Genomic DNA, 56,554 nt, shown 5'->3' on the forward strand with positions numbered 1-56,554 from the left:
GGCTTGCGCCAGCACGCCTTTTTGAATGAGCTCGCCGGCAATGGGCAGGCGCAGCTTGGTGCGGTCCCACGCCAGGCGGCCCGAGTCGGAGCCGACGAACAGGTGCCAGCCGATGGCCGCCAGCACGACACCCGCCAGGATGGCCGGCCACCAGGTGAGCGTGAATTGCGAGGTGCCGAGCAGGATGCGCGTCATCAGCGGCAGCTCGGCATGCAGGCTGGCGAACACCTTGGCGAAGGCCGGGATCACGAAAATGTTGATGATGCCGATCGCGCCCACCATGGCCATGATGACGAAGCTGGGGTAGCGCAGCGCCGACTTCACCTGCTCGCGCATGTAGCGCTGGAATTCGAGGTGATGGAACAGGCCGATGTAGACCTCTTCGAGCCTGCCGGTGGTCTCGCCCACGCGCACCATCGACACATAGAAGGTGTCGAACACGTCGCTGCGGCGGGCCATGGTCTGCGAGAGCTCGACGCCGCTTTCGAGCCCGGCGGCCAGCTCGTTGTAGAGCTGCTTGAGCCCCTTGCTCTCGGCCGACTGCTCCAGGCTGCGAAAGGCCCGAATGATCGGCACCCCGGCCTTGCTCAGCGTGTAGAGCTGGCGGGTGAACATCATCAGCTCGACGTCGTCGATGCGGTCCTTGCCCAGCAGCTTGCCGAGCACGTCGGACGCCTCGGCCACTTGCTTGACCTCGGTGATGGACACCGGGGTGATGCCGCTTTGCGCCAGCCAGTCCACCACGTTGGCCGTGCTCGATGCTTCGAGCATGCCTTGCACGGCTTCCTTGCGGGCGTTGCGGCCGTAATAAGAGAACTGCGGCATGGTGGCGCGTCAGGGTCGTGGTGAGTGGGTCAAGTCTGCGTGCTGGCCCGCATGCCCTCGGCCACGGTGGTCTTGCCGGCCATGGCCAGGCGCAAGGCGTCGCGCTTGAGGGTGTAGGCCGCAAACTGCTCGTGGGCGATGCGGGTGAAATCGGTGTGGTTGCCGGTGGACGCCGCGTGCGTGAGCTCGGGCGTCATCTCGATCATTTCGTAAATGCCGGTGCGGCCCCGGAAGCCCGTGTTGTGGCAGCTGTTGCAGCCCACGCCCTTGAAGAAGGTGCCCTGCCCCATCGTGAGGCCGGCGGCGGCCAGCTCGGGCGCCATCCATTCCTGCTCGTGCGCGGCGGGCTCGTAGGGCGCCTTGCAGCTTTCGCAAACGGTACGCACCAGCCGCTGGGCCAGCACGAGGCGCAAGCCCAGCGCCACCATGTAGGGCGGCACGCCCATGTCGGCCAGCCGCAGGGCAGCGCCGGCGGCGTCGTTGGTGTGCAGGGTCGAGAGCACCAGGTGACCGGTGAGCGCGGCGCGCAGGCCGATCTCGGCGGTTTCCTGGTCGCGCATTTCGCCCACCAGCAGCACGTCGGGGTCTTGCCGCAGGCACGAGCGCAGCACGCGGGCGAAGGTGAGATCGATCTTGTCGTGCACCTGCACCTGGTTGAGGCCCGGCAGGCGGTATTCGACCGGATCTTCGACCGTGATGATCTTGGTTTCGGGGTCGTTGCGCTCGGCCAGCGAGGCGTAGAGCGTGGTTGTCTTGCCCGAGCCGGTGGGCCCGGTGACCAGAATCAGCCCCGAGGTGGACGCCAGCGCCGTGCGCAGCCGGCCCAGGATGGCTGGCGGCACGTTGAGCGAATCGAGGTGCATGCGCTGGTTGGTCTGCACCAGCAGCCGCATCACCACCGACTCGCCGTATTGCACCGGCAAGGTCGAGATCCGGATATCGACCGGCTGCCCCCCCACCACCGTTTGAAAGCGGCCGTCTTGCGGCAGGCGCTTTTCAGCAATGTCGAGGTTGGACATCAGCTTGAGCCGCTGCACGATGGCCTGGCTGACCTTGGGGTCGTAGGTGCTGTGCTGATGCAGCATGCCGTCGATGCGGAAGCGGATCGAGGTCTGCTTTTCTTGCGGCTCGACGTGCACGTCCGACGCGTTCTGCGACAAGGCGGCCTCGAAGATCGACGCCAGCAGCTTGACGATGGGGGCGTCTTCGTTGGCGACCGTCAGCTCCAGCCCGCCGAGCGTGGGGCCCAGGTCGGCCGCCACTTCGTTGGCCAGGCCGGTGACTTGCTCGCGGCGCTGGTAGATGCGGTCCACCACGTCGAGCAGCGCCTTTTCGGTCACCACCACGAGGTGCACCTGCGTGTGCAGGGCGCGGGTGACTTCGTCGAGCGCGAAGGTGTCCATCGGGTCGGAGAACGCCACCAGCAGGCCGTCGTCCTGCTCGCCGATCACCAGCGCGCGGTGGCGCCGGGCCAGCGCCTCGGGCAGCCGCTTGACCAGCTCGGGCTTGAGCTCGCGCCGCGCCAGATCGAGGAAGGGCAGCTTCATCTGCTCGGCGATGGTCAGGCCGATGGCCTGGTCGGTGACCAGATTCAGATCGGCCAGCACGCGGCCCAGCTTGCGGCCCGTGCGCTTTTGTTCGGCCAGCGCCTGTTCGAGCTGATGCAGGCTCAGCAGACCTTGCTGAACCAGCACCTCGCCGAGGCGGAATTTGCGGGGCTGGGTGTTCACGTTGGCGGCCCTCAGTTGATGGTGGCGAGCTTTTGCTCGACCCAGTTCTGCAGATCGGGGCGCAGCGTGCCCAGCGCGCGGGCCCGGTTCAGCGCATTGCGCGCGGCGGCGCTCTGCCCCTGGGCATCGCAGGCCACCCCCAGGCCCAGCCACCAGGTGGCATTGCTGGGCTGCTCGCGCAGCGCCAGCTCGTAGGCTCGCGCGGCTTGCGGGTATTGCCCCTCATGAGCCAGCAGGCCAGCCTTGAGGCCGAGCGCATCCGCCGTGGGGCGGGTCTGGCCTTGCAACTCGGCCAGCGCCTGCTCGTTGAGGCCGCTCACCACCAGAGCGCGGGCGCGCTGGTATTGCAGCTCGGCATCGTTGGGGTTGGCCTTGAGGCCTTCGTCGATCAAGGCGCCGGCCTGATCCACGCGGTTGAGGTTGAGCGCCAGGCTGGCCGCCAGACGACGGGCCGCGCCGTGTTGCGGGTCGATGCGCAAGGCGTCGAGCGCGGCTTCGAGCGCGGCGGTGTCGCGCCCTTCGTCAGACAAGTCGAGTGCGCGGTGATAGGCCTGGGCCGCGCGCGCCACCGGGCTGGTGGCGGCGCCCGCGGCGGGCGGGTCGATCATCGTGAAGCGGCGCTCGTTGCCGGCGGTGGCCCCCACGGGCACCGCGGCAGGCAAAACCTCGGCACGCGCAGCAGGCGGGGCGGCGGGCACCTTCGGAATATGCCGAACCCGCGCGGGCCCGGCGAGCGCCGACAAGGCCCCGTCCATGACCAGGCCGTTGCGACGCGTCTCGACCGCAGCCGGGGCCACCGCGGCGGGAGCCGGCTGCACCGACGCCACCACCACGGGGCGTGCCGCCGGCTGCTCGGCGGGCACGGGGTGCCAGAAGGCGCTGAGCTGGAGGTTCACGCGCTGCCAGCCGCCGTCGATGGCGTGGCGCGGCGTGGCCGCATAGGCGCACGCCAGCAAGGCCAGCATGGCGGTGGCCTTGACGCGCCAGCTCATGGGGCGGCGACGTTGCCGGGCTCGCACCCGGTAGGGCAGATCGGGGATGTCAACACGCTTGGCGGCCGGGGCTGCCGTGGTGTCGGGCTGCGCGGCGCCGCGCGCGTCCAGGTCTTGCAGCATGCGGTTGATGACGCTCATTGCCGTTCTCCTTGCAGGGCGCCCAGCTGAGCCGCGCCGATGTGCACCGGGCCGCCCAACAAGCGCCAACGTTCGCGCCACACGGCGAGCGCGTCGCCCACGCCCACTTCGTGCTCGCCCCGGCCGTAGGCCAGCATCAGGCATTGATGCGCCAGCAGATTGGCCGTGCGCGGCACGCCACTGCTGGCCCGCCACAGCAGCGAGGCCGCGGCCATCGAAAACACCGGGTGCCCGCGCCAGCCGGCCACCGTCATGCGGTGGTGCAGGTAGCGGCGAAAGTCGTTGAACGGCATGCCTTGCAGCTGCGCGCCAAAGGCGATGCGGCTGGCCAGCGAGCGCAGCGCGGGAGTGCGCAGCATGTCGTCGAGCTCGGTCTGGCCGAACAGCGCGATCTGGATCAGCTTGCGCTTGCGCGTCTCCAGGTTCGACAGCAGCCGCAGCGCCTCCAGGCTGCGCTGGGGCAAGGCATGGGCTTCGTCCACGCACACCACCACGCGCTGACCGCGCGCCGCCAGTTGCAGCAGCTCGCTTTCGATGAGCTGATAGAGCGTGTGCTCGCCGTCATGCACGTCAGGGCGCAAACCCAGCTCGCACGCCAGGGCGCGCAGCAGGCCGGCCGGGTCGAGGCGCGGGTTGAAGAGGTAGGCAGACACCACGTTGGCCGGCAGCGCGGCCATCAGGCGGCGGCACAGCAGCGTCTTGCCCGTGCCCACCTCGCCGGTCACCTTCACGAAGCCCTCGCCGCTGTCCAGCGCCAGCAGCAGCGTCTGCAGCGCGGCCTGGTGCTGGGCGTCGAGGTAGACGAAATCGGGGTCGGGCGTCAGGCCGAACGGGCTTTCGATCAGGCCGAAGTGCTTGAGGTACATGGCTTACTCCCCACCCAGGCGTTGGTTGACGCTGTGGTTCTCGAATTGCAGGCCGCCGATGCGCTGTTCGGTGCGGGCCAGGTCGGCGCGCCAGTCGTTGTCGGTCTTGATCACGGTCGGCTTAATCAGGAACACCAGCTCGCTCTTCTTCATGCTGCGGCTGTTCTGCTTGAACAGGTTGCCCACTACCGGAGCGTCGCCCGCCAGCGGCACCTGGTCTTTCTCGGAGGTCTGCTCCTGCTGCATCAGGCCACCGATGGCCACGATGTTGCCGTCGAGCACGCGCACCACGGTGTCGGTTTCGTTCACGGTGCTCGAGGCCAGCGGCAGGTTGAAGTTGCCCAGCGTGCCGAGGTTGACCACGTGCGCCTTCTCGACCACGTTGCTCACCGAGGGCCGCACGTGCATCGTCACCATGCCCTCGGCGTCGATCTGCGGCGTCACGTCGAGCGAGATGCCCGAGAAGAAGGGCTGCACGGTGATCGACGGCGTGGTGACGGTGCCGCTCGCGCTACTCGTGGTGGTGGTGGAAATGTTGGTGACGAAGAAGTCGTCGGTGCCCACGCGCAGCACGGCTTTCTGGTTGTTGATGGCCGCCACGCGCGGCGACGACAGCACGTGCACCTGCCCCTGGGTTTCGAGGAAGGACAGCAACCCGTAGAAGTTGGCCGTGCTGAAGGCCATGCCCAACACCCCGCCGGTGGCATTGCTCAGCGGCGTACCGACGAGCTGACCGAGCGTGCTCGGGATCACGGTGACCGGGGTGGTGCTGGCGTCCACCGTGGTCACGACCGAGCCGTCTTGAATGCCGTATTGGCGACCGATGCTGCCCGGCACGTTGATGCGAGTGGGGTCGGCCCCCACCGACAGGCGATGGTTGCCCGAGCCCGTGAGCGACGCCCAGTTGATGCCCGATTCGTAGCCTTCTTTCAGCGTCACCTCGACGATCTTGGCCTCCAGCATCACCTGGCGTTCGATCGACAGCTTGGACGAGCGCAGGAAGGCTTCGACGTCGCGCAGCTCCTTGGGCATGGCGCGCACCACCAGCACGCCCGAGTGCTGCGACAGCACGATCTGGCGGCCGGCTTCGGTGCCGACGATGGCCTTGAGCGAGGCGTCCAGCTCCTTCCAGAAATCGGCATCGGTGGCGGTGGTGACCTGGCTGCCTTCGGTGATGGTCGATTGGGTGCCGGTGGACGTGGTGCCCGATGCCCCGCCCGTGGTGTTGTTGGTGACGTTCGACACCGAGCCCGAGATCACCCGCGTGTCGCTCGACCCCGTGCGGCGGCCGCTCGGGTAGGCCACCTGGAAGATGCGCGTCTGCAGCACGGCGGGCTCCACGTAGATGCGGTTGCCCGACACGCGGTACTCGAAGCCGTAGAGCTCGCGCAGCACTTCGAGCGCCTCGACGGCGGTCACGTCGCGCAGGTTCACGGCCACGCTGTTGGTCAAGCCCGGCGGCACGACGAAGCTGTAGCGCGAGCCGGCCGCGATGGCCTCGAACACCTGATTGATCGAGGCGTTGTTGAACACCAGGTCGAAGCGCGGCTCGGTGCGGCGCGCGGCCTGCGGCAACGCCTTGCCCTGGGCGCCGCCCGGCACCAGCGCCTGCATCACGCTGTCGGGCGCCTTGGTGGCGCGGCGTTGCTCGACGGCCGCCTTCATTTCGGCCTCGATGGCGTTGCGCGTTTCCGGCTTGTCCTTTGGCGCGGTCTGGCAAGCCGACAGCAGTACGACCGAGCTGGCAAGAGCCAGCAGCCCCAGCGGGCGACGAGCAAGCGACGACGAAGAGACGAAGGTGGTGGCGGTGGCGTGCATGGTGCGCGCTCCCTTGTCGAGAGTGAAAGGACGAGAGGACGGAAGCTTCATTTCGGGGGCGCCTCGTTGGGTCGGGATGCCGACGCGGCACCGGCGCCCGCGCTGGTGGGCGGGAACAGATCGAGCGATTCGGTGTGGCCGTCGGGGTAGCGCAGCGTCACACGGCGGCGGGTCACGGTTTCGAGCGTGGCGCCCCGCACCGTGCGGCCCTTGGGCACCCAGGTGCCGTCGATCACCGCGCCGGCCTGGTGGCCCAGGCGCACGCCGGCCAGGCCTTGCACGTTGACGGCGCCGTCGTCGAGCAAGGCTTGCTCGGGCGCCGCGCTGTCGGGCGCGGCAAACGGCGCTTGCGGCCCCATGGCGCGCGCCACCGGCAGCCCGCAGGCGAGCTGGGCCGCGCAGATCAGCACGAGAGAGCGGATCACATTTCGAGCCATGCTTGCTCCTCGCTGATCGCCACAAGGGTGAAGGTCGCCACCACCAGGCCATCGGCCTTTTCGGTGCCGCTCAGCAGCACGCGCTCCAGGCGCATCGACTGACCGTCGCGCTCCATCTGGCTGACCACGCGCAGCACGTCGCCCAAGGCGCCGCTCACGCGCAGCTCGGCGCGGTGGCGGTAGAGCGTGGGCGCGGGCTTGGCGGGCTGGGCCGCGTCGCTGGCGGCCGCATCGGCGGGCGCGGCGGCATCGCTGGCGGGCGTCGCCGGCTCGGCCGGAGCTGCCGCGGCGGCGTCCTGCTTGGGGGCCTCCGGGATTTCGTCAGGCAACGCGCGCAGCGCCTGCACCTGCACGCCAGCCAGCGCGAGGTTCTGGCGCAGCTCGGCGAACATGGCCTGGGGCGCCACGGCCCGGGCATGCTGCACGGGCGACTTTTGCCGCTGCGCCCATTCTTCGCGCAGCTTGTCGAGCCGGGCCTGGGTGGCCTCGATCGCGGCCTGCTGGGCCTTGACCTGCATCTGCTCGGGGCCTTGCTGCGTCTCCGAGGCCACGCGGCGGTCGTGCAAGGGCAGCACGAGCTGAAACTCGACCGCGCCCAGCAACGCCAGGCCGCCGGCCAGCAAGGCCAGACGGTCGCGCCGCGACAAGACATTGAATCGCTCGACGAAGCGCTCGACAGCAGGCCACTTCATCATGGCGCCCCCCCTGCCGACTTGTTGGCGTCGAGGCTCGATACCTCGAAGTCGTATGCCGCCCAGGTGATCGCCGGCTTGCCGCCGTCGCTACCCTCGGCGGTGTCGGATTCCTTGGTCACCTCGCGACGCTCGAAGCTCAGCACGCGCACCGGCAAGCCCGAGAAGGCGGTCTGCCCGCTCAGGGCCTGCACGTAGCCGGCCACGTCCGCGCTGCGCAGGCTGCTGCCGGCGATACGCACGTTGCGGGCCCCGAAGAATTCCACCTGCCGCAACCACAGCGAGCCCGGCAGGGTCGACACCAGGGCCTGCAGGCGAGCCGCGCAGTCCTTGGGTGGATCGAGCAAGGCTTGCTCGGCCTGGCGCAACTGGTCGTCGGCCGCGATCTGGGCTTGCAACTGCGCGAGCTGCTCATTGACCTGCTGGGCGTTGGCCGAGCTGGCCTGGGCATCGGTTTCGGCGGCGGCTGATGCCGCGCTCACTCGCTGCCAGCGGTATTGCTCGAAGCTGTATTGCCCCACCAGCGCCAGCGCCGCCAGCCCGAGCGCGACAACGATGTTGCGCCCCGAGAAGGGGTCGCGCCCCGCTTGCGCGGTGGCGTCGATCAGGTTGATCTGCTGCGTCATGCCGCGGCCTCCTGGGCGACGATCACGCTGCGCAGCGCGGCCCCCACGGCCAGCAGGCTGACCTTGTGCCTGGGTTCGCCTCGGCCATGCGCGTGGGCGTCGATCTCCAGCCGCTCAGCCAAGTCGAACGCGTGCAGCCGCAGGCTCACATGCGGTGCGAGTTGCTGCACCAGGTCCATGTCGGGCACCGACTGCTCCACCCACACCCGCTCGATGGCCGTGCCGTAGAACTGGCGCTCGAAGGCATCCGCCGAGCGTTGAATTTCGAGCGCCAACCGCTCGAACAGCGACTGCCGCGTCATCAGATCGGCGCGCACGAAATGCGCCACGTTGAGATCGTCGAAACGGCGGAACATGCACAGCTCGCCGCGCCACGCCACCACGAGCGCGCCGCCGGTCGAGCTCAGCCGCAGCAGGGCCGTGGCGGCGGGCGTGGGCTCCATCACCAGCAGGTTGCGCAGCGCCATTTCAGGGATGTCGATCGAATCGAGATCGACGCGGGCCTTGCGGGCACGCTGCATCCAGTCGCGCACCCGCGCGCGCTGCGCCACCACCGCCCAGGCATGGTTGCCCTCGCCCTCGCCATTGGGCGCGGGCGCCACGATGCAGTCCACACAGGCCTCTTCGACCGGGAAGTCGATCATGTCCTTGATGCGCCAGCGCACTGCGGCGGCCCGCTCGGCAGCCGGCACGGCGGGCGTGTCGACCGACAGCATGCGGTAGTCGTCGCCCGGCAGCAGCAAGTTGGCGCTGTGGATGCGCAAGCCGCGCTGGCGCAACCACTTGTGCACCGACTCCAGGCTCGGGTCGTCGGTGAACGACTCATAGCCGATCAGCTTGGGGCGCCCTTGCCCGCTCAGACGCACGACGGCCGCGGCCAGCCGCCCCGGGCCGAACACCAGCCCCAGGTGACTTGAACCTCGCGGTTTGACCCGCCAGCGCGGAAAGATCATGCGAAATGGCATGGACGCATCTCCAGACAATTCGCTTCAGTCTAGGAGGACGCAAGTGACCGCTAACCTCAAAAATGACGAGGTTCGACCCGCCAATTCGTCACACTCTTGCGACCCGGCGGTCACGGGCCCGCGCCGCACGCAAGAAGGCTTGCGTCAGGGTGCCGGAGGTCTTCGCGTCTGAAAATGGATGTTGACAGCGCTAGACTGCCAAAATCCCCTGCCCGAATTCATGAAGCCAATCACGAGGTGACCACCGTGCGCGCCCACCCTTTTTCACTGACCGCCCTGACGCTGGCCCTGCTGCTGGCCCAAGGCCATTGCCTGGCCCAGGCTGCGCAGCCTGCCGGCAGCGCCACCGCCGCGCCCCGCGAGCTGGGCAAGCCTGAAGACGACATCGAGCTCGATGTTCGCGCCTACCAGATCGACGGCCTGCCCGGCGTGCCCGCCGACAAGCTGGCCGCCGTCACCGCGCCGTTCACCGGCAAGGCCCGGCACTTCGAGGACCTGAGCAACGCGGTGGCGGCCGTCACCCTGTATCTGCAGCGCGACCTCGGCTACTACGTGGGCATGGCCTACCTGCCCGAGCAAAACCCCAAAGACGGCATCGTTCGCATCCAGGTTCTGGAAGGCCGGCTCGACCAGGTCAAGGTCAACTGGTCGGACGACCTGCCCGTCAAGCGCGACGTGATCGAGGCCCACCTGGCCGCGTTCAAGCCCGGCAGCGTGCTGCGGGTGGACGAAGTCGAGCGCGCCGTGCTGCTGCTGGGCGACCTGCCCGGCGTGCACACCCGCTTCGAGATCGAACCCGGCCGCACGCCCGGCACCGCTTCGCTCGTGGTGACGCCGCAAGCCGAAGCCCGCGTGGCCGGCAGCGCCGAATTCGACACCCTGGGCTCGCGCTACACCGGCATCACCCGCTGGGGCGTGCAAGCCGCCATCGCCAGCCCGCTGGGCTGGGGCGACACGCTGATGCTGCATGCCCGCACGACCACCAGCACCGGCTTGTACGACGGCGGCCTGAGCTACATCGTGCCGGTCGGCACCCAGGGCCTCAAGCTCGGCGCCTCGCTGGCCGGCGTGAGCTATCAGGTCGATCACAGCTTCTTCGATCAAGACCTGCACGGCCACGCGCTGGCGTCCAACGTGTTCGGCACCTACCCGGTGATCCGCTCGCGCAACCTGAATCTGTTCGGGCTGACCAGCGTCAACTACAAGCGCTTCGACGATCATTTCGACGACTTCTCGACCCGCAAGAGCAGCACCGGCGTGCAGCTCGGCGTGCTGGGCGACCTGCGCGACGGCCTGCTGGGCGGCGGCATCAACACCTACGACGCCGCCTGGACGCAAGGCCGCATGAGCTTCGACCCCGCGCTCACGCCCGACGGCGTGCGCCCCAGCTACGGCAAGCTCACCCTCGGCGCCTCGCGCCTGCAGAACATCCTGCCCGGCCGCCTGCAGCTCTACGCCCGCTACAAGGGCCAGCTGACCAACGCCAACCTCGACGCCACCGAACGCCTGCCGCTGGGTGGGGCGGATGGCGTGCGCGCCTTCGGCCCGTCTGAAGGCACGGGCGACGACGCCCACTTGCTGAGCGCCGAGTTGCGCCTGCTGCCACCCGAGTCGTGGTTCGGGCGGGCTGCGCGCGAGTTGGCCTTCCGCACGTTCTACGACTGGGGCCACTCGAAGTACTCGCACGACCCGCTGCCCACCGGCTTGGTCAACACCACCACGCTGTCCGCCGTGGGCCTCGGCCTGAGCTGGGAGCGCCCGAGCGAATTCGTGCTGCGCTTCGACCTGGCCTGGCGCGCCCAGGGCCACCCCGACATCGAGCCGGTCAACCACCAGCCTCGCGCCAGCCTCGTGCTCAACAAGCCGTTCTAAGCGGCCTCAGCTGAAAAAGGTTCTGCCATGACTCGCTTCACCCTCGTCAACCCATCCCTGCGCCCCCTGATCACTGCCGCGCTCTTGGCACTCTCGGGCGCTGCGGCGCAGGCGCAAACCGCCGGCCCGCCGGCCAGCGGCGCGCAAGGCGGTAACACAACAGTCACCATCCCGGTCATCACCAAGCAGACCACCGGCGCTCGACAGGGCGCCGCAACTGCTGCAGGCAGCGCCCTGCAGCCGCGCCCGCTGCCCGGCGTGCGCGGCGGCCTGATCACCGAGGTCGGATCCGGCCGCGCCATCGGCGAAGGCAGCCGCGTGCTGACCGTGCCCGGCAAATGCACGCCCAAGGCACACAGCCTCGACTGCGCCAGCGAAACCGCGCAAGACAGCGGCGGGGCCGACGTGTCGGGCCGCGTGCGCAAGGGCGTGATCGGCGAAGTGGGTGCCGGCAAGGCCACCACCGAAGGCGCCGGCAAGGCGCAAGGCAGCAAGACCTGCACGCCCGCCCCGGGCAAGCTGACCTGCGAGTAAGCAGCGTCAGCGCTGCGGCGTGGGAGCTCAGCCTCCCACGAAGTAGCGCTTCAAGCCGGCCAGGATCATCTCGACGGCGATCGCCGTGAGCACCAGGCCCATCAGCTTTTCCATCGCGTTGACCACCTGCTCGCCCAACCAGCGCTGCAGGCGGTCGCAAGCCAGCAGCGCGATCAGGCTCACGCCCACGGCGGCCGTGAGCGCCCCCACCCACTCGATCAGTTGACCCGGTTGGCGCGACGCCAACAGCAGCACGGTCGCCATGGCCGACGGCCCGGCCAGCAAGGGCACGGCCAGCGGAAAGATGAACGGCTCGCGCCCCGCCACGCCCTGCGCGTCGTCGTCTGAAAAGATGTGCCCGCCCGACGAGAAGATCATGCGGATGGCCACCATCAGCAGGATCACGCCGCCGCCCACTTCGAGCGAGCGCTCGGTGAGCCGCATCACCTGCAAGAAGCCATGCCCCGCCAGCATGAAGGCCAGCAGCACCGCGAAGGCGATGCAGGCCTCGCGCACCGCCACCCTGGCGCGACGATGCGGCTCCACACCGCGCATCACCGCGATGAACACCGGCAGGCTGCCGAAGGGGTCGAGCACCAGCAGCAGCAAGATGAAGGCAGACCAGAAGCTGTGGCTCATGGCTTCATTCTGAGCCGGCGCCCCTCAACTGCCTACGCTGGAAAGTGCGGTGCGCCACCTCGCGCCCTCCGCCAAATCGATCACACCCCGCGCGGGTGATGCTGGGCGTGCAGCTGCTTGAGCCGCTCGCGCGCCACGTGGGTGTAGATCTGCGTGGTCGAGATGTCCGAGTGGCCCAGCAGCATCTGCACGGCTCGCAGGTCGGCCCCGTGGTTGAGCAGGTGCGTGGCGAAGGCGTGGCGCAGCGTGTGCGGCGACAGCTTTTGCGTGACGCCCGCGGCCACCGCGTATTTCTTGACGATCTGCCAGAACATCTGCCGCGTCATCGGCCCGCCGCGCACGGTCACGAACAGGGCATCGCTGCCCTGCCCGCCCAGGATCTCGCCGCGCGATTCGGCCAGATAGCGCTGCAACCAGTCGTGCGCCTCGGCGCCAAAGGGCACCAGGCGCTCCTTGCTGCCCTTGCCGGTCACGCGAAGCACGCCCTCGCTCAAGCTGACGTGGATGCTCTTGAGCTCCACCAGCTCGCTCACGCGCAGGCCGCTGGCGTACATCAGCTCGAGCATGGCGCGGTCGCGCAGACCGAGCCGGGTATCGAGATCGGGGGCGCGCAGCAGCGCCTCGACCTGCGCCTCGCTGAGCGACGACGGCAGGCGCAGCGGCAAGCGCGGCGATTCGAGCTTGAGCGTGGGGTCGGCGGTGATGCGCGCCTCGCGCAGCGCCCAGCGGAAGTAGCGCTTGAACACGCTCAGCCGGCGATTGACCGAGGTGGCGCGCGAGCCCGCGTGGCGCTCGGCCATGTAGCCGCGCAAATCGGCCTCGGTGGTGGCGTCAAGCGCCTTGCCGGCCTGGATCGCCAGCCAGTCGCACAGCAGGGCCAGGTCGCGCCGGTAGGCGGCCAGCGTGTTGGCGCTCAGGCCTTCTTCGAGCCAGAGCGCATCGATGAATCGATCAATGCTGCGTGCGCTGGCTTCGCGGGCCTGATCCACGGGTTCGGTCATTCGGATGCTGCCGGACTCACGGCTGGCGCGGACGCTGACGGTTCAGCAGGAGCCATCGCAACCGGCGCCACGGGCTCAGACGGGCGATTCACGCCGCCAGCCAACAGGGCCTGGCGCAGTTTCTTGTCGACCGCGCGCTCGCCGATGAAGATTTTCAAGAGGGCGCGATACAGATCCTCGCCTTGAACGGCGGCGCCGCGCTCGTGTCCGTTGAAGCTGAACACCAACCCGCGTTTGGGCAGATAGTCCAGATCGATTCGATCACCCACATGCACCTCACCAACGGCGACCACGTTGGCCCGAAAACGCGCCACGCGGTCGGCCATGGCAACCTGCTCTTCGGGCGTGGTGTTCTTGTTCATACCGTGAGTGATGGCATTGGCGAACACCTCGATTGGTGCGTCCATCAACATGCGAATCGCCAGGCGCTTTGGGCCAGTGGCCTCGATCAAGCTCGCCGGCTCGCTGCTGGGGTGCTCGACGTAGAGCCCGACCACGAAGGCGCGGATGAAGGCCACGCCGCGCAGGCCCACGCCATTGAGCTGCAACGGGCTGCGCGACAGCGTGATGGCGTCGTCGTAGTGCTGGCCCTCGATGCTGGCGGCGCGCGCCGGGGCCAAAGCTTGAGTGCCGAGCAGCACAGCCAGCGCGGTGGCGCCCAAGGCCCGGGTGAGTCGAAGTCGAATCGGTTGCATGGTGTCTTTCAAGAAGCAGCCGATGCGGCAGCCGGCGCACCAGGCCGCTGTGCCAGGGCCCAATGCACGTGCTCGGCGAGCAACGGCGAGGCGCCATCGAGCGCTTGCTGCAAGGCGGCAACAACGGTGGCCGCGATGGCCGGGTCGTCGATGGCTCGCAGCGCGTTGCCCAGCGCCACCGCGAGGTTGCGCCGCCAGCGCTCGATGCCGATACGGCGGATCGGACTGCCCTCGGTGTGGCGCAAGAAGGTGGCTTCGTCCCACGCCCAGAGCTGCAGCAGCGTGGGGGCGTGCCACACCTCGCGGGTATCGAAGTCGGGCAGCGTCGCGCGGCGGGCGAATTTGTTCCAGGGGCAGACGAGCTGGCAGTCGTCGCAGCCGTAGATGCGGTTGCCGAGCAGCGGGCGCAACTCGGGCGGGATCGGGCCGTCGTGCTCGATGGTCAGGTACGAGATGCAGCGCCGCGCGTCGAGCAGGCGCTCGCCAACGATGGCCTGCGTGGGGCAGACGTCGATGCAGGCGGTGCAGGTGCCGCAATGCGTGCGCTCCGGCTCGCTCACCGGCAGGGCCAGGTCCACATAGATTTCGCCCAGGAAGAACATCGACCCGGCCTCGCGCGACAGCAGCAGCGTGTGCTTGCCGCGCCAGCCCAGGCCGCTGCGGCTGGCGAGCTCGACTTCAAGCACCGGAGCCGAGTCGGTGAAGACGCGGTGGCCAAATGGCCCGACGGACTCGGCCAGCCGATCGGCCAGCTTTTGCAGCCGGGCGCGCAAGACCTTGTGATAGTCCCGCCCCCGGGCGTAGAGCGACACGGCGGCATCCATCGGTTGCTCCAGGCGCTGCCATTCGATCTGCTGCCAGCCTCCCTCGTGATGGTCAGGCAAGGCTTGCGGCAGATAGTCCATGCGGGCGGTGATGACGCGCACCGTGCCTGGCACCAGCTCGGCCGGGCGGGCTCGTTTGAGGCCGTGCGAGGCCATGTAATGCATGCTGCCGTGGAATCCACGCGACAACCAACTCGTCAAACCGGGCTCGGCGCTGGCCAAATCGACATCCGCCACGCCGATTTGGGAAAATCCCAACTCGTTCGCCCAGGCTCGCAGATTGCGCACCAGGGCCGCCCCGTCTACCCGGCTCACGCCGGAGTCATCGACTTTGCTGAACGGCTCGCTTCGATCCACATGCATTCGCCCATTCTAGAAACCCGCACGCTCACCTGGCCCGACGAGGCCGCGTGTGAACGTTGGGCTCAGGGTCTGGCCCGGCACGCCGGGGTGCGCGATGCCTTGATCGAGCTGCACGGCACGCTGGGCGCGGGCAAGACCACCTTCACGCGCCACCTGCTGCGCGCGCTGGGGGTGAGCGGGCGCATCAAGAGTCCGTCTTACGCGGTGGTGGAGCCGCACGAGGCGCCCGGCGTGCGCGCCTGGCATTTCGATTTCTATCGCTTCAACGACCCGCGCGAGTGGGAAGACGCGGGCTTTCGCGACATCTTCGCCGGCCCCGGCCTCAAGCTCGTCGAGTGGCCCGAGCAGGCCGGCGAGCTGCTGCCCGTGCCCGACCTGCGCCTGCACATCGCGCCGGTAGTCGGCCACGAAACCCAGCGCAGCGTGCGGCTCGACGCCTGCACGCCGCGTGGCCAGGAGCTGCTGTCATGAGCTGGACGAAGCGCCCCCTCACCCGCCGCGAGTGGCTGGGCACCACCGGCGCCCTTGCCCTGAGCCTGGGCGCCGGCGACCTCGCCTGGGGCGCCGGGCTGGTCGCCGTGCGCGTGTGGCCGGCCACCGACTACACCCGCGTCACGCTGGAGTCCGACACGCCACTGGTGGCCAAGCACTCGCTGGTCGACAACCCGCCGCGCCTCGTCATCGACATCAGCGGGCTCGAACTCAGCCCGGCCTTGCGCGACCTGGTCGGCAAGGTGCGCGCTGACGACCCCTTCATCGGCGGCGTGCGCGTGGGCCAGAACCAGCCCAAGGTGGTGCGGCTGGTGATCGACCTCAAGCAGGAGATCAAGCCGCAGGTCTTCTCGCTCGAGCCCGTGGCGGCCTACCAGCACCGGCTGGTGTTCGACCTCTACCCGCGCCACGCCCCCGACCCGATGGCCGCGCTCGACAACACGCGCCGCCCGGTGCCGCCGTCCAGCGCATCCACCGCCTCGGGGGTGGTGACCGCGCCCGAGGGCGGCGACGACCGCGCCGGTGCCGTCGCCGAGGCCCCGTCGGGCTCGCCGAATGATTCGCTGGGCGAGTTCATCGGGGGCCTGGGCACGCGCAAGCCCGGCGCGCCGGCCATTGCCAAGTCCAACAAGAGCGGCTCGGCGTCCGCCGCCCCCAAGGCCGCGTCGGCGCCCGAGCTGGCCGCCAACAGCGCGGCCTCGCGCGAGCCGCGCACCGAGCGGCTGATGATCGTCACCCTCGACCCCGGTCACGGCGGCGAAGACCCCGGCGCCATCGGCCCGTCCGGCTTGCAAGAAAAGCAGGTGGTGCTGAGCATCGCCCAGCGCCTACGCGAGCGGCTGGAAGCCCACCCCAATGTGCGCGTGCTGCTCACCCGCGACAGCGACTTTTTCGTGCCGCTGCGCGAGCGCGTCACCAAGGCGCGCAATGTGCAGGCCGACCTGTTCGTGTCCATCCACGCCGATGCCTTCATGAACCACCAGGCACGCGGCGCGTCGGTGTTCGCGCTGTCCGACAGCGGCGCGAGCAGCGCGGCCGCCAAATGGCTGGCACAAAAAGAAAACGCCGCCGACCTGGTGGGCGGCGTCAACATCAAGGCCAAGGACAAGGCCGTGCTGCGCACGCTGCTCGACATGTCCACCACCGCCCAGATCAAGGACAGCCTCAAGCTCGGCAACGAAGTGCTGGGCCGCATGGGCAAGGTGGGCCGGCTGCACCGCGACAAGGTCGAGCAGGCGGGTTTTGCGGTGCTGAAGGCGCCCGACATTCCGTCCATCCTGGTCGAAACGGGCTTCATCTCGAACCCCGACGAAGAAGCCAAATTGGCCGACTCGGACTATCAAGATCGCATCGCCGACGCCCTGCTGACTGGCGTGATGCACTACTTCGCCAAGCACCCGCCGATGCGCCGCGAGCGCTCGGTTTGACCCCACCACGTCCACCACAAACGGAGCCCCGATGAGCAGTAACCGCCCCACCACACGCCAGAGCGTTTTCATCACCGGGGCCGCTGCCGGCATCGGCCGCGCCATCGCCGAGCGCTTTGCCAAGGCGGGCTGGTTCGTCGGGATCTACGACGTGGACGAGGCCGCCGTGCAGGCGCTAGCCCAGCAGCTGGGCGCCGGCAACTGCCACGCGGGGCGGCTGGATGTGTCGTCGGCGCCCGACTGGGGCCCGCAGCTCGAAGCCTTCTGGCAAGCCGCCGGGCAGCGACTGGACGTGCTGGTCAACAACGCCGGCATTGCCGTCACCAGCCCCTTCGCAGAGGCCGACCTGGCCCGCCACCACCGGCTCATCGACATCAACATCAAGGGCGTGGTCAACGGCTGCTACGCGGCGCTGCCTTACCTCAAATGCACGCCGGGCGCGCGCGTGGTCAACCTGTGCTCGGCTTCGGCGCTGCACGGCCAGCCACAGCTCGCCACCTACTCGGCCAGCAAGGCCGCCGTCCGCAGCCTGACCGAGGCGCTCGACATCGAATGGCAAGCACACGGCATTCGCGTGGTGGACGTGCTGCCGCTGTTCGTCAACACCGCGATGGTGCGCGACGACGTGAGCAAGATGAAGACCGTGCAGACGCTGGGCGTGCGCCTGTCGGCCGACGACGTGGCCCGCACGGTCTGGAAGCTCGCCCAGGGCTCGCCGCGCAGCCTGCCCACGCATTCGCCGGTGGGCTGGCAGACCAAGCTGTTTTACGTGCTGGGCAAGTGCTCGCCCGATGCCGTCAACCGCTTCGTCACGGCCCGCATGGCGGGCTACTGACGCCGCGGCTCACGGCGTGGTGATCGCGGCGGCCGCCTTGCGTCTGGCGCGCCAGCCGCCAGCGAACACCAACACCCCCGGCACCAGCAGCATGGCCCAGATGATCTTCTCGAGGTTGTTCTTGACGAACGGGATGTTGCCGAAGAAGTAGCCGCAGGCCGTCACGCCCACCACCCACAAGATGCCGCCGGTCACGTCGAAGAAGGTGAAGCGCGCGCGCGGCATCTCGGCCACGCCGGCCACGAAGGGCGCGAAGGTGCGCAGGAACGGCATGAAGCGCGCCGCCACGATGGTGAAGCCGCCGTGGCGCTCGTAATAGTCGTGCGCGGCGGTAAACGCGGCCTTGTTGAAGAAGCGCGAGTGCTCCCACTTGAAGACCCGGTGCCCGATGAGCCGCCCGATCGTGTAATTGCTCTGGTTGCCCGCAATGGCCGCCACCAGCATCACGCCCACGGCGAGCGGAAAGCTCATCAACCCGATGCCGCACATCGTGCCGACCACGAAGAGCAGCGAGTCGCCGGGCAGGAAGGGCATCACCACCACGCCGGTCTCGATGAAGATGATGGCGAACAGCAGCGCGTAGACCCACATGTCGTAGGTGGTGACGAAATCACGCAGGTGCTGATCGACGTGGATGATGAAATCGAGGAGGGTGTGCAGGACGTCCATGGCGCGGGATTATCCAGGACGCTCCGTGACAACACCTCACCCGAGTCAGGGTGCCCGAGGCTGGCGTCATGCATCGGCGAAAATCCGCCCCATGACCGCCCCCCTGCCCGCCACGCCCTCGCGCCGCCCGATCCGTGAACTGCCCGACGAGCTGATCAGCCAGATCGCCGCCGGCGAGGTGGTCGAGCGCCCGGCCTCGGTGGTGCGCGAATTGGTGGACAACGCGCTCGATGCCGGCGCCACCGAGATCAGCGTCAAGCTCACGGCCGGGGGCATCCGCAGCATCGTCATCGAGGACAACGGCTGCGGCATCCCGGCCGACGAGCTGCCGATCGCGCTCAAGCGGCACGCCACCAGCAAGATCGGCTCGCTGTCCGACCTGGAGAGCGTGGCGACGATGGGGTTTCGCGGCGAGGCGCTGGCGGCGATTGCGTCGGTGTCCGACCTGGCCCTGCTCAGCCGCACGCCCGATGCGCCCCACGCCCACCGCCTTGACGCCCGCAGCGGCGAGCTCGGCCCCGCCGCGCGCGGCACCGGCACCAGCATCGAGGTGCGCGAGCTGTTTTTCAACACGCCGGCGCGCCGCAAGTTCTTGAAGAGCGAAGCCACCGAGCTGGCGCATTGCATCGACGCCGTGCGGCGCCACGCGCTGGCCCGGCCCGACGTGAGCTTCAGCGTATGGCACGAAGGCAAGCTGGTCGAACAGTGGCGCGCCGGCGAGCCGCACAAGCGCATTCGCGACGTGCTGGGCGACAGCTTCGTCGAGCAAAGCCGCGCCGTTGAAGCGCGCATCGGCCCGCTCACCATCACCGGCCGCGCCGGCACCCCCGACTCGGCCCGCTCGCGCGCCGATCAGCAATACGTCTACGTCAACGGCCGCCACGTGCGCGACAAGCTGCTGGCCCACGGCGTGCGCTCGGCCTACGAAGACGTGCTGCACGGCAACCGTCAACCCAGCTACGCGCTGTTCATCGACGTGCCGCCCGAGTTGGTCGACGTCAACGTGCACCCCGCCAAGACCGAAGTGCGCTTTCGCGAGTCGCGCGAGGTGCACCAGGCCGTGCGCCGCGCCGTCGAGTCCGCGTTGGCGCTGCCGCGCATGACGCCGAGCGCCGAAGGTGCCGCACCAAACGAGGCCGCCGCTCACACCACGCCGGCGGCGTCGGCGCCCGCCTGGTCAACCCCTGCTCAGCGCTGGGCACCCGCGCCGCAGGTGCAAGGCAGCCTCGGCTTGCAGCAGGCCGCGGCGTTGTACGCCCCACCATCGGCCCAAGAAGCGCCCTCGCCCTGGTTGGGCGCCGCCCCATTGGCCGCCGTGCCCACGCCGCTGAGCACCCGCGACGACGAGGCCGCTGCGGCGCGCCCGACCTGGGCCAGCGCCGCTGCCGGCCCGGCCGCATCCGAAGACTGGCCGCTGGGCCGCGCCATCGGCCAGGTGGCGGGCATCTACGTGCTGGCCGAAAACAAGCACGGCCTGGTGGTGGTGGACATGCACGCGGCCCACGAGCGCATCGTCTACGAGCAGCTCAAGGCCAGCCTGAGCGACGCGGCCATCGAGGCGCAGCCACTGCTGATCCCGGTCACCTTCGCCGCCAGCCCCACCGAAGTGGCCACGGCCGAGTCGCAGCACGACGCCCTGCACCAGCTCGGACTCGACATCTCCCCCATCTCGCCCACCACCCTGGCCGTGCGCTCGCGCCCCGCCGCGCTGGCCCAGGCCGACGTCACCGAACTCGCCCGCTCGGTGCTGGCCGAGTTGGCGCAATTCGACGCCAGCAACGTCATCGCCCGCGCCCAGCACGAACTGCTGGCGACCATGGCCTGCCACGGCGCCGTGCGCGCCAATCGCCAGCTCAACCTGCCCGAGATGAACGCCCTGCTGCGCGACATGGAGCGCACCGAACGCGCCGACCAGTGCAACCACGGCCGCCCCACCTGGCGGCAGATCACGGTCAAGGAGCTGGACGCGCTGTTTTTGCGCGGGCGTTAATCTCCGAACCCATTCCCCCGACGCCTACAACCGCATGTCCGACCGCCCCCGCTCACCCCGTCAGCCCGCCTCCAGCCGCTCTGGCTTTGGCGGGCACAGTTCGTCTGACCACCGTTCGGGCCATCGGGCGCCTGGCCGCCCCGGCGCGCCGGGTGCGCCGGCCTCACGAGCCGGCGGTCCGGCCGCCCCCCATCAGCGTCCGCCCGCCCGCCCTCAAGCCGCTCCGACCGCGCTCGACCCCAACGAGCCGCTGCGCCTGAGCAAGCGCATGGCCGAGCTGGGGCTGGCGTCACGGCGCGAGGCCGACGAGCTGATCGCCAAGGGCTGGGTCAAGGTGGACGGCGTGGTGGTAAGCGAACTGGGCAGCAAGGTCACGCGCAGCCAGCGCGTCGAGATCAGCCAACAGGCACAAGCGCAGCAGGCACGACGCGTGACGGTGCTGATCAACAAACCCATGGGCTACGTGAGCGGGCAAGCCGAAGATGGCTACGAGCCCGCCGTGGTGCTGGTGACGCCCGATAACCACTGGCGCGACGACCGCTCGGGCGTGCGCTTCGAGCGCAGCCACTTGCGCAGCCTGGTGCCGGCGGGGCGGCTCGATATCGATTCGGTCGGGCTGCTGGTGCTCACGCAAGACGGCGTGGTGGCGCGGCAGTTGATTGGCGACGACTCCGAAGTCGAAAAAGAATATTTGGTGCGCGTGGCCTGGCCCGATGCCAAGCGAGCGGGCCCGCTGCCCGAGATCTTCCCGGCCAACTTGATGGCGCTGCTGAACCACGGCCTGTCGCTCGACGGCGTGCAGTTGCGCCCGGCCCGCGTGAGCTGGCAGAACGACGACCAGTTGCGCTTCGTGCTGCGCGAGGGCCGCAAGCGGCAGATCCGCCGCATGTGCGAAGCGGTCGGACTCAAGGTGGTGGGGCTCAAGCGGGTGCGCATCGGCCGCGTGATGCTGGGCGACCTGCCGCCCGGGCAGTGGCGCTACCTGCGTGCGGATGAATCGTTTGTCTGACCCCGCTTCGTCTCGACCGACAGCTGCCCACCAGAGCGGCATGTCGCATGCCACCGTGGCGATGGCGCTGAGCCTGCTGCTGGGCATCCAGCCGGTGGCCACCGATCTGTATCTGCCCACCCTGCCCTTGCTCAAAAGCGACCTGGGCACGTCGATGGCCGCAGCACAGCGCACCTTGTCGGCCCTGATCTTCGCCTTCGGTTTTGGGCAATTGTTCTGGGGCCCGATTGCCGACCGCTTCGGGCGCCGCCCGGTGCTGCTGCTCGGGTTGAGTCTGTTCACCGTGGCCAGCCTGGGCGGGGCCTTGTCACCCAGCATCGACGTGCTGGTGCTCTGGCGCATGGCGCAAGGCCTGGGCGTGGCCGCCTGCGTGGTCTGCGCCCGCTCGATGGTGCGCGACCTGTATGCCCCGAGCGAAGGCGTGCGGGTGCTGTCGCTGGGCATGTCCGGCCTGGGCGTGATCGCGCTCGCCGGGCCGCTGCTGGGCGCGTTGCTGTCGCAAGTCCGATTTGGCAGCCTCAGCGGCTGGCGCATGGCCATGCTGATCCTGACCGGCTTTGGCGCCGCCACGCTCGCTTACGTGGTTGGCCGCACCAGCGAGTCGATCCGGCAGCGCCAGCCCAACGCCACTCAGCTGCGCCCACTGCTGACCAATTGGGCAGCAATCGTGCGCCACCCCACTTTCATTGCCTATGCTTGCCTCACAGCTGGCACGTATGCAGGCTTGTATACCTTCTTGTCGGCATCATCTTTCGTGCTGATCAATGGGCTGGGCATCTCGCGGTTGGGCTACAGCGCGGTGCTGTCGGGCGGGGCGCTGTCTTACCTCGTCGGTACCTTTTTCTGTCGGACCTGGCTGGCGCGGTTTGGCATCCGCGGCGCCGTCCGGCGGGGCGCCGTGCTCACCTTGAGCGGCGGGCTGCTGATGGCCGGCAGCGCGCTGGCCGGTTGGCACGAGCTGATCGTCATCCTGATCGCCCAGTGGCTCTACACCGCCGGGCATGGCGTGCACCAGTCGTGCGGACAGGCCGGCGTGGTGGGGCCCTTCCCGACCCGCGCCGGCGCGGCGTCGGCGCTGTCGGGCTTCATCTTGAGCGCCACGGCCTTTGCCATGGGTCAGTTGCTCGGTCGGGTGATGGACGGCACCGGCGCGTCGCCCCTGCCCATGGCCTGCAGCATGGGTGCCTGGGCCGTTTTCACGGCCGGCGTGGGCTGGACGCTCGTGCAGCGCCACGGCGAGCCCCACACGCCTGCCTTTGACGGAGCCTTGAAATGACGGACTCCCAACCCTCAGAAGCCATCCCGCTGCGTGCCATCGCCCTGGCCGGCCCCACGGCCTCGGGCAAGACAGCCTGCGCGCTGGCCATCGCCCAGGCCCTGCCGTGCGAGATCATCAGCGTCGACTCGGCCCTGGTCTACAAAGGCATGGACATCGGCACCGCCAAGCCCACGCCGGCCGAACTGGCGGCCGTGCCGCACCACCTGATCGACGTGATCGAGCCCACCGAGAGCTACTCGGCTGCGCGCTTCGTGGCCGACGCCAACCGGCTGATCGACGAGATCACCGCGCGCGGCCGCCTGCCGCTGCTGGTGGGCGGCACGATGCTGTATTTCAAGGCGCTGTTCGACGGGCTGGACGACATCCCCTCGGGCACGCCCGAACTGCGCGCCGAAATCGAACTCGAGGCCGCCGCCCAAGGCTGGCCCGCAATGCACGCGCAGTTGGCGCAAGTCGACGCCCCCACCGCGGCCCGCCTGGCGCCGAACGATGCACAACGCATCTCGCGGGCGCTGGAGGTGTGGCGCATCAGCGGCCAGCCGCTGTCGAGCTTTCACAGCGACCGCTTCGGACCGGGCAAGAACCATGGCCCCGACGACATCGCCCTGCTGAGCCTGGAACCTACCGACCGGGCGTGGCTGCACCGCCGCATCGCCCAGCGCTACGAGCAGATGATGGCGGCGGGCTTTGTGGACGAAGTGCGGCGCCTGCGCGCCCGCGGCGACCTGCACATCGACCTGCCGTCGATGCGTTGCGTCGGCTACCGGCAGGTGTGGGAAGCGCTGGACGCGCACGACCTGATCGCGCCGCGCGCGCTGCCGCACGTGGTCGAGCGCGGCATCGCCGCCACGCGCCAGCTCGCCAAGCGGCAGATCACCTGGCTGCGCAGCATGCCGTGGCGCACGGTGGTCGACTGCCAGGCGGCCGATGCCACCGAGCAGGTGGTGTGCATCGTCCAGTCGCTGCGGCCGCGGCTCAGCGTTTGACGGCTGGCCTGAGCGAGGCGGTCTGCCGGGCCAGCTCGGTGATGCCGGCCCAGTCTTGCCGGGCCACCAGATCGGCCGGCGTGAGCCACGAGCCCCCGCACACCAGCACGTTAGGCAGCGCCAGAAAGTCGCCCGCGTTCTGCGGCGTCAACCCGCCCGTGGGGCAGAAGGCTACGTCCGGGAACGGGCCGGCCAGCGCCTTGAGCAAGCTGAGCCCGCCCACCGGCACGGCCGGAAAGAGCTTCAAGAAATCAAAGCCCTGCGCCTGCGCGGCCATCACCTCGCTGGCCGTCGCCACGCCGGGCAGCAGCGGCAGACCGAAGTCGCGGCTGGCCTGACCAATCTCAGGCAAGAAGCCCGGACTCACCGCGAACTGCGCGCCGGCATTGCGCGCCGCACGCAACTCGGCCACGTTGCGCACCGTACCGGCCCCCACGATGGCGCCGGGCACCTCGCGGGCGATGGCACTGATGGCCGGCAGGCCAGCCGGCGTGCGCAGCGTCACCTCCAACACCTTCACGCCGCCGGCCACCAGGGCTTGGGCGAGCGGCACGGCATCGGCCTCGCGGTCGATCACGATCACCGGGATCACCGGGCCGTGCGCGGCCAGATCGCGCGGGTGCAGAGGCTGGGTCATGGGCAAGTCTTTCAAAGCTGTCAAAGCATCAGAGGGATCAGGATCGAAGCTGCGATCACCGCCAAGTCACAACCACGTGCAAGCGCCCTCTTCGGCGCTGCGCACGTTGCGGCGCAGGCCGGCAAACAGCTCACGGCCCAGGTCGTGGGCCTGCTCGAGCTCGGCCGCCGCGCTGCGCTGGGCCAGCGGGCGGGCCGCCCAGGTGGCCGCGTCGACCAGCACGTCGAGCGTGCCGGCGCGGGCGTCCACCCGCAGCAGGTCACCGTCTTGCACACGCGCCAGCGGGCCGCCAAGCAAGGCCTCGGGGCAGACGTGGATGGCCGCCGGCACCTTGCCCGAGGCACCGCTCATGCGGCCGTCGGTGACCAGCGCCACGCGGTGCCCCTGGCCTTGCAGCACCGACAGCGGCGGCGTGAGCTGGTGCAGCTCGGGCATGCCGCAAGCGGCCGGGCCCTGGAAGCGCACCACCGCAACCACGTCGCGCGCCAGCTCGCCGGCCTGGAACGCAGCCTGCAGGGCCTCCTGGCTGTCGAACACGCGGGCCGGGGCTTCAATCACCCAGCGGTCGTCGGGCACGGCCGACACCTTGATGACAGCGCGACCGAGGTTGCCGCTGAGCAAGCGCAAGCCGCCGGTGGCGCTGAACGGCTCGGCGGCGCCGCGCAGCACGCTGGTGTCCACGCTGGGCGCGGGAGCCGCTTGCCAGGTCAGCCGCTCACCATCGAGCACCGGCAAGCGAGCGTGGGCGCGCAGGCTCTGGTCGTCGCCTGCTGAGCCGGCCAGCGTGGTGACGTCGGCATGCATCAGGCCAGCGTCGATCAGCTCGCGCAGCACGAAGCCCGGGCCGCCCGCCGCCTGAAACTGGTTCACGTCGGCCTCGCCGTTGGGGTAGACGCGCGCCAGCAGCGGCACCACGGCCGAGAGCGCCGAGAAGTCGTCCCAATCGATGACGATGCCGGCGGCGCGCGCCACCGCGACCCAGTGGATGAGGTGGTTGGTGGAGCCACCCGTGGCGAGCAGGGCCACCATGGCGTTGACGATGCAACGCTCGTCCACCAGCCGCCCGATGGCGCCCGGCGCGGCCTGCCCGGTGCGAGGCGCGTCCGCCAGTTGCTCGCGTACGTGCGGCAGCAGCAAACGCACGGCCTCGCGGCTCAGGGCCTCGCGCAGCGGCGCGCTCGGGTGCACGAAGGCACTGCCCGGCACATGCAGGCCCATGGCTTCGAGCAGCATCTGGTTGCTGTTGGCTGTGCCGTAAAACGTGCAGGTGCCGGCGCCGTGGTAGGCCTGCGTCTCGGCATCGAGCAAGGCGTCGCGCCCCACCAGGCCTTGGGCAAACTGCTCGCGCACCTTGGCCTTGTCCTTGTTCGGCAGGCCACTGGTCATCGGCCCGGCTGGCACGAAGGCGCAAGGCAGGTGGCCAAAGTGCAAGGCGCCGATCAACAGACCGGGCACGATCTTGTCGCACACGCCAAGAAGCAAGGCGCCATCGAACACGTCGTGCGACAGCGCAATGGCCGTGGACTGCGCGATCACATCGCGCGAAAACAGGCTGAGCTCCATGCCCGGCTGGCCCTGCGTGATGCCGTCGCACATGGCCGGCACACCGCCCGCCACTTGCGCCGTCGCGCCAGCGCGGCGGGCTTCGTCGCGCAGCCAGGCCGGAAAGTGCTCATACGGCTGATGCGCCGAGAGCATGTCGTTGTAGGCCGTGACGATGGCCAGGTTGGGCGCGCGCTCGGCGACCACGCGCAGGCGGTCGTCGGTGGGCATGGCGGCAAAGGCGTGGGCCACGTTGGCGCAACCCAGGCGCTGGGCGCCACGCGGGCGGCTGGCCAGACGGTTCAGGCGCTGCAGATAGGCTTGACGCGTCGGGCGGCTGCGCTCGACCACACGCTGGGTGACTTGGGCTACGACGGGATGCATGGATTTCGGCGCGCCGCGAAAGCGGCAGTGAGCGCTACAGCGTAGCGACAACCAATTATGAGTCGATGACTCTCAATGCGAGCGCGGGCCCGGCGAGCTGTGCCCCCCGGGGTCGGGCGACTGCGGTACCACCGCCGCGAGCGGCAATTGCAGGCTCTGGCGCAGGGCGCGCAGGTCGTCGGGGGTATCAACGTCCATCAGCACGCCGGGGTCTGGCACGTCAATGGCGTGTGCCGGATAGCGGGCACCCAGGCGACGCGCCGCGTGGTCGCCGCTGAGCAGGATCAGCTCGGAATACAGCTCCGCCGCAAAGCCCATCGGGCGCCCGGCATGGCCGCCATATTGCGGATACGCCACGGCGTGCTGCCCCAGGGCCTGGGCCACGGCGCGGATCGTGGGCGGCTGCACCATGGGCATGTCACCGGGCAGCATCACCCAACCTCTCGCCTCAGGCCGCGCGCTCACCCCCATGGCCATCGAAAAACCGACGCCTCGCATGGCGGCCACGCTGTCGGGCAGCACCACCAGGTCGCGCGCGGCGATCACGCGCAAGGCTTCGGGCGCCAGTTGTTCGGTGGTCACCAGCACCACCGGCAAATCGGTGGCCAGCGCGTGCGACACGGTGGTGCCCAGCACGCTCAGCGGCCCCAGGTTCTGCATCAGTTTGTTGCCCTGGCCATCAAACCGCGCGCTGCGGCCGGCAGCCAGCACGATCACGACCGGGCGTGAGTGCATGATGCTCTCCTCGCGCATGCGCGGGCGCTCACCTGCGACGCCGCCAACAGACGGCTTTCACGTTCGCCACCGATCTCGCATGCCCGTGTTTCAACCATGTCTCTATCGGAACGCAAGGCCCTCGCCAGTCGTTACGGTGACTTCACTTAAGGCCTAACCCGCGACAATTGATGCGCCGCAACAAACCACGGCCAAACGCGCTGAAAATGACGCTTTCGCCGTGATGTGCCCATCCACTTCACCCCTGCGACAAACCCTGAAACCGCCCAGGAAGACCCCGCCATGAACTCGATCGCCGATCTCCGCAAGAGCTACGAACGCGCCTCGCTGGACGAGCACGACGCCCCGCGCGAGCCGTGGGCCCTGTTTTCACGCTGGTTCGACGAAGCCCTGAAGGCCGAACTGCCCGAAGCCAACGCGATGACGCTGGCCACCGTGGGTGCCGACGGCCGACCGTCCACCCGCATCGTGCTCATCAAGGGCTACGACGCCGACGGCGCGAACCAGGGCATCACCTGGTTCACCAACTACAACAGCCGCAAGGCGCACGAGCTGGCCGCGCAGCCGTTCGCGGCGCTGCAATTCCACTGGGTGGCGCTGGAGCGCACGCTGCGCATCGAGGGGCGCGTCGAGAAGGTCAGCGAGGCCGAGTCCGACGCCTACTTTCACAGTCGCCCGCTGGGGTCGCGCATCGGCGCCTGGGCCTCGGCGCAAAGCGAGGTGGTGGCCTCGCGCGCGGTGATCGAAACCGCATTGGCCCAGCGCGAAGCCGAGTTCGGCGACAACCCGCCGCGCCCGCCGCACTGGGGCGGCTACCGCCTGCGCCCCGACTGCTTCGAGTTCTGGCAAGGCCGCCCCTCGCGCCTGCACGACCGGCTGCGCTACCGCATTGAAGGCAGCGGCTGGGTGCTGGAGCGACTCTCGCCCTGATCCACCCGGCGCGCTCAGAAATTGACGCGCAAGCCGGCCGACAGGGCCCGCCCCCCGGCCGGCGACAGGCCCCGCACGGTGCTGAACGCGGCCGCGTTGTAGGCCAGCGCGTTGGTCAGGTTGGTCGCCTTGACGAACACCAGCCCGTCCACGCCGCCCCAGGTCAGGCGGCGTGACGCACCCAGATTGAGCACGGTCGAGCCGGCCGTGCGGGTGTCGTCAGCGCTGACGCGATTCTGGTCGGCCGCCACGTCCACATCGGCGCGCCACGTCCACTGCAGCCAGTCGGTCGAGAGGCCCAGCCCGACGCGCAAGGGCGCGATGCGTGGCAGCGGCTCGCCCGTGTCGCGGTTGGTGGCGTGCACGGCATCCAGCCGCGCCTCGACCGTCACCTTCTGCCCGGCCACGTCGAACGGCGTGCTGCCGTTGGCCTCCACCCCGGTCAAGCGCGCCTTCACGCCAGCAAAGCGGTAGCCCGGGTAGGCCACCCCGCCCACCGAAGCATCGTCGGCCACCGAACGGCTCTGCACGATGTAGTTGCCGAACTCGCTGTCGTACACGCTCAGCCGGGCCCATTGCGGGCCACGGCGGTACTCGGCACCCACGTCCATCTGCACACCGCGCTCGGGCCGCAGGTTGGCGTCGCCCACTTCGATGGCGCCCGTTGCCACGTGCAGGCCGTGGGCGTACAGCTCGTAGAAGCTTGGCGCCCGCTCGGTGTGCGACACATCGGCCAGCAATTGCCAGCCCGACCCCACATCCCACTGGGTGCCCAGCGACAACGCGCCGGTGTTGAAGCTGCGCTCGCTGGCGGCGCCAAAACGCGGCGTGGCGGCGTTGTCGTCGCCCGCCGAGCGAACGTGGTGGTGATCCGCCCGCAGCCCGAGGTTGACGGTGGCGGCCTGGCGCTGCCAGCTTTCCAGCGCAAACGCCGCCTGCTGCGTGCTTTGGGTGGACGGCACAAACGCCTCTTCGCCGAGTGCCGCAAAGCGGGTGTTGCCGAGCTGCATGCCCCACAGGCCGCGCATGCCGCCCAGGGCGCTCACCGCCGCGTGATCGGCCTCGATGCGCCCGTCCGCACCCCGGTTGTGGAAGACAGTACCCGTGCTGGCGCCTTCGAGCTCGCGGTGCTTGTAGTCGGTGGACGCCACCTGCGCCCGCACCGTCGAAACCAGCGCACCGGGGTTGCGCACCTCGCCGCCCACGCGCCAGGTATCGCGACGCATGCGGATGGTCACGTCCTCCTCGGCCACCGTGCCGTAGTGGCTGCGGTAGGTATCGAAGGCCGCCCCCAGGTAGCCGTGATCCCACAGCAGGCTGCCGCCCAGGGCGCCACCGTCGGCATGGCTGGCCGAGTTGGCCACGCGATCGGCCACCACGCCGTCGGGCCGAGTGAAGCGCGGCGTGTGCAGGTCGTCGGTATCGCGCACAAAGGCGTCGGCATGCACGGCCGCCGCGTCGCTGCCGCCGTCCACCAGGCCACTGACCGCCCGCTCATTGGCGGCGCCACCCAGGCGAGTCTCGACCGAGCCCTCGATGCCAGCCACCGGCGCGCGCGGGATGCGGTTGTCCACCGTGTTGATCACCCCGCCCACCCCGCTGCTCGAGTAGCGCAGCGCCGCCGGCCCGCGCAACAACTCGATGCGCGACACGGCCAGCGGGTCCAGCGGCACGGCATGGTCCTGACTGAGCGACGAGGCATCGAGCGCCGTGCCGCCGTTGGACACCAGCGGCGCGCGGTCGCCGTCTTGTCCGCGCACCACCGGCCGCCCCACGTTGGGCCCGAAGCCTGCGGTGGTGACGCCCAGCAGCGTGCCGACGGTGTCGCCCAGCGTGGCACCGCGCTGCAGGGTCAATCGATCGCCAACAAGCGTCTGCGCGCTGCGCTCCACGGGCGGCCGCGCCTCGCGAGCGCCGCTCACCACCACATCGGGCAACACGGCCGTGGCGTTGACAGGCTCGGTCGCGCTGACCGCCACCTGCGCCTGAGCCACGGCGCCCAACCAACTCAACGCACCCACGGCGCAAACAGCCGCATGCGGCATACCCAGTTTTTTCATGATTCAAGCCTGAAACGAGCAGCACACGGCCACCCGATCAGGCAAGCCGACACACCGCGTGTGAAAAAAAAGTACGAGAGGATTCGGTTCAGGCCAGAACCGGAGGAGCCCGCGCGTTGAACGGGCGAAGCGTGCGAACCGGGGCCTGGCGCACCGGCTTCGGCATCGACCAAGACTCGGCCCGCGCCAGCAACGACAACTGCGGCTGGGCCACGGGCAGGCCATGCGACTGGGCGAGGTGATCGAAGCTGAGGCAATCGGCGTGCCCCTGGCCCTTCATGTGATGCGCGAACAACGCGTCGATCCAGGACGACTCGCTGCCAGTCAAGTTCGGCTGAGCTACCGATGTGAGAGGCCCGGCAAGCCCGGCAACTGCGGATTCGGCCACGCCAGCGCCGCGAGGCATCGCGTGCGCCACGCCGTGCCAGGCCCCTGCCATATTGGCCAGCAACAGGCAGACGGCCAGCGTCCACGCCCACGCCAGCGAGCCCGAACGGCTCGCGTGGCATCTGACGCTGAAACGACTCGTTGCATTCATGCTGATTGGCCAGCCCACGCCCTCGGGCATCCCAGAATTGCCCAACTCAAGCGGGCGGCACAAGATAGCAGGCTTTGCCTGATGCGCCCGTGACAACGGCCCGAGCGGCGCGGGTTTTCCTGATCGACGCGAGCGGAACTCGACCCGTGCAATATTGCTCGAATTGCCGCAGCCTGCTTGGCTGGCATCAGGAGAATCACGCCCTCCCATCTGAGGGTGCATTCAAGCCCCAGGGGGCGGGAGTCGCGAACTACACTGCCTCCACCGCGGTCTGGCCGGCACTCAGATCATTTGCACCCGGAATATTTGTGCGGCCTTCAAGTGAAATGTGTGCTGCTTCTCGAATTTGGCAGCACCGCCGCGTGTAATACCCGATGAGTATTCCGAATCGACTCATCAAAATCATCGAACCCTGCAGCCTTTATTTATTTCCATCCTCCGCCTGACCGAACGATCGAAATCCACCATGAAGCGTTTTCTCCATTTCCTGCTGCTGGCTGCCGCATTTCTAGTTGCCTCCGGCACAGCCCGGGCCACCAACATTGCCGAATATGTGCTCGGGCCGGGCGACGTGATCAAGGTGTCGGTTTATCAAAACCCCGATCTGCAAAGCGAAACCCGGGTTTCCGAAAGTGGCGTGATCAGCTTTCCGCTGATCGGGGCGGTCAAGGTGGGCGGGCTGACCATCACCCAAGCCGAAAAACTCATTGCCGACAGCCTGCGCACCGGCAATTTCGTCAAACAGCCCCAGGTTTCCATTCTGGTAGAACTATTTCGCGGAAATCAGGCCTCTGTTCTGGGCAATGTGAACAAACCGGGTCGATATCCTCTTGAAACAGCCGATATGCGTTTGTCGGATCTGCTGGCCACGGCGGGCGGCATCGCCGCCACCGGCAGCGACCTCGTGGTGCTGACCGGCAAGCGCAACGGTCAATCGATCCGTCAGGTCATCGATCTGCCCGATTCCTTCGCGCCGGGCAAGCGGGCGAACGACCCGATCATCCAGAACGGCGACGTGATTTGGGTAGACCGCTTTCCGATGGTCTACGTGTACGGCGAAGTGCAGCGCCCGGGCAACTTCCGTCTCGAGCGCGGGATGAGCGTGATGCAGGCCTTGGCGGCAGCAGGTGGCCCCACCTTGCGCGGCACCGACCGGGGCCTGCGCATTCATCGCCGTGATGCCGGCGGCAAGGTGCAGGTTCTGGAGCCCAAATTGACCGACGAAGTGCAAGATGGCGACGTGTTGTTCATCAAGGAAAGCCTCTTCTGATGCATCGAGCCTGCTTCGTTGTTTTGTCTGATTGCTGACTGGTACTGAGGTTCTGGCATGTCGTTTTCTCAATTCATCGCCATCTTGATCGCGCACCGCAAGGCAGCGCTGATCGCCTTCGGCGGCACGCTGGCGCTGGTGATCGGCTTGAGCCTGGTCTGGCCCAAGACCTATTCGTCCGTGGCCGTGGTGGTGGTCGATCAAAAGCCCGATCCTGTCTCGGCCAACCCCTACAGCTCCATGACCACCCCCGGCTTCATGGCCACGCAGGTCGAGATCTTCCAGAGCGACCGGGTCGCCCTGCGCGTCGTGCGCAACCTGCGTCTGGCCGAGAGCATGCAGGTGCGCCTCGAATGGGCCGAGGCCACCAACAGCACCGGCAGCATCGAATCCTGGCTGGCCGAACGCCTGCAGAAAAAACTCGACGTCAAGCCTTCGCGCGAGTCCAACCTGATCAACGTGACCTACAAGGCAGACACCCCCAAGGAAGCCGCCTTCAAGGCCAACGCTTTCGTTCAGGCCTATCTCGACACCAACCTCGACTTGCGCGCCGACCCGGCCAAGCAATATTCGAGCTTCTTCGACATGCGCGCCAAGCAGTTGCGCGAAGAGCTCGAAGCGGCCCAGGCCAAGCTGTCGGCCTACCAGAAAGAAAAAGGCATCATCGCCTCCGACGAACGGCTCGACATCGAAAGCGCCCGCCTGAGCGATCTCTCGACCCAGTTGGTGCAACTGCAGGCCCTGACGGCCGAGTCAACCAGCCGCAAGAACCAGGCGGCCCGCTCGACCGACCAACTGCAAGACGTTCTGAACAATACGCTGATTTCGACGCTGAAGGCCGACCTGTCGCGCGAAGAAGCCAAGCTCAAACAAGCCACGACGGTCTGGGGCGAGAACCACCCCTCGGTGATCCAGACCCGCGCCAGCGTGGCGGAGCTCAAAGAGCGCTTGGCCACCGAGATCCGCAAGGTCGGCAGCGGCGTGGGCGTCACGAACGCCATCAACCAATCGCGCGAAGCCGACGTCAAGGCCGCCCTCGAAGCGCAACGGGCCAAGGTGCTGCAGCTCAAGGAACAGCGCGACCAGATCGGTATCTTGCAAAAAGACGTCGAAAACGCCCAGCGAGCCTACGACAACGTGCTGGCGCGCCTGAGTCAATCGAGCCTGGAAAGCGAAAACAAGCTGCCCAACGTGGCCGTGCTGTCACCGGCCGTCGAGCCGATCAAGCAGTCTTCGCCAAAAATGCTGCTCAACAGCGTCGGCGGGTTCTTCCTGGGGCTGCTGCTGGCCATGGGGACGGCGCTGGTGGCCGAATTCAAGGACCGCCGCATCCGCTCGCTGCAAGACCTGACCAAGACCTTGTCGCTGCCCGTCATCGGCAGTCTCACGCCACCCGGCAAGAAAAAGACACTGTTGTTCCGCAGCCGCGACAGCGGCCCCCTGCTTGAACAACGCATGCTGCGCCCCTTGCCCAGCCCTGGAACAGAATAAGTCGGAGAGTTTGGATGGCTGTATTTCGAGATTCGCGGAATTTCTCCAACAGCGTCGCCGCCGCGCTGGACGACGACCCCGCGACCATCGTTCAAGACCACTCGATCGGCGACATCATCCGCCAGGCCAAGAACCTGTCGGCCGAAGAAGTCGAGAAGATCCTCACCTATCAGCGCGACAAAGGCATGCGCTTCGGCGAGGCGGCGGTGGCCCTGGGGTTTGCCAGCAACGACGACGTGCTGAACGCGCTGTCGAAGCAATACCACTACCCCTTCACCACCGACAGCGATCGCAAGATCAACAAGGAGCTGGTTACCGGCAACCAGCCGTTCTCGCGGCAGGCCGAATCCTTCCGGATGATCCGCAGCCAGTTGCTCAACAAGCTGTTCAAGGACACTGAAAACAAGCGTGCCCTGGCCGTGGTCAGCCCGGACGAAGGAGACGGCAAGTCCTACTTCGCCGCCAACCTGGCCATCACTTTCTCGCAATTGGGTGGCCGCACCTTGCTGGTCGACGCCAACCTGCGCAGCCCGCGCCAGCATGAGCTGTTCAGCGTCGACAACACGACGGGCCTGTCGGCCATTCTGTCGGGCCGCGCCACCAAGAACGTGATCCGCGCCGTCTCGGCCTTCCCGAGCCTGTTCGTGCTGCCGGCCGGCAACGTGCCGCCCAACCCGCTGGAGCTTGTCGAGCGCCCCGCCTTCGGTCTACTGATGCGTGAGCTGATCAACAAGTTCGACCACGTGATCGTTGATACCGCGGCGGCCAGCCATGGCGCCGACGCCGTGGCCGTAGCCTCGCGCAGCGGGGCCGCCCTGGTGCTGGCCCGCAAGGGAAGCTCGCGCCTGCAAGCCATCGAGGCCATGGTGCAAGACCTGCAGGACACCTCGGCCAAGGTGGTGGGCTCGGTGTTCAATGAGGTGGAGGCCTGATCCGTCTGCCCAATTTGGCCCCCTTGCTTACCTGAGCAACTTCCCACTGCGAGGATACAGACGAGATGGCGTCGATAAGGACGCTGCACAACTCTTTGACCGTAACGATGAGGCGATAACAACGACTCGTTTCGTCCGTCCATTCCGTCGCAACTCAACGGTTGCGCACACTGTCTGCCAGTGCGATCACGGGCTTGATGGCCAAACGTTTGATCAGGGTTGCCCAGCCTGCAGATGAGTGTGGCGGCAAATCATGCGGTAATTCGCCACGGACAGCCCACTTAGGAAATAGCGCCAGCGCATTAGTACGATCAATGGTCATTTTTTGTGCAGCATCAAAACAACCCAACGAATCCATCTGACGGATCTGCAAGCCTGTAACGGGTTCAGGCGCAAACGGAAAATCGCTACCAAACAGGATCTTCGATGGCCCGACCAATTCGTTGAGCGCTGCCATGGCGTAAGGCGATGGCGACAATGCGGTATCGAACCAAAAACGCCGGATGTAGGTAAGCACGCCATGAGGCGCCTTATCGTTGCCTACCGACATCATGTTGGCCAATGACAACCGCCAGGCGATGTAGGGCAGAAATCCGCCTGCGTGCGCCAGGATCCAGCGGATGCGGGAATACCGCTCCATCGTGCCAGACAGGATCAGGTTAGTAGCCGCACGTGTGGTGTCACACAAGAACTCAACCAGGAATCCCGGCATATCAAGACTCAATTGCCGGCTGGTAGTGTGCAAATTGGGGTGAACGAAAACCGTGCTTCCGCGCCGATCCAGCTCCGCCATCAGTTCATCAAAATGCGAATCGCCCAAAAAGCGTCCGTCGGTGCTACCTAGCAAGACCACACCATCAGCACCCAAAATATCGAGAGCCCGCACCGCCTCAGCACAAGCCGGCCCTGTAAACGGCATAGGCAACACAGCAAAGAAGCCAAAGCGTTCGGGCCACCGTCGAGCCACATCCGCACAAAAATCATTGCAAGCTCGCGCCAGATAAATCGCCGCCAGCTCAGAGCCAAAATACACGCCTGGAGCAGACAAAGACAAAACCGCCGTCTGGATGCCCTGCAAATCCATGAGTCTGAGTGATCGCTGCACAGACCATTTAGGCAACGGCGCCCCAGCCACCAAGACCTGTCCGCTATCCTCCATGGCCTTGGAAAAGGCCGGGGGGATAACGTGATGATGAACATCAATGCGATGAGGAAAAGTGGTCGTGATCATGCTGAGCGTCTACCTGCTTAACGGGTTTGTGTCGTCGAGCAGATTCTCGAAATTCACGGCTGATCACGCATGTCATTTGCTGCCACCCAAGCAAGTAGCATCAGGGGAACGTCTTTGGTTGTAGCAGCGTCCCCTTACCCAGACGCCGTACCCGCTTTTCACCTGGGAGCTTTGATTCGACATCTTGTACGGCTTGATCCGACGTGTATGGATGTATTGAACCGACGCCACCTGTCGATACATTCGCTCGACTGGCCCGAGGCACGCATTTCGCGCACCATGATGGGCGAGTTGTTAATGGATTTTTCCCATCACACCGGTCGCAGTGACCTGGGGTTCGAGATGGGGCAGCAAACCGATGTTCTACGACATCCTCTACTGGGACGACTGCTGAGTGCAGCGAGCACATTGGGTGATGGGCTGCGCCGTCTTGCCCCCTATATGCCGCTAGTCACCCCATCATTTCGGATGCAGTGCGAGCCCTTCAATGGCGGCATGAACATAAGCTGGAGGCCTACGCGACCCATACCCTACAACATAGTTTGTTTGGCCCTAGAGACTGTGCTTGTTTCAGCACACCGCACCAGCCATCAACTGCTTGCCGGCAAGCAGTTGTCCATGCACGTCAGGGCAAGTTGGGCGCCGCCCCCTCATGCGGCGCGATACGTCGAACTCAAAGACATGACGGTTGATTTTCTTGCAGGGCAAGGTGAAATCGGTGTTTGGATTTATCTGAGCGACTCGACGTGCCGCCTACCCCTGCCTAAACCGCAGGCCCAACTTTGGGCCGAAACGCACCTTGCCTGCGCCCAACAGATTGAGAGGCTTGAAGCAATGAGCGGCTGGCGCGACTGGATCGCCCAGATCCTCGAAGCAGTTGAAGATCATCAACCCAACCAAGCTGAGTTGGCTGCACTCATGGACACTTCAGTACGCAGCTTTGCACGACACCTCAAATCAGAAGGTTTCAGTTTTCGTGCCTTGGCACGAGAGATTAGGCATTTTCGGGCACAGCGTTTGTTGAGCCTACCGGACGCCAGCATTTCAGATATTGCTCGCATCCTGGGCTACACGGATAGCGCCAACTTCTCACGCGCCTTCAAAGTGATAGAGGGCCTGCCGCCACAACACTACCGAGCGCAAAAACAAAAGACTGTGTAAAGACGCCCTATGTGGCGACATCGCCCGCGCGTTGCTGCCGCCACGCGCTGGGCACTTGCCCGGTCCAGCGCCGAAAGGCGCGAGAAAAAGCTGATACGTCCCGATACCCCAACATCGCCGCAACCTCACTCACGGGTTGGGCGGTATAGCGTAGCGCGCGTTGCGCGATATCGAAACGGGCTTCGTCGAGCAGTTTCTCAAACGTGAGCCCCTGGCTGGCGAGCCTTCGATGCAACGTGCGACGGTGCATGCCGAAGAGCTCAGCCACGCGCTCGATAGTGAATCCGCCTGTCGGCAGCATGGTCGGCAACACGCGACGAATCTGCGCCACCGCATCGCCCTGATGCTGCTCTTCGAGCCGCAACACGCAGTCTTTCATGGCCTGTTCGATTTCGGCGTTGGCGCTGATCACGGGATGAGCAAGCCAGTGCGCCGGAAACAACGCCGAACTCGTGGCATGTCCATAGCTCACCATCGGCCCGAAAAGCTCTCGCCACGGTTCATCGTGCTCGGGGCGCTCACGCGCAAGGCTCACGGCGTCGGGTCGCCACTGGCTGCCACAGGCCAGCTTCATGAAACTGACAAAGCTCGCCATCGACAGGTCGTGCAGGTAATCGCCGTCGCTGCCGTAGGGTGTCTGTAGCTCAAAGTCGAACCGCGCAGCACCCCTGTCGATACCCACGTTCACACGCACGCCGATAGCGCGCAAATGCAAAAAGCGCTTGAGGTGATCACACGCGATCTCAACCGTGGGCGCATGCAACATCAGCAGCGCCACCGGCCCCAACAGGGCGTGTTCGAGGTGCATTCCCAGCAGCAAACCCAGCGCGGGACAACGCAAATGCCGAGCGGTGTGAGCCAAAAGGGCGGCGCCCTGGCTCATGGGCAGTTCGCGCTTGAAGGCTTGATCGACCGATGAGGCAAACAGACGCGCGTCGATCCCGCACTGCCTGAGCACCTCGTACGGATTGCCGCCCATGTCGCTGATGAACGTTGTCAAACGACTCAGGCCCGTCACATCGAAAGAGCCGAGCTCAGATGCAACGTTTGGCGACGAAGAACGACCGCCGTGAGGAAGGGACTCGACCATGATGAAACCAAAACAATCCATGCCGAGGGAGCTGCACGCGGCACATGCGCCCCCTGTTTTCGTGTGCGCCATAGCGTAGCGCGCATCACCCCGCCGTTGCTCGCTGTGCATTGCTCCTGGAGCAAGGGTTACCCCCTGGTAACCAGTTTTGAGTCACCAAGTGGACAACGCATGTCACGAAATGCGGGCTCGCTTTTTCCCCTGAAAAACACACTGACGTCATCACAAGACGTTCCGTGTATTACAGGAGACACAGCGATGCTCGGCAACAGCCTGCGTAGACGCGATTTTTTGATCCACAGCGGCGCCGGCGCACTGGCGCTGTCGCTCCCCTCGCTGGCCCCCGGGCTGAACCAGGCCGAGCGCTTGCTCGAAGATGCATTCAAGCCCGGAGCCGAGCCCAAATATGCGATCTGGGAAGACCTCTACCGGATGAATTGGACGTGGGACAAAACCACGTTCGGCTCGCACCTCAATATCTGCTGGCCCGTTGGGTGCTGCCTGTTTCATGTGTATGTGCGCAACGGCATCGTCTGGCGCGAAGAGCAGGCTGCTCGCACCAAGTCGTGCAACCCCGATTACCCCGATTACAACCCGATGGGCTGCCAAAAAGGGGCGGCGTTCAACAACAACCTCTACGGCGACGAACGCGTGCTGTATCCACTCAAACGCGCCGGTGAGCGCGGTGAGGGCAAATGGCAACGCATCAGCTGGGATCAGGCACTTGAAGAAATTGCCGATTCGATCATTGACGCGCATCTGAGCGACGGCTCAGACGGCTTCGTAGTCGATGCACCGCATCACCACTGCGGCTCGATCGGCATGAGCGGCGCGTTTCGCACCAGCTCGTTGCTTGATGCGGTGATGCCCGACATCAATATCGACATCGGCGACGTCTACATGGGCGCGCTGCAGACCTTCGGCAAGATGCAATCAGGCTACTCAGCCGACAACCTGATGGACGCCCAGCTCATCTTCATGATGTGCAGCAACTGGTCGTACACCTATCCGTCGGGATACCACTTTTTGACGGAGGCCCGCTACAAGGGCGCAGAGGTTGCCATCGTCGCACCCGACTACAACCCGACGATGCCCGCCGCCGACCTTCATGTGCCCGTGAAAGTAGGGGCCGACGCGGCCTTCTGGCTCGGCTGCTGCCACGTGATGATCGAAGAGGGCCTGGTGCACCGCGACTTTGTATGCGAGCAAACCGATTTGCCGCTGCTCGTGCGCGATGACACCGGCAAATTCTTGTCGGCACAGGACGTTGATGGTGGCAAGGCCGATCAGTTTTATCACCTCGACGCCGCCACGCAAGAGTTGCATGCCGCCAGCCGCAGCACCCTGGCGCTGGATTACCAACCGCAACTCGAGGGCCACCTGGAAGTCTTGCTGAAGAACGGGCAGCGCGTGAGGGTACGCCCGGTTTTCGACAAGCTCAAAACTCAGTTGGCTCGCGACTACACGCCGCAGCAGGCCGCCAAGAAAAGCGGCGTGCCGGCCTCGCTGATCAAAGAGCTGGGCCACAAGATTGCCACCAAGCGCACCTGCACCTATATCGGTTTCACCGTGGGCAAGCACTACCACGGCGACCTGATGGAGCGCGCCCACCATCTGGCCATGGCTCTCAGCGGCAACTGGGGAAAGCCTGGCACCGGATACGCCATCGCCGCGACCCCCGAGGAGCACATCACCTACCTTGTCGCCATGACCAAGCCTGCGGACCAAGGTGGTATTGATGAGATGGAAGAGATGGAGCGGATCGCCCAGCAATCCGTGCTCGCGGCGGATCCGGATGCCAGCGACGAAATGGCCAATCTCGTCGCAACCGAATCGGCAACGGAGCTGATGGGCTTTGTCACCCCTTCGCTGTGGCTGTACAACCAGGCCGGCTATCGACCGCTTTACGACCACCCTTCTGCTGCCGACCCGATCACCAAGAAGGTCTATGGGGATTACCTCAAGGAGGCCATCGACAAGAAATGGTGGGTCAAAGATTCGCTGCGTCCTGCCGCCGACAAGACACCTCGAGTGCTCATGCTCATCAACCACAACCCGCTGAGGCGCAAGCGTGGTGGCATGAAGATGTATCCGGAGCATCTCTTTCCGAAGCTGAAGATGCTCTTCACGCTCGAAGCCCGCATGTCGAGCTCGGCCATGTTCTGCGACATCGTTTTGCCTTGCGCGTGGTACTACGAGAAGCACGAAATGACCCACGCCACGACAGGCAACCCGTTCTATACCTTCGTTGACCGTGCCGTCGCGCCCCCCGGCGAGTGCAAGGAAGAGTGGACGGTCATTGCACTGCTGATGAAAAAGCTCGGCGAGCGTGCCGCTGCGCGAGGCATCCAGGACTTCACCGATCACTTCGGCATGAAACGCCGCTATGGCGATCTCCATGACGCCTACACGATGAAGGGCCACCTCGTCACCAACGAAGACTGCCTGAGAGAGCAAATCAAGATCCTCTCGCACTTCGGTGTCATGCCCAAGGACTACACCTACGAGAAGTTCGCCAAGGATGGGCAAGTAAGAGTCCAGGGGCTGACAGGGCGCCCGCTTCTGGCCGCCGCCAACGCTTTCGATCCCACCAAGCCGTTCTACAGCTTCGCTTGGCACGTGGACAAGAAAAAGATCTATCCCACGCACACCCGACGCGCGCAGTTCTACCTGGACCACGACTGGTACGTGGAGGCGCAAGAAGCCTTGCCCGTCCACAAGGCAGCCCCGCCCATGGGTGGCGATTACCCGTTCACGCTCACCGGCGGGCACCCGCGCGTGAGCATCCACTCGGTTCACCTGTCCAACTCCTTCTTGTCGCGCCTGCACCGTGGCCAGCCCGTGGTGCACATGAACGACGAAGACGCCCAGCGCCTGGGCATCAAGGATGGCGATGAAGTCGAGCTGTTCAACGATTTGGGAGACAGCCGACTGATGGCTCGCACCGCTGCTGCCGTGCAACCGGGTCAGCTCATCGTCTACTTCTGGGAAACCTACCAATACAAAGGCTGGAAGCCCTACGACTCGTTGCTGATCGGCCTGCCCAAACCGCTGCATCTGGCCGGCGGCTACACGCAGTTTCGCTACTACATGATGAACGGCGGCCCCCAGCCAGCCACTGATCGCGGCGTGCGTGCCGGCATTCGCAAGGCTGCCTGATCTCAGCGGCATTGCGCCTTCCGCGCCTCTCAAGAGAACCTGAAAAAGGACCCCGAACCATGACGTACACCGTCGGCGGCAGCAAGAGTGAGCTGCGTCACGCCAAGCGCCAGCTCGTCACCGTGCTGGATCTCAACAAGTGCATCGGCTGCCAGACCTGCACCGTGGCGTGCAAGAACATCTGGACGAAACGCCCTGGCACCGAACACATGCGCTGGGCCAACGTGACCACTTACCCTGGAGCGGGCTATCCACGCAACTACGAGCAAAAGGGCGGCGGCTTCAAGGACGGCAAACCCCAACGCGGTGTGATACCGATCTACTCGGAGACCGGCGACAACTTTCAATTCAACCAAAAGGAAGTGATGTTCGAGGGCCATGGGCAGCGCGTGCACATGCAGCCCAAGCGCCACCTCGATGGGCAAGACCCCGACTGGGGCTACAACTGGGACGAAGACCAGGGCGGCGGCGAGTGGCCCAATGCGTTCTTCTTTTATCTGGCGCGCATGTGCAACCACTGCACCAATCCTGCGTGTCTGGCCGCCTGCCCCACGCAAGCCATTTACAAGCGTGAGCAAGATGGCATCGTGCTGGTGGATCAAACCAAGTGCAAAGGCCACCGCCATTGTGTTGAAGCCTGCCCCTACAAGGCGATCTACTTCAACCCGGTTTCGCAAACCAGCGAGAAATGCATCATGTGCTTTCCTCGCATCGAGCAAGGCATTGCTCCAGCGTGCAGCCGTCAATGCCCGGGTCGGGTGCGTTGCTTTGGCTACATCGACGACGAAACCACCTTCGTTCACAAGCTCGTCCACAAGTGGAAGGTGGCTCTGCCGCTTCACCCCGAATACGGCACCGAGCCCAATGTCTTCTATGTGCCGCCCATGGGATCGCGCGCCTTCGACGGCGAGGGCGAAATCACCGACAAGAGCCGCATCCCCAACGAAAAGCTCATGGAGCTGTTTGGCCCCCGGGTGATCGACGCTCTGGCCGTGCTGCGCGACGAGCGCGAAAAGCAACACCGCGGCGAGAAGTCCGAGTTGATGGACATCCTGATCAGCAACAACTGGAAAGACCGCTTCGGCGGTTTCGACAAAGACCCGCTCACCCAAGCCGGCGCGAACAAGGAGTCGTGATCATGCAAGCCATCCGAATCAAAGCCAGCAACGACGCGCTGCTCGATCCGGCCTCCTCAGCTTGGGCGGCAGTCAAGTTCACGGCGTTCGACATGATGCCCACGCCGTTGGCGATGGTGGAGTCAGCCTCCCCGTTTCTGGCCATCAGCACCGACCATGGCGCCATCAAGCATCTTGATGTGGCATTCATCCACAACGGGTCGTCGCTGGCCGTGGCGCTGCGCTGGGCATCGGCGCGACACGATCAAATCAAAGAGCTGAATCAGTTCGTCGACGGAGTGGCCGTGATGTTTCCGCTGGCGCGCACATCAATCGCCATGACGATGGGAGCAAAGGGGGCTCCGGTCAATGCCTGGCTGTGGCGCGCCAACAAGCCCGCCCCTTTTTGCGTGATCGCCGAAGGCTTTGCCGCCACACGCCGTTTGCCGGCCGATGAGGCGGGCGATCTTGCCGCGAGCGCCCACCACGACGGCAGCCGGTGGACGGTGATCATGCGCCGATCACTTCAAGGCCCCGACGGGCACGCGCGATTGGTGCCTGGACAAAGCACCAGGGTGGCCTTCGCCGTATGGGACGGAGGCAACGCCGAACGCTCGGGGCGCAAGTCGTTCTCGGGCGACTTCATTGATCTTGAATTGGCTCGCTGAAAGGGGTGCCCCATGAATACACCGACGAGCGAAGACGTCTACGTGCAGATACCCAGCATCAAGCGCGCCCAAGCCGCACGCTCGCTGGTCTACCAGGTGTTCAGTCGCTTATTCATTTATCCGGATTCACCTGAACAACAGGCATTTGTGCAATGCGATGCATGGCCATTGCTCGAAAGCGCGCGCGAGCAACTGCCCTACTCAATCGACATGCTCCTGTCATTGCAAGCCCCGGAACCCGATCTCGAATTGCCCGTCACGTACACGCGCTTGTTCGACAACTGCAGTGGTCGCGCCATGCTTTCGTTGCACGAGAAGGATCACCGGAGCGAATCTCCCGACAGCCTCTGGGAAGACCTGATCCGCTTTTACGAGCATTTCGGTATCCGTTATGAGCTGGGCGGCATCAACAAAGAGTGGCCGGACTGGATCGGCATCGAACTTGAATTCATGCACTACCTGAGCGCGCTCGAAGTGGCCGCCCCCAGTGATACGCACGCGGCCAGCGTGATTGCCGCGCAAGCCGATTTCATTGACCGGCATCTCGCACGCTGGATCCCCAGGCTGTGCGACGCACTGGCAAAAAAGGCGCCCCAAACCCCCTATGGAGCATGTGCCGCAGCCCTGGGTGAGTTTGTGCGCGCCGATCAGCAATTCAACCAGCAACGTCGGCCACTGGCTCGTGCAGCCTGATCTTCGCCTTGCATATCAGCACTCTTGTTTTCAATCCCACCGAAAGAGACACCCCATGGACAAGTTCAACTTCACTCACATCCCCCTGCCCGAATTACCGATGGGCGGGCTTGAAACACCGCTCAGCGACGACGAACGCATGATCGTCGACGCGGCGAGCGCGTTCGCCAAAGAAGTGATGCGCCCGCTGGGACGACAGCTCGACCGCATGACGCCTGAAGAGGTGATCGCGCCCGAATCGCCGATCCACGGCTTTTTGCAGCAACTCAAGGACATGGGAATCGGCCCCGAGGGGCTGCTGTCAATGACGCCCGAACAGATGGCGCGCATGCTGCCCATCGTGCAAGGCATTCTCGGCTGGGGGGATGCAGGGCTGGCCATCTTGGCAGGCAGCACCGGCTTTGCCGGCCTGGCAGCACACCAAACGGGCAACCCGGAGCTGATCGAGCGATTCGGCTCAGCCGTCGGCTGCTGGGTGGGCACACAGCCTGATCGCGGATCGGATTGCTCCGACATCGAAGGCAAGGAGATTTACCCGGGGCGCCGTCACGGCAAACCCAACCTCACGGCTCGAGTCACAGCCGATGAGGTCATCCTCAACGGCCAGAGCTCCGCATGGGTTTCAGGCGCGCCGATCGCGCAATGCGCGCTGGCCTACGTGCCAGCCGACTACGGCGATGGCTTGTATGACGCCAACGGCCTGATGCGTGGTGTCGCCCTGTTTGTTCCGTTCGACGAGAAAGGCGTGAAGAAGGGCAAGCCACTCGACAAGTTGGGCCAGCGTGCCTTGCCACAAGGCGAGGTATTTTTTGACGAAGTTCGCGTGCCACGCCGCTATGTGCTCGCCGACGAGAGCACCTTCAACGGCAGCTTCTTCAGCTCGTTCACCCTGGCCAACATGGAGATGGCTTGCGTGTTTTCAGGGCTGGCGCGCGCCGCCTACGAAGAAGCCCTGGCCTACGTGCATCAACGCAAGCAAGGCGGTGCCGTTCTGATCGATCACCAAGGTGTTCGCGCTCGCCTCTACAAGATCTGGGAGAAGGTTGAAATCTGCCGCGCCATCACGCAGCGCGCCTGCAATTTCAACGTGATCGGCCAGCCGCATGTGCTGGCGTCAATCACGGCAAAGGTCACCGTCACCGAACACGCGCTCGCCGCCGTGAGCGAGTCCATGCAGTTGTTTGGCGGCAATGGCCTGACGCGTGAGTACCCGCTCGAAAAGATGTATCGCGACGCACGGGCCGCAACCGTTGAAGACGGCGAAAACCATGTGTTGGGGCTGGTAGCCGCCGGCCACCTGAGCAAGTGGTACCGCCATCACAACGAATGATCGTGTTCTCGATCGCCCAACCGAATCTCACCGGAGTTCACAACATGTGCAGTTCTCTTACGCGCGAGCCACTTGATCTGAATGATCGCGTGGCCGTCATCACTGGCGGCGCCAGCGGCATTGGCCTGGCTCTGGCACTTCGCGCCGCTCAGGCCGGCATGCGGGTTGCGCTGGCCGACATCGAGCAGGGCACGCTTGATCGCGCCATCGAGCGCGTGCAGCAAGCCGGCGCACAAAAGGTCATCGGCGTGATCACCGACGTCTCTCGCCTCGAATCGGTGCAGGCATTGGCCCAGGCCGTAAAAAGCCAACTGGGCGATCCATGGCTGATCGTCAACAACGCCGGGGTCGCGAAGCCCGGCCTGTCGTGGGTACTCAAGAACAGCGATTGGTCCTGGGTGGTTGGCGTCAATCTGGGCGGCGTGATTCATGGCATCACCACCTTCCTGCCTGGGCTGGTCGAGCGCAACGCCGGCTATGTGGTCAACACAGCTTCAGCAGCAGGCCTGATGGGCGTGCCCGGTGGTGCCGCCTACGTGGCATCAAAACACGCGGTGGTAGGGCTGTCGGAGTCGATCTACCGCGAGCTGCACGCCGTGAAGTCGTCAGTCGGTTTGTCGGTGCTCTGCCCGGCAGCGGTTGATACACGTATCGCCTATGCAGACCGCAACCAACCGGGCGTCGAACATTACGAGGCACCGACGGAAGGTTTGCCTCCCATTCCGCTGGAACAGCCCCTGCAGGTGTTGTCGCCACAGGCCGTGGCAGATCATGTATTTGAAGCCATGGAGCAGCGGCGCTTCTGGGTGTTGCCACACACAGACCTGATCGGCCCGGCCATTCGCGCACGTGCGGCACAAATCACCGAGCAACGCAACCCCGACGCCATCAGCGTTGACCGCGAATCAGCCTTCGTTCACAGCCTCGCGACGGGCGTCGATTTCGTCGAATGCCCCCCACATCGATAAAGGAGAAGACACATGAGCAAGAAATGGATCGTGGGCGCCGTGGCAGTCGTCGCCGTGCTCGGCGCAACCCACTGGATGGGTCTGTGGCCGGGGGCGGCCAACGAGGTTGACGGAAAGCGCTTCAGCGTCGACACCACCCCATTGGGTCGACTGCTCGATACGCCCTGCACGCGCGAACTGTTCATCCACAAATTTGGTGCCGCAGCCATGGTTGGCTCGCCGCAAATCAGCCTGGCCAGACATTTGACGATGAAGCGTCTGTCAGCCTTTCCGCTTGCGCACATCAACGACCTGAAACTGCGCGCCATGCAAGCCGAGTTTTCGAAGCTTGATCCCGAATCGCCAGCCTGTCAGCGCCCTGCCCCCTGACACCACTGCACCACATGCATCTATAGGAGCGCCCCGTGTTCTCAAACATTGCCAAAGGTCTACGCGCATGGCGCCGCCACGGCGTACTGCATAAAAGCCCATGGTGGATCAACGCCCGCATGGTATTTGCCGACGTGCCTGTCGAGCGCGAGGTGGTCAAGGAGTGGGTGCCGTTCCCGCTGACGATCCCCAAGCAACCGATCGCCACGGTTTTCGTGGCGCATTACCCCGAATGCGTATTCGGCAACCCCTACCACGAGGTCGGACTGATGATTCAAGTCAAGCTGTTCGGGCTCTTTCCGATGCTCCATTGCCCATGGATGCTCGTTGACGACGACCTGCACCTGATCAATGGCCGCGAACTGCTGGGTTATCCCAAAAAGATGGCCAAGATTGAATACACCGAAGACGGCGAACGATTCGTGGGCACAGCCTGGCGGCGCGGCCAAGAGGTTTTTCACATCGAAGGATCGATTGGCAAGCCCTTGAGCCGGCCACGCCCGGGCGCTGGCCAGTGGTGGATCAACATGCGCCATCTGCTGACGTTCTTCCCTGGCCATCTGGTGATGTTCCGCCCCGAAGAAACCGTGCATCACGCCAACGAGGTGCCCGACATCCGGGTCACGCTCTCGCCCAGCGAGTTCGACCCCATCGGACACACCACCGGCCCTGCATTCCACGGCTCGATCCGCACCTGCGACATGGGCGGCAGCCTGACCAAGCCCCCCATCCGCATCTGGCCCGTGGGCCCATTCTTCCAGGCCAAGCTCGCGCCGTTTCGCACCCGTTAATACGGTTCCAGTTTCTATCTCGACATCACAGGAGACGCTTCATGAGCCCCAATGACATCATCAATCGCTTTCCGCTGGCGATGATCCCGACTGCCACGGCAAACATCAAAAAGACTTGGCAATACAACATCACGCACCCTTGCTACGTTGTCCTCGACCACGGCAAGTGCGAAGTGCATGAGGGCAACGCCGACCCGTTCGACGTGCGATTCACCATCTCGGACGACAACCTCGTAGCCTTGTTCCGGGGGGAGCTTTCAGGCATGGCGGCATTCATGTCCGGCAAACTCAAAGTCGAAGGTGACCGCATGTTTGCCCAGCGCATTCCATCGTTGTTCAACACCGATGTACTGCTGGGCAAGGTTTGAGCGGTAAAGCCTGCACTTCTTCTATGAAATTTTGAATCCTGTCTGTTCTCGGCAACTTGGGCCCAATGGGTGGCTTCCACCCTTGGGCCATTTTTTCTATTGCCTTGGCCGCGCCGCCCCTCAATCTCAGTGCGCCTGATCCCAGTTGTCGCCCTCGCCGACTTCGGCCAGCAACGGCACCTTGAGCTGCGCCACGCTGGCCATCACGCGCGGCACCTCGGCACGCACCCACTCGACCTCGTCGTGCGGCACCTCGAACACCAGTTCGTCGTGCACCTGCATGATCATCCTGGTGCGCTTGCCTTGCGCGTCCAGCTCGCCTTGCACGGCGATCATCGCCAGCTTGATCAGGTCGGCCGCCGTGCCCTGCATCGGCGCATTGATGGCCTGACGCTCGGCCCCGGCGCGACGCGGCCCGTTGCCGCCACGGATCTCGGGCAGCTCGATGCGGCGCCCGAAGAAGGTTTCGACGTAGCCCCGCTCGGCCGCGCGCGCCTTGGTTTCGTCCATATAGCGTTTGACGCCGGCAAAGCGCGCGAAGTAGCGGTCGATGTAGTCGCGCGCGGCCTTCTGCTCGATGCCCAGCGACTGCGCCAGCCCGAACGCGCCCATGCCGTAGATCAGCCCGAAGTTGATGGTCTTGGCGTAGCGGCGCTGCTCGCTCGTCACCTGGTCGGGCGCGATGTTGAACACCTCGGCGGCCGTGGCGCGGTGCACGTCCATGCCCATTGAAAACGCCCGCAGCAGGCCGGGGTCTTCGCTGATGTGCGCCATGATGCGCAGCTCGATCTGCGAATAGTCGGCCGAAACGATGCGATGCCCCGGCGGCGCGATGAAGGCCTCGCGGATGCGACGCCCCTCGGCGGTGCGGATCGGAATGTTCTGCAAGTTGGGCTCGTTGCTCGCCAGCCGCCCCGTTACCGCCACGGCCTGCGCGTAGTTGGTGTGCACCCGCCCGGTGGCCGGGTTGACCATCAAGGGCAGCTTGTCGGCATAGGTGCTCTTGAGCTTGGCCAGACCGCGATGCTCCAGGATCTTGGCGGGCAGCGGATAGTCCTCGGCCAATTTTTCGAGCACCTCCTCGTCGGTGGACGGCGCCCCGCTGGCGGTCTTCTTCACCACCGGCAACTCCAGCTTGCCGAACAGGATCTCGCCGATCTGTTTGGGCGAACCCAGGTTGAACGGCTGACCGGCGATCTCGTGCGCTTCGCGCTCCAAAGCCATCAAACGCTGCGCCAGCTCGGCGCTCTGCTGATTGAGCAGCCGCGCGTCCACCAGCACGCCGTGCCGCTCGATGCGCTGCAAGACGCGCGACGCGGGCATTTCGATGCGCTCGTACACGAAGCGCATGCCCGGCTCGGCTTCGAGGCGCGGCCACAGCGTCTGGTGCACGTGCAGCGTCATGTCGCTGTCTTCGCACGAGTACTCGGACGCCCGCTCCACGTCGACCTGCGCAAACGGGATCTGGTTCGCCCCCTTGCCGCACAGCGCCTCATAGCTCAGCCCGCTGCGGCCCAAATGGCGCGAGGCCAGGCTTTCGAGGTTGTGCGGCTTGTGGGCCTCCAGCACGTAGCTTTGCAGCATGGTGTCGTGCACGTAGCCGCGCACCGCGATGCCATGGTTGGCCAGCACGTGGGTGTCGTACTTGATGTTCTGCCCGAGCTTGGGCCGCGCCGCGTTCTCGAACCAGGGCTTGAGCCGCGCCAGCACGTCGTCGAGCGGCAATTGATCGGGCGCCCCCGGGCCGTTGTGGCGCAGCGGGATGTATGCGCCCTCGCCCGGCTTGACGCTGAACGACAGGCCGACGATGCACGCCTGCATCGCGTCGAGCGAATCGGTTTCGGTGTCGAGCGCCACCAGCTCGGCCGACTCGATCAAGCCTAGCCAGCGCTCGAACGTCGGCCAGTCGAGCACGGTGTCGTAGTGCTTGTCGAGCGGCGCGGCCACGGGTGCGTCGGGCGGCGCGCCAAACAGGTCCGCCGTCTGACCGGCACCGCCTACCGAAGCCGCGCTCGCCGCCAGCGACTTCTCGAGCTCGACCCGCCAGGTCTTGAAGCCGTACTGGGTGTAAAAGCGCAGCAAGCCCTCGGCGTCCGGCTGCTGCAGCACCAGGGCGTCGAGGCTGGGCCAGTTGGCCACCTGCGCGCTGAGGTCGCAATCGGTCACCACGGTGATGAGCCGGCGCCCTTGCGGCAACCAGTCCAGCGCCTTGCGCAGGTTCTCGCCGGCCACGCCCTTGATGGTCGACGCGGCAGCAATCACGCCATCGAGCGAGCCGTATTCGGCGATCCATTTCGCGGCGGTCTTGGGGCCGACCTTCTCGACGCCCGGCACGTTGTCCACCACGTCGCCAATCAGAGTCAGGTAATCGATGATGCGGTCGGGCGGGACGCCGAACTTGGCGATGACGCCGGCCACGTCGAGCGTCTCGTTGCTCATCGTGTTGACCAGCGTGACGCGCTCGTTGACCAGCTGAGCCAGGTCCTTGTCGCCGGTGGACACGACCACGTCCACACCCGCTTGCGCCGCCACCCGGGCCAGCGTGCCGATGGCGTCGTCCGCCTCGATGCCGGGCACTTCCAGCACCGGCCAGCCCAGCAGCTTCACCACCTCGTGGATGGGCGCGATCTGCTTGGCCAGATCCTCGGGCATGGGCGGGCGGTGCCCCTTGTAGTCGGCATACCACTCGTTGCGAAACGTCGGCCCCTTGGCGTCGAACACGCATACCGCCCAAGTGGCCTTCACCTGCTGGCGCAAGCGCTGCAACATCGCGACCATGCCATGCGTGGCGCCGGTGGGCTCGCCTTGCGGCCCACGCAGATCGGGCATGGCGTGATAGGCACGGTAGAGATAGCTGGAGCCGTCGACCAGCAAAAGGGTATTGCTCATGGGCCGGCATTTTCGCCGACCCAGCCAAGCGACGCGCCCGCCGCGAACGACTTCTACAATGCGGCCTGCACGTCCCCCTCCACGCTCACACCCCATGGCTGTTTTCACCGAAGTGACGGCGTCCGAAGCCGCTGAACTGCTTGCTCGCTTGAATCTGGGCACGCTCACGTCCATCAAGGGCTGCGCCTCGGGCATCGAAAACACCAACTACTTCGTTTCGAGCGAGCGCGGCGACTACGTGCTGACGCTGTTCGAGCGCCTCACCGCCGCGCAGTTGCCGTTCTATCTGCATCTGATGAAGCACCTGGCGCAGCACGGCATTCCGGTGCCCGACCCGCAGGCCGACGCGCAAGGCGAGATCCTGCATGCGCTCAAAGGCAAGCCCGCCGCCGTGGTGACGCGGCTGCGCGGCGCCAACCAGCTGTCGCCCCAGGCACCGCACTGTGCTCAGGTGGGCGCCATGCTGGCCCGCATGCACCTGGCCGGGCAGAGCTACGAGCAACAGCAACCCAATCTGCGCGGACTGGCCTGGTGGCAAGAAGTGGTGCCCACCCTGCTGCCCTACGTCGATGCCGCGCAGCGCGATCTGATCACCAGCGAATTGCGCTTTCAGCAGGAGCTGGCCGCGTCGCCCTCGTTCGCCGCGTTGCCGCGCGGCCCCGTGCACGCCGATTTGTTCCGCGACAACGTGATGTTCGACGGCGACCAGTTGGCCGGCTTCTTCGACTTCTACTTCGCCGGCTGCGACACCTTCTTGTTCGACTTGGCCGTGACCCTCAACGACTGGTGCATCGACTTGGCCAGTGGCGCCATCGACGCCCCCCGCGCCCAGGCCATGGTGGCGGCCTACGACGCCGAACGCCGCTTGGGCGACGACGAGATCGCGCTGCTGCCCGCCCTGCTGCGCGCCGGCGCCCTGCGCTTCTGGTGCTCGCGCCTGTGGGACTGGCACCTGCCGCGCGAAGCCGCCCTGCTCAAGCCGCACGACCCCACACACTTCGAGCGCGTGCTGCGCCTGCGTCGCGACGCCCCCTGGAGCTATCGACGTGGTTGATGCCGCCAAACCCGATGTGCCGCTGACTGGCGTCAAGCTGCGCGTGGTGCCGGCCCTGCAGGGGTCCTTGTGGGTGAAACATGGTCTGCGCGCCTTCTTCCAGCAGCCACTGGGCTTTGCCGGACTCTACGGCGCCGTGGTGTTCGCGGGCATGCTGTTGATGAGCATCCCGGTGATTGGCACGGTGGCCGTCATCGCCCTCACGCCGACCATCACGCTGGCATTCATGCGGGCGGTGCAATTCACGCTATCCGGGCAACGCTTCGGCGTGACCGTCCTGATCGACGTATGGCGCGCCGCCCCCCAACGACGACAAGCACAGATCAAACTGGGACTGTTGTATTGCGTTTGCGTGGCCGCCGTGCTCGTGCTGCTGGCGGCCACGGCGTCGAACACCACCGCCCTGAAAGATCTGCTCAACGGCACCGACGCTGCCCGCGAAGCAGCCTTGCAAGACCCCGCCCTGCTGCGCGCCATGCTGCTGTCCATGCTGGCCTACGTGCCGGTATCGATCGCCTTCTGGCATGCCCCGGCTCTGGTGCAGTGGGCCGGGCAATCAGTGGGCAAGGCGCTGTTCTTCAGCATCATGGCCTGCTGGCACAACCGGTGGGCCTTCACGATGTTCGGGCTGGCCTGGGGTGGCGTGGTGTTCATGGCCGCCACCATCGCCGCCACGCTGGCAACCGCCCTTCAATCGCCACAGGCGTTGGAGCTGGCAATGATCCCGATCGCGGTGATCTTCGGCGCCTCGTTCTACGCTTCGCTGTACTTCAGCATCGTCGATTGCTTCGAGCAGAAGGCGCCCGATTCGATCAATCGATCGGCGTGAGCTTGGCCACGCTGAGCGCCAGCCACTTCAGGCCGTGGCGCCCGAAGTTGATCTGCGCGCGGGCATCGTCGCCACTGCCCTCGAGCGTCACCACCACGCCTTCGCCGAACTTGGTGTGGAACACGCCCTTGCCCACCTTGAGGCCTTGCGGGTTGGCGCGCTGCATCGGCGCCGCGCCAAAGCTGGGGGCTGCGGCGGGGGCATCCACGCGCCCCGCCCCCACCACCGAGCCCATGCCTTTGCCGCTGCTCCAGGCTTGCTGGTAGTCGCGCGCAAAGCCTGAGCCGAAGCCCTGGTTGCGTGGCGTGATCCAGCGCAGCGTGTCTTCGGGCAACTCGTCGAAAAAGCGGCTCTTGACGTTGTAGCGCGTCTGGCCGTGCAGCAGGCGCGTCTGGCTGAAGCTGAGGTAGAGCCGCTTGCGTGCCCGCGTGATCGCCACGTACATCAAGCGGCGTTCTTCTTCGATGCCATCGGCGCTGCTCAACGAGTTCTCGTGCGGGAACAAGCCCTCTTCGAGCCCGGTGATGAACACCGCGTCGAACTCCAACCCCTTGGCAGCGTGCACCGTCATCAGCTGGATAGCGTCCTGCCCCGCCTGGGCCTGGTTGTCGCCGGCCTCCAGCGCGGCGTGCGTCAAGAAGGCTGCCAGCGGCGACATGATCTCGCCGGTTTCGGCATCAGGCGTTTGATCAACCGCGGCCACAGCAGTCGGCACGGCGGGGTCGTCGCTCACGGCGATCGCGCCCGGTTGCTCATCGACCGGCAAGGCCACGGCGTCTTTGCCGAAGCCTTCCTGCGTCACGAAGGCCTCGGCCGCGTTGATCAGTTCGACCAGGTTTTCGAGGCGGTCTTGCCCTTCTTTTTCAAGCCGGTAATGGTCAGCCAGCCCCGAGGCTTCGATGACGTGCTCGATGATTTCGCGCAGCGTCAGGCCGCGCGTGGCGTCGCGCATCGCATCGATCAGCGCCAGGAAGGCCGCGAGGTTGGCGCCGCCCTTGCCGCTCACCGCCGTCACGCTCTGCGCCAGACTGCGCCCGCTGCTGCGCGCGGCGTCTTGCAATTGCTCGAGCGTGCGCGCCCCGATGCCGCGCGTCGGGAAGTTCACCACACGCAAGAAGCTGGTGTCGTCGTTGGCGTTCTCGATCAGGCGCAGATAGGCCAGCGCGTGCTTCACCTCGGCGCGCTCGAAGAAGCGCAAGCCGCCATACACGCGATACGGAATGCCCGCGTTGAACAGCGCCGACTCGATCACCCGCGACTGCGCATTGCTGCGGTAGAGCACTGCGATCTCGCTGCGCGGCAGACCGTCGCGATGCAACAGGCGCGCTTCGTCCAGGAACCACTGCGCCTCGCCGAAGTCACTGGTCGATTCATAGACGCGCACCGGCTCGCCGGCCCCCGCATCGGTGTGCAGGTTCTTGCCCAGGCGCCGCGTGTTGTGCGAGATCAGCGCGTTGGCCGTGTCGAGGATATTGCCGAAGCTGCGGTAGTTGCGCTCCAGCTTGACCACGTTCTGCACGCGAAACTCGCGCTCGAAGTCGGCCATGTTGCCGACCTGCGCACCGCGGAAGGCGTAGATGCTCTGGTCGTCGTCACCCACCGCGAACAGGCTAGCCTCGCGCCCGGCGAACATCTTCAGCCAGGCGTATTGCAGGCGGTTGGTGTCTTGAAACTCATCGACCAGAATGTGCCGGAAGCGGCGCTGGTAGTGCTCGCGCAGCTCGGCGTGGTCGCGCATCAGCTCGTAGGTACGCAGCATCAGCTCGCCGAAATCGACCACGCCCTCTCGCAGGCATTGGTCTTCATAGGCTTGATACACCGCCAGCTGCATGCGACCGAGTTCGTCGCGCGGTTGAATATCTTTCGGACGCAGGCCATCGTCCTTGCTGCCCGAGATGAACCACGAGGTCTGCTTGGGCACGCAGCGCTCTTCGTCAAAGCCCAGGCCCTTGATGACGCGCTTGACGGCCGAGAGCTGGTCTTGCGTGTCGAGGATCTGAAAGCTCTGCGGCAGGCCGGCGAGCTTCCAGTGGGCGCGCAAGAAGCGGTTGCACAGGCCGTGGAAGGTGCCGATCCACATGCCGCGCGTGTTGATCGGCAGCATGGCCGACAAGCGCGTGAGCATCTCCTTGGCCGCCTTGTTGGTGAAGGTGACCGCCATCACGCCCGCCGGGGTGACCTGGCCGGTCTGCAGCAGCCAGGCGATGCGCGTGGTGAGCACCCGCGTCTTGCCCGAACCCGCCCCAGCCAGGATCAAGGCCGGCCCGGCAGGCGCCGTGACGGCGGCCAACTGCTCGGGATTCAACCCGGTCAACAGCGTGTTGGCATGGGTCGGGATGGCTGCCGGCGCGGGGGCGGCAAACAGATCGGGGTGGTCGCTGGTCGGGGCACTCATCCGCGAATTTTAGAAGCCTGTGCCGAGGCAGACGGCATGGCGTCAATCAGACCCCGTCAATGGCGCGACTCAATATCGCCCGTTGATACCCGCGATGCGCAGATACAGGTTGGCCGCCCACGCCACCAGGCCGCGCCGCACGCGCACGGCCCACGTCGAGCCGCCCGCCTGCGTGGCCGGCACTTCGCTGGACGCAGCGAAATCGACGTCCAGCTCGCCCGCCAGCTCGGCCACGAAGCCGGAGTCGCGCACGATCACGTTGGCCTCCAGGTTCACCAGCAGCGACAGGGGGTCGATGTTGGAGCTGCCCACCGTGGCCCAGCTGTCGTCCACGATGGCCACCTTGGCGTGCAAGAAGGCCGGGGTGTACTCGAAGATTCGCACCCCCGCCCCCAGCAACTCGCCGTAGAGCACCCGGGCGGCCATGGCGGCGAAGCGGTAGTCGATCTTGCCTTGCAGCAGCAGGCGCACCTGCACCCCGCGCCGGGCCGCCTTGCGCAAGGCGCGCCGAAACGCATGCCCGGGATAAAAGTAAGGCGACACCAGATCGATGCGCTGCCGGGCCCGCGCGATGGCGTCGATGTAGCTGCGCTCGATGGTGCGGCGCTGACGCAGGTTGTCGCGCACCACGAAGGCGGCGCGCATCGGGGCTTGTGCGTGCGCGGCCTCGGTGAACGCCTCGCGACGATCTTGCGCCAGGCCCATGCGCAACTGCCGCATCAGGCCGCGCGCCCGCACCAGCCGGCCGGGGCCGCGCATCAGCTCGGCAAGCTCGTCGCGCCAGTCCCGCCCCACTTGCGCCCGAGTCCACATGGCCCGAGTCGTCTGTTCGATGGGCGCGACCACCGGGCCGCTGACCTGCACCGAGTAATCGAGCCGTGGTTGTTCAGACCTGCCATGACGCAGGTCGATGCGGTCATCGATCAGGTTGACGCCGCCCACGAAACCGACCTGGCCATCGACCACGCACAGCTTCATGTGCAGGCGGCGCAAATGCCCGGGCTTGAGCCAGTTCCACCAGCCACGCACCGGGCGGTAGACCGCCACCGCCACCCCGGCCGCGGCCCAATGCGCCAGCGTGCTGCTCACGGTGTGCAGCGAGCCGAAGCCGTCCGCCACCACATGCACCTGCACGCCGCGCCGCACGGCCCGCGCGAGCGCCGCCGTCAGGGCCTGCACGGCGGCATCGTTGTGCACGATGTAGGTGGCGAGCCAGACCTCGCGCTCGGCGCGCTCGATCTGGTCGATCATGGCCGGGAACAGCGCATCGCCACCACGCAGCAGGCGGATGTCGTTGCTGCCGACGAACAAGGGGCGCGGCTGCACATACCAGGCGGCCTGCTGCAGCAGATGCGAGCGCTCGTTCGGGTGGTGCGACATGCTTGGCAGGCCTGGCTAACGATGCTCGCCGGTTGGGCCGCTCACGCGGGCTCCAGCTCCACCACCAGCGGCAGATGATCGGACATGCGCGCCCACGCCGAGCCGCGCGGCACGAAGGTCGACAGGCATTTCAGGCCGCGGGTGTAGACGCGATCAAGCGCGAACACCGGCACGCGCGAGGGGTAGGTCAGCTCGCGGCCGCCCTTGGGCGCATGCGCGCGCTGCAAGCCGGCCACGCCCATGCCGCTGTCGAGCCGCTCGCCCCAGTCATTGAAGTCGCCCGCCACCACGACGGGCGATTCGGGCGGCACGTGCTGATCGATGTAGCGCGTCAACTTCTCGATCTGCCGCAAGCGGCTGCCGTGGATCAGCCCCAGGTGCACCACGATCGTGTGCACCTGCATGCCCCGCCACCGCACCGGCACATGCAACAGCCCGCGCTGCTCGAAGCGGTGGTCGGACACATCGTGGTGCCCGACATCGCCCAGCGGCCAGCGCGACAGCAGCGCGTTGCCGTGCTCGCCGTCGCGGGTGTAGGCATTGGTGCGGTAGGCCACCTCATAGCCCTCGGGCGCCAGGAAGTCGGCCTGCGGTTGATCGGGCCAACCGAACCAGGTGCGCTCGAACCGTCTCGCATCTCGTTGATTGAAGCGCCGCACTTCCTGCAAAAAGACCAGATCGGCATCCAGCGCCTCCACCCCCAGGCCGAGGTTGTGGATTTCGAGCCGCTTGTTCGGCCCCATGCCCCGCACACCCTTGTGGATGTTGTAGGTGGCCACGCGCAGCGTGGTGGACGTCAGGCGACTGGTGCTGTGACCGCTGGCCCCACCCAGGCGCG

50 protein-coding genes (1 of these 50 cut by a window edge) are annotated in these 56,554 nt (G+C 66.2%); 25 read left to right on the top strand and 25 right to left on the bottom strand.

The genetic code is table 11. The features are described from left to right. The 9 genes from ACE3SS_RS01255 to ACE3SS_RS01295 form a co-directional block, all read right to left on the bottom strand. The coding region (locus ACE3SS_RS01255; RefSeq protein ID WP_374590449.1) for a type II secretion system F family protein at nt 1-825 on the bottom strand (825 nt) is incomplete at its 3' end. A gap of 29 nt (nt 826-854) precedes the next feature. Further along, nucleotides 855-2,555, bottom strand: coding sequence for a GspE/PulE family protein (locus ACE3SS_RS01260; protein ID WP_374590451.1), 1,701 nt, complete (start codon nt 2,553-2,555; stop codon nt 855-857). Nucleotides 2,556-2,566: 11 nt separating this feature from the next. Continuing rightward, nucleotides 2,567-3,688 carry a tetratricopeptide repeat protein gene (locus ACE3SS_RS01265; RefSeq protein WP_374590453.1) on the bottom strand — a complete coding sequence of 374 codons (1,122 nt, stop codon included), beginning with the start codon at nt 3,686-3,688 and terminating at the stop codon, nt 2,567-2,569. Next, on the bottom strand, nt 3,685-4,554 hold the full coding sequence (locus ACE3SS_RS01270) for an ExeA family protein (RefSeq protein ID WP_374590455.1): 870 nt from the start codon (nt 4,552-4,554) through the stop codon (nt 3,685-3,687). The genes ACE3SS_RS01265 and ACE3SS_RS01270 overlap by 4 nt, the downstream gene beginning before the upstream one ends. 3 nt (nt 4,555-4,557) lie before the next feature. Next, entirely contained in the window at nt 4,558-6,372 is a 1,815-nt protein-coding gene (mshL, locus tag ACE3SS_RS01275) for a pilus (MSHA type) biogenesis protein MshL (protein ID WP_374590457.1), read from the bottom strand. 47 nt (nt 6,373-6,419) lie between these two features. Continuing rightward, nucleotides 6,420-6,809 carry a hypothetical protein gene (locus ACE3SS_RS01280; protein WP_374590459.1) on the bottom strand — a complete coding sequence of 130 codons (390 nt, stop codon included), beginning with the start codon at nt 6,807-6,809 and terminating at the stop codon, nt 6,420-6,422. Then, nucleotides 6,794-7,504 carry a hypothetical protein gene (locus ACE3SS_RS01285; RefSeq protein ID WP_374590460.1) on the bottom strand — a complete coding sequence of 237 codons (711 nt, stop codon included), beginning with the start codon at nt 7,502-7,504 and terminating at the stop codon, nt 6,794-6,796. Before ACE3SS_RS01285 ends, ACE3SS_RS01280 begins: the two co-directional genes overlap by 16 nt. Beyond that, nucleotides 7,501-8,127: a PilN domain-containing protein gene (locus ACE3SS_RS01290; RefSeq protein ID WP_374590462.1), complete on the bottom strand. Its 627-nt coding sequence runs from the start codon at nt 8,125-8,127 to the stop codon at nt 7,501-7,503. The genes ACE3SS_RS01285 and ACE3SS_RS01290 overlap by 4 nt, the downstream gene beginning before the upstream one ends. Continuing rightward, nucleotides 8,124-9,092: a hypothetical protein gene (locus ACE3SS_RS01295; RefSeq protein ID WP_374590464.1), complete on the bottom strand. Its 969-nt coding sequence runs from the start codon at nt 9,090-9,092 to the stop codon at nt 8,124-8,126. Before ACE3SS_RS01295 ends, ACE3SS_RS01290 begins: the two co-directional genes overlap by 4 nt. Before the next feature lie 246 nt (nt 9,093-9,338). On the opposite strand from ACE3SS_RS01295, the gene ACE3SS_RS01300 reads away from it, so the two are divergent. Both ACE3SS_RS01300 and ACE3SS_RS01305 read left to right on the top strand, forming a co-directional pair. After that, a complete protein-coding gene (locus ACE3SS_RS01300; RefSeq protein ID WP_374590466.1) occupies nt 9,339-10,964 on the top strand; it encodes a ShlB/FhaC/HecB family hemolysin secretion/activation protein in 1,626 nt (541 codons plus the stop codon). A gap of 27 nt (nt 10,965-10,991) precedes the next feature. After that, a complete protein-coding gene (locus ACE3SS_RS01305) occupies nt 10,992-11,498 on the top strand; it encodes a hypothetical protein (RefSeq protein ID WP_374590468.1) in 507 nt (168 codons plus the stop codon). Nucleotides 11,499-11,525: 27 nt separating this feature from the next. Here the strand turns inward: ACE3SS_RS01305 and ACE3SS_RS01310 are convergent, their stop codons facing one another. From ACE3SS_RS01310 to queG, 4 genes are all read right to left on the bottom strand, one after another. Next, nucleotides 11,526-12,137, bottom strand: a complete 612-nt coding sequence (locus ACE3SS_RS01310) for a MarC family protein (RefSeq protein ID WP_374590470.1) — start codon at nt 12,135-12,137, stop codon at nt 11,526-11,528. Nucleotides 12,138-12,217: 80 nt separating this feature from the next. Then, nucleotides 12,218-13,138, bottom strand: coding sequence for a site-specific tyrosine recombinase XerD (gene xerD / locus ACE3SS_RS01315; protein ID WP_374590472.1), 921 nt, complete (start codon nt 13,136-13,138; stop codon nt 12,218-12,220). Continuing rightward, the gene (locus ACE3SS_RS01320; protein ID WP_374590474.1) at nt 13,135-13,833 is read right to left on the bottom strand and encodes a chalcone isomerase family protein; all 699 of its coding nucleotides are present in this window, start codon (nt 13,831-13,833) and stop codon (nt 13,135-13,137) included. Before ACE3SS_RS01320 ends, xerD begins: the two co-directional genes overlap by 4 nt. A gap of 8 nt (nt 13,834-13,841) precedes the next feature. Next, on the bottom strand, nt 13,842-15,020 hold the full coding sequence (gene queG / locus ACE3SS_RS01325) for a tRNA epoxyqueuosine(34) reductase QueG (protein ID WP_374590476.1): 1,179 nt from the start codon (nt 15,018-15,020) through the stop codon (nt 13,842-13,844). Here queG and tsaE point away from each other — a divergent pair. Genes tsaE through ACE3SS_RS01340 form a run of 3 tightly spaced genes read left to right on the top strand, consistent with a single transcriptional unit; the run spans nt 15,015 to nt 17,774 of the window. Next, nucleotides 15,015-15,491, top strand: a complete 477-nt coding sequence (gene tsaE, locus ACE3SS_RS01330; protein WP_374590478.1) for a tRNA (adenosine(37)-N6)-threonylcarbamoyltransferase complex ATPase subunit type 1 TsaE — start codon at nt 15,015-15,017, stop codon at nt 15,489-15,491. The two genes, queG and tsaE, sit on opposite strands and share 6 nt — an antisense overlap. Next, nucleotides 15,488-16,939, top strand: a complete 1,452-nt coding sequence (locus ACE3SS_RS01335) for an N-acetylmuramoyl-L-alanine amidase (RefSeq protein WP_374590480.1) — start codon at nt 15,488-15,490, stop codon at nt 16,937-16,939. The genes tsaE and ACE3SS_RS01335 overlap by 4 nt, the downstream gene beginning before the upstream one ends. A 31-nt stretch (nt 16,940-16,970) precedes the next feature. Beyond that, the gene (locus ACE3SS_RS01340; protein ID WP_374590482.1) at nt 16,971-17,774 is read left to right on the top strand and encodes an SDR family oxidoreductase; all 804 of its coding nucleotides are present in this window, start codon (nt 16,971-16,973) and stop codon (nt 17,772-17,774) included. A 9-nt stretch (nt 17,775-17,783) separates the two neighbouring features. Here the strand turns inward: ACE3SS_RS01340 and ACE3SS_RS01345 are convergent, their stop codons facing one another. Next, the gene (locus tag ACE3SS_RS01345) at nt 17,784-18,443 is read right to left on the bottom strand and encodes a VTT domain-containing protein (RefSeq protein ID WP_374590484.1); all 660 of its coding nucleotides are present in this window, start codon (nt 18,441-18,443) and stop codon (nt 17,784-17,786) included. A gap of 91 nt (nt 18,444-18,534) precedes the next feature. Here ACE3SS_RS01345 and mutL point away from each other — a divergent pair, with 91 nt between their 5' ends. From mutL to miaA, 4 genes are read left to right on the top strand one after another with little or no spacing between them, the layout of a single operon-like run. Next, complete coding sequence (mutL, locus tag ACE3SS_RS01350; protein ID WP_374590486.1) at nt 18,535-20,433, top strand: DNA mismatch repair endonuclease MutL; 1,899 nt, start codon at nt 18,535-18,537, stop codon at nt 20,431-20,433. Nucleotides 20,434-20,467: 34 nt separating this feature from the next. After that, a complete protein-coding gene (locus ACE3SS_RS01355; protein ID WP_374590488.1) occupies nt 20,468-21,442 on the top strand; it encodes a pseudouridine synthase in 975 nt (324 codons plus the stop codon). Nucleotides 21,443-21,482: 40 nt separating this feature from the next. Next, complete coding sequence (locus ACE3SS_RS01360) at nt 21,483-22,718, top strand: Bcr/CflA family efflux MFS transporter (RefSeq protein WP_374590490.1); 1,236 nt, start codon at nt 21,483-21,485, stop codon at nt 22,716-22,718. Next, nucleotides 22,715-23,707 carry a tRNA (adenosine(37)-N6)-dimethylallyltransferase MiaA gene (gene miaA / locus ACE3SS_RS01365; protein ID WP_374590492.1) on the top strand — a complete coding sequence of 331 codons (993 nt, stop codon included), beginning with the start codon at nt 22,715-22,717 and terminating at the stop codon, nt 23,705-23,707. Before ACE3SS_RS01360 ends, miaA begins: the two co-directional genes overlap by 4 nt. Here the strand turns inward: miaA and ACE3SS_RS01370 are convergent. From ACE3SS_RS01370 to ACE3SS_RS01380, 3 genes are all read right to left on the bottom strand, one after another. Further along, nucleotides 23,697-24,344 carry a bifunctional 4-hydroxy-2-oxoglutarate aldolase/2-dehydro-3-deoxy-phosphogluconate aldolase gene (locus tag ACE3SS_RS01370; protein WP_374590494.1) on the bottom strand — a complete coding sequence of 216 codons (648 nt, stop codon included), beginning with the start codon at nt 24,342-24,344 and terminating at the stop codon, nt 23,697-23,699. The genes miaA and ACE3SS_RS01370 overlap by 11 nt on opposite strands. 66 nt (nt 24,345-24,410) lie before the next feature. Further along, nucleotides 24,411-26,270, bottom strand: coding sequence for a phosphogluconate dehydratase (gene edd / locus ACE3SS_RS01375; protein WP_374590496.1), 1,860 nt, complete (start codon nt 26,268-26,270; stop codon nt 24,411-24,413). Between the two features lie 72 nt (nt 26,271-26,342). Then, nucleotides 26,343-27,005 (bottom strand): NTP transferase domain-containing protein, encoded by a 663-nt coding sequence (locus ACE3SS_RS01380; RefSeq protein ID WP_374590498.1) that lies wholly within the window; start codon nt 27,003-27,005, stop codon nt 26,343-26,345. Between the two features lie 282 nt (nt 27,006-27,287). On the opposite strand from ACE3SS_RS01380, the gene pdxH reads away from it, so the two are divergent. Next, complete coding sequence (pdxH, locus tag ACE3SS_RS01385; protein WP_374590500.1) at nt 27,288-27,935, top strand: pyridoxamine 5'-phosphate oxidase; 648 nt, start codon at nt 27,288-27,290, stop codon at nt 27,933-27,935. Nucleotides 27,936-27,949: 14 nt separating this feature from the next. On the opposite strand, the gene ACE3SS_RS01390 is transcribed toward pdxH, so the two are convergent. Both ACE3SS_RS01390 and ACE3SS_RS01395 read right to left on the bottom strand, forming a co-directional pair. Beyond that, nucleotides 27,950-29,995, bottom strand: a complete 2,046-nt coding sequence (locus ACE3SS_RS01390; protein WP_374590502.1) for a TonB-dependent receptor — start codon at nt 29,993-29,995, stop codon at nt 27,950-27,952. A gap of 88 nt (nt 29,996-30,083) precedes the next feature. Beyond that, a complete protein-coding gene (locus ACE3SS_RS01395) occupies nt 30,084-30,533 on the bottom strand; it encodes a hypothetical protein (protein ID WP_374590504.1) in 450 nt (149 codons plus the stop codon). A gap of 466 nt (nt 30,534-30,999) precedes the next feature. Between ACE3SS_RS01395 and epsE the strand changes: the two genes are divergently transcribed. The 3 genes from epsE to ACE3SS_RS01410 are packed head-to-tail and all read left to right on the top strand — an operon-like array spanning nt 31,000 to nt 34,226. Then, entirely contained in the window at nt 31,000-31,803 is an 804-nt protein-coding gene (gene epsE, locus ACE3SS_RS01400) for a polysaccharide export protein EpsE (protein WP_374590506.1), read from the top strand. Between the two features lie 57 nt (nt 31,804-31,860). Beyond that, complete coding sequence (epsF, locus tag ACE3SS_RS01405) at nt 31,861-33,294, top strand: chain length determinant protein EpsF (RefSeq protein ID WP_374590508.1); 1,434 nt, start codon at nt 31,861-31,863, stop codon at nt 33,292-33,294. Between the two features lie 14 nt (nt 33,295-33,308). Then, the gene (locus tag ACE3SS_RS01410) at nt 33,309-34,226 is read left to right on the top strand and encodes a polysaccharide biosynthesis tyrosine autokinase (RefSeq protein WP_374590510.1); all 918 of its coding nucleotides are present in this window, start codon (nt 33,309-33,311) and stop codon (nt 34,224-34,226) included. Between the two features lie 154 nt (nt 34,227-34,380). Here the strand turns inward: ACE3SS_RS01410 and ACE3SS_RS01415 are convergent, their stop codons facing one another. Next, nucleotides 34,381-35,457 (bottom strand): amidohydrolase family protein, encoded by a 1,077-nt coding sequence (locus tag ACE3SS_RS01415; protein WP_374590512.1) that lies wholly within the window; start codon nt 35,455-35,457, stop codon nt 34,381-34,383. Nucleotides 35,458-35,664: 207 nt separating this feature from the next. Between ACE3SS_RS01415 and ACE3SS_RS01420 the strand changes: the two genes are divergently transcribed. Further along, entirely contained in the window at nt 35,665-36,618 is a 954-nt protein-coding gene (locus tag ACE3SS_RS01420; RefSeq protein WP_374590514.1) for a helix-turn-helix domain-containing protein, read from the top strand. A 7-nt stretch (nt 36,619-36,625) separates the two neighbouring features. Here the strand turns inward: ACE3SS_RS01420 and ACE3SS_RS01425 are convergent, their stop codons facing one another. Continuing rightward, nucleotides 36,626-37,729, bottom strand: a complete 1,104-nt coding sequence (locus tag ACE3SS_RS01425; protein WP_374590516.1) for an AraC family transcriptional regulator ligand-binding domain-containing protein — start codon at nt 37,727-37,729, stop codon at nt 36,626-36,628. A gap of 237 nt (nt 37,730-37,966) precedes the next feature. On the opposite strand from ACE3SS_RS01425, the gene ACE3SS_RS01430 reads away from it, so the two are divergent. The 9 genes from ACE3SS_RS01430 to ACE3SS_RS01470 all read left to right on the top strand — a co-directional run bounded on the left by ACE3SS_RS01430 (nt 37,967) and on the right by ACE3SS_RS01470 (nt 47,169). Then, entirely contained in the window at nt 37,967-40,867 is a 2,901-nt protein-coding gene (locus ACE3SS_RS01430) for a molybdopterin-dependent oxidoreductase (RefSeq protein WP_374590518.1), read from the top strand. A 59-nt stretch (nt 40,868-40,926) separates the two neighbouring features. Beyond that, nucleotides 40,927-42,003, top strand: a complete 1,077-nt coding sequence (locus tag ACE3SS_RS01435; protein WP_374590520.1) for a 4Fe-4S dicluster domain-containing protein — start codon at nt 40,927-40,929, stop codon at nt 42,001-42,003. Nucleotides 42,004-42,005: 2 nt separating this feature from the next. Beyond that, a complete protein-coding gene (locus ACE3SS_RS01440) occupies nt 42,006-42,650 on the top strand; it encodes an ethylbenzene dehydrogenase-related protein (RefSeq protein WP_374590521.1) in 645 nt (214 codons plus the stop codon). Between the two features lie 12 nt (nt 42,651-42,662). Further along, nucleotides 42,663-43,343: a molecular chaperone TorD family protein gene (locus ACE3SS_RS01445; protein ID WP_374590523.1), complete on the top strand. Its 681-nt coding sequence runs from the start codon at nt 42,663-42,665 to the stop codon at nt 43,341-43,343. A 55-nt stretch (nt 43,344-43,398) separates the two neighbouring features. Beyond that, nucleotides 43,399-44,673 (top strand): acyl-CoA dehydrogenase family protein, encoded by a 1,275-nt coding sequence (locus ACE3SS_RS01450; RefSeq protein ID WP_374590525.1) that lies wholly within the window; start codon nt 43,399-43,401, stop codon nt 44,671-44,673. Further along, on the top strand, nt 44,670-45,641 hold the full coding sequence (locus ACE3SS_RS01455) for an SDR family NAD(P)-dependent oxidoreductase (protein WP_374590527.1): 972 nt from the start codon (nt 44,670-44,672) through the stop codon (nt 45,639-45,641). The genes ACE3SS_RS01450 and ACE3SS_RS01455 overlap by 4 nt, the downstream gene beginning before the upstream one ends. A gap of 12 nt (nt 45,642-45,653) precedes the next feature. Continuing rightward, entirely contained in the window at nt 45,654-46,010 is a 357-nt protein-coding gene (locus ACE3SS_RS01460) for a hypothetical protein (RefSeq protein ID WP_374590529.1), read from the top strand. A 119-nt stretch (nt 46,011-46,129) separates the two neighbouring features. Next, nucleotides 46,130-46,801 (top strand): acetoacetate decarboxylase family protein, encoded by a 672-nt coding sequence (locus tag ACE3SS_RS01465; RefSeq protein WP_374590531.1) that lies wholly within the window; start codon nt 46,130-46,132, stop codon nt 46,799-46,801. Between the two features lie 41 nt (nt 46,802-46,842). Next, a complete protein-coding gene (locus tag ACE3SS_RS01470) occupies nt 46,843-47,169 on the top strand; it encodes an SCP2 sterol-binding domain-containing protein (protein WP_374590533.1) in 327 nt (108 codons plus the stop codon). A gap of 126 nt (nt 47,170-47,295) precedes the next feature. Here the strand turns inward: ACE3SS_RS01470 and polA are convergent, their stop codons facing one another. After that, a complete protein-coding gene (polA, locus tag ACE3SS_RS01475; protein ID WP_374590535.1) occupies nt 47,296-50,058 on the bottom strand; it encodes a DNA polymerase I in 2,763 nt (920 codons plus the stop codon). A gap of 94 nt (nt 50,059-50,152) precedes the next feature. Between polA and ACE3SS_RS01480 the strand changes: the two genes are divergently transcribed. Next, nucleotides 50,153-51,112 (top strand): homoserine kinase, encoded by a 960-nt coding sequence (locus ACE3SS_RS01480; protein ID WP_374590537.1) that lies wholly within the window; start codon nt 50,153-50,155, stop codon nt 51,110-51,112. Continuing rightward, nucleotides 51,105-51,941, top strand: a complete 837-nt coding sequence (locus tag ACE3SS_RS01485; protein WP_374590539.1) for a BPSS1780 family membrane protein — start codon at nt 51,105-51,107, stop codon at nt 51,939-51,941. Before ACE3SS_RS01480 ends, ACE3SS_RS01485 begins: the two co-directional genes overlap by 8 nt. On the opposite strand, the gene ACE3SS_RS01490 is transcribed toward ACE3SS_RS01485, so the two are convergent. The 3 genes from ACE3SS_RS01490 to ACE3SS_RS01500 form a co-directional block, all read right to left on the bottom strand. Further along, complete coding sequence (locus ACE3SS_RS01490) at nt 51,925-54,336, bottom strand: UvrD-helicase domain-containing protein (RefSeq protein WP_374590541.1); 2,412 nt, start codon at nt 54,334-54,336, stop codon at nt 51,925-51,927. The two genes, ACE3SS_RS01485 and ACE3SS_RS01490, sit on opposite strands and share 17 nt — an antisense overlap. A gap of 69 nt (nt 54,337-54,405) precedes the next feature. Continuing rightward, entirely contained in the window at nt 54,406-55,716 is a 1,311-nt protein-coding gene (gene clsB / locus ACE3SS_RS01495; protein WP_374590543.1) for a cardiolipin synthase ClsB, read from the bottom strand. Nucleotides 55,717-55,757: 41 nt separating this feature from the next. Further along, nucleotides 55,758-56,554: the 3' portion of an endonuclease/exonuclease/phosphatase family protein gene (locus ACE3SS_RS01500; RefSeq protein WP_374590545.1), read on the bottom strand. The gene runs 43 nt beyond the window's last position; only the last 797 of its 840 coding nucleotides appear in the window; the start codon falls outside the window, past its right edge; the stop codon is at nt 55,758-55,760.

The organism is Aquabacterium sp. (genome assembly GCF_041915145.1).
Classification (GTDB): Bacteria; Pseudomonadota; Gammaproteobacteria; order Burkholderiales; family Burkholderiaceae_C; genus Aquabacterium.

Coding starts and splice junctions, on each gene's coding strand:
- ACE3SS_RS01480 (WP_374590537.1), top strand. CDS start 50,153: ATGGCTGTTTTCACCGAAGTGACGGCGTCCGAAGCCGCTGAACTGCTT.
- ACE3SS_RS01430 (WP_374590518.1), top strand. CDS start 37,967: ATGCTCGGCAACAGCCTGCGTAGACGCGATTTTTTGATCCACAGCGGC.
- ACE3SS_RS01410 (WP_374590510.1), top strand. CDS start 33,309: ATGGCTGTATTTCGAGATTCGCGGAATTTCTCCAACAGCGTCGCCGCC.
- ACE3SS_RS01320 (WP_374590474.1), bottom strand. CDS start 13,833: ATGCAACCGATTCGACTTCGACTCACCCGGGCCTTGGGCGCCACCGCG.
- mshL (WP_374590457.1), bottom strand. CDS start 6,372: ATGCACGCCACCGCCACCACCTTCGTCTCTTCGTCGTCGCTTGCTCGT.
- ACE3SS_RS01415 (WP_374590512.1), bottom strand. CDS start 35,457: ATGATCACGACCACTTTTCCTCATCGCATTGATGTTCATCATCACGTT.
- ACE3SS_RS01395 (WP_374590504.1), bottom strand. CDS start 30,533: ATGAATGCAACGAGTCGTTTCAGCGTCAGATGCCACGCGAGCCGTTCG.
- tsaE (WP_374590478.1), top strand. CDS start 15,015: ATGCATTCGCCCATTCTAGAAACCCGCACGCTCACCTGGCCCGACGAG.
- ACE3SS_RS01460 (WP_374590529.1), top strand. CDS start 45,654: ATGAGCAAGAAATGGATCGTGGGCGCCGTGGCAGTCGTCGCCGTGCTC.
- ACE3SS_RS01295 (WP_374590464.1), bottom strand. CDS start 9,092: ATGCCATTTCGCATGATCTTTCCGCGCTGGCGGGTCAAACCGCGAGGT.
- ACE3SS_RS01370 (WP_374590494.1), bottom strand. CDS start 24,344: ATGACCCAGCCTCTGCACCCGCGCGATCTGGCCGCGCACGGCCCGGTG.
- ACE3SS_RS01425 (WP_374590516.1), bottom strand. CDS start 37,729: ATGGATTGTTTTGGTTTCATCATGGTCGAGTCCCTTCCTCACGGCGGT.
- clsB (WP_374590543.1), bottom strand. CDS start 55,716: ATGTCGCACCACCCGAACGAGCGCTCGCATCTGCTGCAGCAGGCCGCC.
- miaA (WP_374590492.1), top strand. CDS start 22,715: ATGACGGACTCCCAACCCTCAGAAGCCATCCCGCTGCGTGCCATCGCC.
- xerD (WP_374590472.1), bottom strand. CDS start 13,138: ATGACCGAACCCGTGGATCAGGCCCGCGAAGCCAGCGCACGCAGCATT.
- ACE3SS_RS01270 (WP_374590455.1), bottom strand. CDS start 4,554: ATGTACCTCAAGCACTTCGGCCTGATCGAAAGCCCGTTCGGCCTGACG.
- pdxH (WP_374590500.1), top strand. CDS start 27,288: ATGAACTCGATCGCCGATCTCCGCAAGAGCTACGAACGCGCCTCGCTG.
- ACE3SS_RS01420 (WP_374590514.1), top strand. CDS start 35,665: ATGGATGTATTGAACCGACGCCACCTGTCGATACATTCGCTCGACTGG.
- ACE3SS_RS01440 (WP_374590521.1), top strand. CDS start 42,006: ATGCAAGCCATCCGAATCAAAGCCAGCAACGACGCGCTGCTCGATCCG.
- polA (WP_374590535.1), bottom strand. CDS start 50,058: ATGAGCAATACCCTTTTGCTGGTCGACGGCTCCAGCTATCTCTACCGT.
- ACE3SS_RS01265 (WP_374590453.1), bottom strand. CDS start 3,688: ATGAGCGTCATCAACCGCATGCTGCAAGACCTGGACGCGCGCGGCGCC.
- ACE3SS_RS01335 (WP_374590480.1), top strand. CDS start 15,488: ATGAGCTGGACGAAGCGCCCCCTCACCCGCCGCGAGTGGCTGGGCACC.
- ACE3SS_RS01490 (WP_374590541.1), bottom strand. CDS start 54,336: ATGAGTGCCCCGACCAGCGACCACCCCGATCTGTTTGCCGCCCCCGCG.
- ACE3SS_RS01285 (WP_374590460.1), bottom strand. CDS start 7,504: ATGATGAAGTGGCCTGCTGTCGAGCGCTTCGTCGAGCGATTCAATGTC.
- ACE3SS_RS01280 (WP_374590459.1), bottom strand. CDS start 6,809: ATGGCTCGAAATGTGATCCGCTCTCTCGTGCTGATCTGCGCGGCCCAG.
- ACE3SS_RS01310 (WP_374590470.1), bottom strand. CDS start 12,137: ATGAGCCACAGCTTCTGGTCTGCCTTCATCTTGCTGCTGCTGGTGCTC.
- ACE3SS_RS01360 (WP_374590490.1), top strand. CDS start 21,483: ATGTCGCATGCCACCGTGGCGATGGCGCTGAGCCTGCTGCTGGGCATC.
- ACE3SS_RS01290 (WP_374590462.1), bottom strand. CDS start 8,127: ATGACGCAGCAGATCAACCTGATCGACGCCACCGCGCAAGCGGGGCGC.
- ACE3SS_RS01340 (WP_374590482.1), top strand. CDS start 16,971: ATGAGCAGTAACCGCCCCACCACACGCCAGAGCGTTTTCATCACCGGG.
- queG (WP_374590476.1), bottom strand. CDS start 15,020: ATGCATGTGGATCGAAGCGAGCCGTTCAGCAAAGTCGATGACTCCGGC.
- epsE (WP_374590506.1), top strand. CDS start 31,000: ATGAAGCGTTTTCTCCATTTCCTGCTGCTGGCTGCCGCATTTCTAGTT.
- edd (WP_374590496.1), bottom strand. CDS start 26,270: ATGCATCCCGTCGTAGCCCAAGTCACCCAGCGTGTGGTCGAGCGCAGC.
- ACE3SS_RS01305 (WP_374590468.1), top strand. CDS start 10,992: ATGACTCGCTTCACCCTCGTCAACCCATCCCTGCGCCCCCTGATCACT.
- ACE3SS_RS01390 (WP_374590502.1), bottom strand. CDS start 29,995: ATGAAAAAACTGGGTATGCCGCATGCGGCTGTTTGCGCCGTGGGTGCG.
- ACE3SS_RS01470 (WP_374590533.1), top strand. CDS start 46,843: ATGAGCCCCAATGACATCATCAATCGCTTTCCGCTGGCGATGATCCCG.
- ACE3SS_RS01435 (WP_374590520.1), top strand. CDS start 40,927: ATGACGTACACCGTCGGCGGCAGCAAGAGTGAGCTGCGTCACGCCAAG.
- ACE3SS_RS01450 (WP_374590525.1), top strand. CDS start 43,399: ATGGACAAGTTCAACTTCACTCACATCCCCCTGCCCGAATTACCGATG.
- mutL (WP_374590486.1), top strand. CDS start 18,535: ATGACCGCCCCCCTGCCCGCCACGCCCTCGCGCCGCCCGATCCGTGAA.
- epsF (WP_374590508.1), top strand. CDS start 31,861: ATGTCGTTTTCTCAATTCATCGCCATCTTGATCGCGCACCGCAAGGCA.
- ACE3SS_RS01345 (WP_374590484.1), bottom strand. CDS start 18,443: ATGGACGTCCTGCACACCCTCCTCGATTTCATCATCCACGTCGATCAG.
- ACE3SS_RS01445 (WP_374590523.1), top strand. CDS start 42,663: ATGAATACACCGACGAGCGAAGACGTCTACGTGCAGATACCCAGCATC.
- ACE3SS_RS01455 (WP_374590527.1), top strand. CDS start 44,670: ATGATCGTGTTCTCGATCGCCCAACCGAATCTCACCGGAGTTCACAAC.
- ACE3SS_RS01465 (WP_374590531.1), top strand. CDS start 46,130: ATGGTATTTGCCGACGTGCCTGTCGAGCGCGAGGTGGTCAAGGAGTGG.
- ACE3SS_RS01380 (WP_374590498.1), bottom strand. CDS start 27,005: ATGCACTCACGCCCGGTCGTGATCGTGCTGGCTGCCGGCCGCAGCGCG.
- ACE3SS_RS01355 (WP_374590488.1), top strand. CDS start 20,468: ATGTCCGACCGCCCCCGCTCACCCCGTCAGCCCGCCTCCAGCCGCTCT.